53 protein-coding genes (1 of these 53 cut by a window edge) are annotated in these 55,696 nt (G+C 72.6%); 26 read left to right on the forward strand and 27 right to left on the reverse strand.

The features are described 5' to 3' along the window. The first annotated feature begins 362 nt into the window (after nucleotides 1-362). The 5 genes from ACGF3I_RS31455 (at nucleotide 363) to ACGF3I_RS31475 (ending at nucleotide 4,074) form a co-directional block, all read left to right on the forward strand. A complete protein-coding gene (locus tag ACGF3I_RS31455) occupies nucleotides 363-1,178 on the forward strand; it encodes a phosphatase (RefSeq protein WP_393138025.1) in 816 nt (271 codons plus the stop codon). 128 nt (nucleotides 1,179-1,306) lie between these two features. After that, nucleotides 1,307-1,519: a helix-turn-helix domain-containing protein gene (locus tag ACGF3I_RS31460; protein ID WP_159030439.1), complete on the forward strand. Its 213-nt coding sequence runs from the start codon at nucleotides 1,307-1,309 to the stop codon at nucleotides 1,517-1,519. 120 nt (nucleotides 1,520-1,639) lie between these two features. Continuing rightward, nucleotides 1,640-1,738 (forward strand): 30S ribosomal protein bS22, encoded by a 99-nt coding sequence (locus ACGF3I_RS31465; protein ID WP_003948845.1) that lies wholly within the window; start codon nucleotides 1,640-1,642, stop codon nucleotides 1,736-1,738. Between the two features lie 180 nt (nucleotides 1,739-1,918). Beyond that, nucleotides 1,919-3,001: an NAD-dependent epimerase/dehydratase family protein gene (locus ACGF3I_RS31470; protein WP_393138027.1), complete on the forward strand. Its 1,083-nt coding sequence runs from the start codon at nucleotides 1,919-1,921 to the stop codon at nucleotides 2,999-3,001. 14 nt (nucleotides 3,002-3,015) lie between these two features. Further along, nucleotides 3,016-4,074, forward strand: coding sequence for a lysophospholipid acyltransferase family protein (locus ACGF3I_RS31475; RefSeq protein WP_393138029.1), 1,059 nt, complete (start codon nucleotides 3,016-3,018; stop codon nucleotides 4,072-4,074). Between the two features lie 78 nt (nucleotides 4,075-4,152). On the opposite strand, the gene ACGF3I_RS31480 is transcribed toward ACGF3I_RS31475, so the two are convergent. The 3 genes from ACGF3I_RS31480 to ACGF3I_RS31490 form a co-directional block, all read right to left on the reverse strand. Continuing rightward, nucleotides 4,153-5,334 carry a DUF5667 domain-containing protein gene (locus ACGF3I_RS31480; RefSeq protein ID WP_393138031.1) on the reverse strand — a complete coding sequence of 394 codons (1,182 nt, stop codon included), beginning with the start codon at nucleotides 5,332-5,334 and terminating at the stop codon, nucleotides 4,153-4,155. Between the two features lie 270 nt (nucleotides 5,335-5,604). Continuing rightward, nucleotides 5,605-6,393, reverse strand: coding sequence for an ECF subfamily RNA polymerase sigma factor, BldN family (locus ACGF3I_RS31485; RefSeq protein ID WP_053724590.1), 789 nt, complete (start codon nucleotides 6,391-6,393; stop codon nucleotides 5,605-5,607). A gap of 433 nt (nucleotides 6,394-6,826) precedes the next feature. Beyond that, nucleotides 6,827-7,777, reverse strand: coding sequence for an HAD family hydrolase (locus tag ACGF3I_RS31490; RefSeq protein WP_393138033.1), 951 nt, complete (start codon nucleotides 7,775-7,777; stop codon nucleotides 6,827-6,829). A 140-nt stretch (nucleotides 7,778-7,917) separates the two neighbouring features. Here ACGF3I_RS31490 and ACGF3I_RS31495 point away from each other — a divergent pair, with 140 nt between their 5' ends. From ACGF3I_RS31495 to hemB, 6 genes are all read left to right on the forward strand, one after another. Then, on the forward strand, nucleotides 7,918-8,202 hold the full coding sequence (locus ACGF3I_RS31495) for a glutaredoxin family protein (protein WP_393138035.1): 285 nt from the start codon (nucleotides 7,918-7,920) through the stop codon (nucleotides 8,200-8,202). A 324-nt stretch (nucleotides 8,203-8,526) separates the two neighbouring features. Further along, nucleotides 8,527-9,300 carry a redox-sensing transcriptional repressor Rex gene (locus ACGF3I_RS31500; RefSeq protein WP_393138036.1) on the forward strand — a complete coding sequence of 258 codons (774 nt, stop codon included), beginning with the start codon at nucleotides 8,527-8,529 and terminating at the stop codon, nucleotides 9,298-9,300. Beyond that, entirely contained in the window at nucleotides 9,297-10,904 is a 1,608-nt protein-coding gene (locus ACGF3I_RS31505) for a glutamyl-tRNA reductase (RefSeq protein WP_393138038.1), read from the forward strand. The genes ACGF3I_RS31500 and ACGF3I_RS31505 overlap by 4 nt, the downstream gene beginning before the upstream one ends. After that, the gene (hemC, locus tag ACGF3I_RS31510) at nucleotides 10,901-11,860 is read left to right on the forward strand and encodes a hydroxymethylbilane synthase (RefSeq protein ID WP_393138040.1); all 960 of its coding nucleotides are present in this window, start codon (nucleotides 10,901-10,903) and stop codon (nucleotides 11,858-11,860) included. The genes ACGF3I_RS31505 and hemC overlap by 4 nt, the downstream gene beginning before the upstream one ends. After that, on the forward strand, nucleotides 11,857-13,503 hold the full coding sequence (locus ACGF3I_RS31515) for a uroporphyrinogen-III synthase (protein WP_393138041.1): 1,647 nt from the start codon (nucleotides 11,857-11,859) through the stop codon (nucleotides 13,501-13,503). Before hemC ends, ACGF3I_RS31515 begins: the two co-directional genes overlap by 4 nt. 1,002 nt (nucleotides 13,504-14,505) lie before the next feature. Continuing rightward, entirely contained in the window at nucleotides 14,506-15,495 is a 990-nt protein-coding gene (hemB, locus tag ACGF3I_RS31520; RefSeq protein ID WP_393138043.1) for a porphobilinogen synthase, read from the forward strand. Between the two features lie 69 nt (nucleotides 15,496-15,564). On the opposite strand, the gene ACGF3I_RS31525 is transcribed toward hemB, so the two are convergent. Continuing rightward, nucleotides 15,565-16,242, reverse strand: a complete 678-nt coding sequence (locus ACGF3I_RS31525; RefSeq protein WP_393138045.1) for a hypothetical protein — start codon at nucleotides 16,240-16,242, stop codon at nucleotides 15,565-15,567. A gap of 184 nt (nucleotides 16,243-16,426) precedes the next feature. Between ACGF3I_RS31525 and ACGF3I_RS31530 the strand changes: the two genes are divergently transcribed. Further along, entirely contained in the window at nucleotides 16,427-16,834 is a 408-nt protein-coding gene (locus ACGF3I_RS31530) for a YciI family protein (protein WP_393138047.1), read from the forward strand. An 8-nt stretch (nucleotides 16,835-16,842) separates the two neighbouring features. Next, a complete protein-coding gene (locus tag ACGF3I_RS31535) occupies nucleotides 16,843-18,018 on the forward strand; it encodes an RNA polymerase sigma factor (RefSeq protein ID WP_393138118.1) in 1,176 nt (391 codons plus the stop codon). A 22-nt stretch (nucleotides 18,019-18,040) separates the two neighbouring features. Here ACGF3I_RS31535 and ACGF3I_RS31540 read toward each other — a convergent pair whose 3' ends face one another. The 4 genes from ACGF3I_RS31540 to ACGF3I_RS31555 form a co-directional block, all read right to left on the reverse strand. Further along, complete coding sequence (locus ACGF3I_RS31540; protein WP_393138120.1) at nucleotides 18,041-18,859, reverse strand: alpha/beta hydrolase; 819 nt, start codon at nucleotides 18,857-18,859, stop codon at nucleotides 18,041-18,043. A 443-nt stretch (nucleotides 18,860-19,302) separates the two neighbouring features. Further along, the gene (locus ACGF3I_RS31545; protein WP_393138049.1) at nucleotides 19,303-20,061 is read right to left on the reverse strand and encodes a DUF4253 domain-containing protein; all 759 of its coding nucleotides are present in this window, start codon (nucleotides 20,059-20,061) and stop codon (nucleotides 19,303-19,305) included. Nucleotides 20,062-20,112: 51 nt separating this feature from the next. Beyond that, nucleotides 20,113-20,349: a DUF397 domain-containing protein gene (locus ACGF3I_RS31550; protein WP_393138051.1), complete on the reverse strand. Its 237-nt coding sequence runs from the start codon at nucleotides 20,347-20,349 to the stop codon at nucleotides 20,113-20,115. Then, nucleotides 20,346-21,131 carry a DUF5753 domain-containing protein gene (locus ACGF3I_RS31555; protein WP_393138053.1) on the reverse strand — a complete coding sequence of 262 codons (786 nt, stop codon included), beginning with the start codon at nucleotides 21,129-21,131 and terminating at the stop codon, nucleotides 20,346-20,348. Before ACGF3I_RS31555 ends, ACGF3I_RS31550 begins: the two co-directional genes overlap by 4 nt. Before the next feature lie 151 nt (nucleotides 21,132-21,282). Between ACGF3I_RS31555 and ACGF3I_RS31560 the strand changes: the two genes are divergently transcribed. Further along, nucleotides 21,283-21,684 (forward strand): ATP-binding protein, encoded by a 402-nt coding sequence (locus ACGF3I_RS31560; protein WP_393138055.1) that lies wholly within the window; start codon nucleotides 21,283-21,285, stop codon nucleotides 21,682-21,684. Nucleotides 21,685-21,810: 126 nt separating this feature from the next. Then, entirely contained in the window at nucleotides 21,811-23,034 is a 1,224-nt protein-coding gene (locus ACGF3I_RS31565; protein ID WP_393138057.1) for a PLP-dependent aminotransferase family protein, read from the forward strand. A gap of 18 nt (nucleotides 23,035-23,052) precedes the next feature. On the opposite strand, the gene ACGF3I_RS31570 is transcribed toward ACGF3I_RS31565, so the two are convergent. After that, entirely contained in the window at nucleotides 23,053-23,709 is a 657-nt protein-coding gene (locus ACGF3I_RS31570) for a helix-turn-helix domain-containing protein (RefSeq protein WP_393138059.1), read from the reverse strand. 170 nt (nucleotides 23,710-23,879) lie between these two features. Beyond that, nucleotides 23,880-24,650, reverse strand: a complete 771-nt coding sequence (locus ACGF3I_RS31575) for a DUF4232 domain-containing protein (RefSeq protein WP_393138061.1) — start codon at nucleotides 24,648-24,650, stop codon at nucleotides 23,880-23,882. 333 nt (nucleotides 24,651-24,983) lie between these two features. On the opposite strand from ACGF3I_RS31575, the gene ACGF3I_RS31580 reads away from it, so the two are divergent. Further along, entirely contained in the window at nucleotides 24,984-26,483 is a 1,500-nt protein-coding gene (locus tag ACGF3I_RS31580) for a helix-turn-helix domain-containing protein (protein WP_393138063.1), read from the forward strand. 62 nt (nucleotides 26,484-26,545) lie between these two features. On the opposite strand, the gene argS is transcribed toward ACGF3I_RS31580, so the two are convergent. Further along, a complete protein-coding gene (argS, locus tag ACGF3I_RS31585) occupies nucleotides 26,546-28,306 on the reverse strand; it encodes an arginine--tRNA ligase (protein ID WP_393138065.1) in 1,761 nt (586 codons plus the stop codon). Between the two features lie 157 nt (nucleotides 28,307-28,463). On the opposite strand from argS, the gene lysS reads away from it, so the two are divergent. Then, nucleotides 28,464-30,215 (forward strand): lysine--tRNA ligase, encoded by a 1,752-nt coding sequence (gene lysS / locus ACGF3I_RS31590; protein ID WP_393138066.1) that lies wholly within the window; start codon nucleotides 28,464-28,466, stop codon nucleotides 30,213-30,215. Nucleotides 30,216-30,306: 91 nt separating this feature from the next. Here the strand turns inward: lysS and ACGF3I_RS31595 are convergent, their stop codons facing one another. From ACGF3I_RS31595 to ACGF3I_RS31605, 3 genes are all read right to left on the reverse strand, one after another. Beyond that, nucleotides 30,307-31,647, reverse strand: a complete 1,341-nt coding sequence (locus tag ACGF3I_RS31595) for a DUF2637 domain-containing protein (RefSeq protein WP_393138068.1) — start codon at nucleotides 31,645-31,647, stop codon at nucleotides 30,307-30,309. Between the two features lie 104 nt (nucleotides 31,648-31,751). Continuing rightward, nucleotides 31,752-32,516: a DUF3558 domain-containing protein gene (locus ACGF3I_RS31600; RefSeq protein WP_393138070.1), complete on the reverse strand. Its 765-nt coding sequence runs from the start codon at nucleotides 32,514-32,516 to the stop codon at nucleotides 31,752-31,754. A gap of 32 nt (nucleotides 32,517-32,548) precedes the next feature. Then, a complete protein-coding gene (locus tag ACGF3I_RS31605) occupies nucleotides 32,549-33,409 on the reverse strand; it encodes a DUF3558 domain-containing protein (RefSeq protein WP_393138072.1) in 861 nt (286 codons plus the stop codon). Nucleotides 33,410-33,608: 199 nt separating this feature from the next. Between ACGF3I_RS31605 and ACGF3I_RS31610 the strand changes: the two genes are divergently transcribed. After that, the gene (locus ACGF3I_RS31610) at nucleotides 33,609-34,802 is read left to right on the forward strand and encodes an RtcB family protein (RefSeq protein WP_393138074.1); all 1,194 of its coding nucleotides are present in this window, start codon (nucleotides 33,609-33,611) and stop codon (nucleotides 34,800-34,802) included. Between the two features lie 966 nt (nucleotides 34,803-35,768). Next, on the forward strand, nucleotides 35,769-36,596 hold the full coding sequence (locus ACGF3I_RS31615; RefSeq protein ID WP_393138076.1) for a helix-turn-helix domain-containing protein: 828 nt from the start codon (nucleotides 35,769-35,771) through the stop codon (nucleotides 36,594-36,596). Between the two features lie 31 nt (nucleotides 36,597-36,627). Here ACGF3I_RS31615 and ACGF3I_RS31620 read toward each other — a convergent pair whose 3' ends face one another. Together ACGF3I_RS31620 and ACGF3I_RS31625 are read right to left on the reverse strand one after the other, a co-directional pair. After that, nucleotides 36,628-37,392 carry an SDR family NAD(P)-dependent oxidoreductase gene (locus ACGF3I_RS31620; protein ID WP_393138078.1) on the reverse strand — a complete coding sequence of 255 codons (765 nt, stop codon included), beginning with the start codon at nucleotides 37,390-37,392 and terminating at the stop codon, nucleotides 36,628-36,630. A gap of 124 nt (nucleotides 37,393-37,516) precedes the next feature. Continuing rightward, the gene (locus ACGF3I_RS31625) at nucleotides 37,517-37,852 is read right to left on the reverse strand and encodes a YnfA family protein (RefSeq protein WP_393138080.1); all 336 of its coding nucleotides are present in this window, start codon (nucleotides 37,850-37,852) and stop codon (nucleotides 37,517-37,519) included. Nucleotides 37,853-37,932: 80 nt separating this feature from the next. Here ACGF3I_RS31625 and ACGF3I_RS31630 point away from each other — a divergent pair, with 80 nt between their 5' ends. Beyond that, nucleotides 37,933-38,544, forward strand: coding sequence for a hypothetical protein (locus ACGF3I_RS31630; protein WP_393138082.1), 612 nt, complete (start codon nucleotides 37,933-37,935; stop codon nucleotides 38,542-38,544). A 78-nt stretch (nucleotides 38,545-38,622) separates the two neighbouring features. Here ACGF3I_RS31630 and ACGF3I_RS31635 read toward each other — a convergent pair whose 3' ends face one another. Next, entirely contained in the window at nucleotides 38,623-40,188 is a 1,566-nt protein-coding gene (locus ACGF3I_RS31635) for an FAD-dependent monooxygenase (RefSeq protein WP_393138084.1), read from the reverse strand. A 109-nt stretch (nucleotides 40,189-40,297) separates the two neighbouring features. Between ACGF3I_RS31635 and ACGF3I_RS31640 the strand changes: the two genes are divergently transcribed. Next, nucleotides 40,298-40,876 (forward strand): TetR family transcriptional regulator, encoded by a 579-nt coding sequence (locus ACGF3I_RS31640; RefSeq protein ID WP_393138122.1) that lies wholly within the window; start codon nucleotides 40,298-40,300, stop codon nucleotides 40,874-40,876. A 56-nt stretch (nucleotides 40,877-40,932) separates the two neighbouring features. Next, nucleotides 40,933-41,436 (forward strand): MarR family winged helix-turn-helix transcriptional regulator, encoded by a 504-nt coding sequence (locus tag ACGF3I_RS31645; protein WP_393138086.1) that lies wholly within the window; start codon nucleotides 40,933-40,935, stop codon nucleotides 41,434-41,436. Between the two features lie 70 nt (nucleotides 41,437-41,506). Here ACGF3I_RS31645 and ACGF3I_RS31650 read toward each other — a convergent pair whose 3' ends face one another. Further along, the gene (locus tag ACGF3I_RS31650) at nucleotides 41,507-42,262 is read right to left on the reverse strand and encodes a Mut7-C RNAse domain-containing protein (RefSeq protein WP_393138088.1); all 756 of its coding nucleotides are present in this window, start codon (nucleotides 42,260-42,262) and stop codon (nucleotides 41,507-41,509) included. Between the two features lie 105 nt (nucleotides 42,263-42,367). Next, complete coding sequence (locus tag ACGF3I_RS31655) at nucleotides 42,368-43,207, reverse strand: NAD(P)H-binding protein (protein WP_393138090.1); 840 nt, start codon at nucleotides 43,205-43,207, stop codon at nucleotides 42,368-42,370. Between the two features lie 270 nt (nucleotides 43,208-43,477). Here ACGF3I_RS31655 and ACGF3I_RS31660 point away from each other — a divergent pair, with 270 nt between their 5' ends. Continuing rightward, nucleotides 43,478-43,909, forward strand: coding sequence for a GNAT family N-acetyltransferase (locus ACGF3I_RS31660; RefSeq protein ID WP_393138092.1), 432 nt, complete (start codon nucleotides 43,478-43,480; stop codon nucleotides 43,907-43,909). Between the two features lie 33 nt (nucleotides 43,910-43,942). Here the strand turns inward: ACGF3I_RS31660 and ACGF3I_RS31665 are convergent, their stop codons facing one another. From ACGF3I_RS31665 to ACGF3I_RS31700, 8 genes are all read right to left on the reverse strand, one after another. After that, nucleotides 43,943-44,521, reverse strand: coding sequence for a GNAT family N-acetyltransferase (locus ACGF3I_RS31665; protein WP_393138094.1), 579 nt, complete (start codon nucleotides 44,519-44,521; stop codon nucleotides 43,943-43,945). A 41-nt stretch (nucleotides 44,522-44,562) separates the two neighbouring features. Beyond that, entirely contained in the window at nucleotides 44,563-45,387 is an 825-nt protein-coding gene (locus ACGF3I_RS31670; RefSeq protein ID WP_393138096.1) for a DUF6597 domain-containing transcriptional factor, read from the reverse strand. A 9-nt stretch (nucleotides 45,388-45,396) separates the two neighbouring features. Further along, entirely contained in the window at nucleotides 45,397-47,964 is a 2,568-nt protein-coding gene (gene mgtA, locus ACGF3I_RS31675; protein ID WP_393138098.1) for a magnesium-translocating P-type ATPase, read from the reverse strand. Between the two features lie 19 nt (nucleotides 47,965-47,983). Further along, entirely contained in the window at nucleotides 47,984-48,337 is a 354-nt protein-coding gene (locus ACGF3I_RS31680) for an ArsR/SmtB family transcription factor (RefSeq protein ID WP_393138100.1), read from the reverse strand. Nucleotides 48,338-48,409: 72 nt separating this feature from the next. Then, nucleotides 48,410-50,419 carry an ABC transporter permease gene (locus tag ACGF3I_RS31685; protein ID WP_393138102.1) on the reverse strand — a complete coding sequence of 670 codons (2,010 nt, stop codon included), beginning with the start codon at nucleotides 50,417-50,419 and terminating at the stop codon, nucleotides 48,410-48,412. Between the two features lie 116 nt (nucleotides 50,420-50,535). Continuing rightward, nucleotides 50,536-51,351 (reverse strand): molybdate ABC transporter substrate-binding protein, encoded by an 816-nt coding sequence (modA, locus tag ACGF3I_RS31690; RefSeq protein ID WP_393138124.1) that lies wholly within the window; start codon nucleotides 51,349-51,351, stop codon nucleotides 50,536-50,538. A 172-nt stretch (nucleotides 51,352-51,523) separates the two neighbouring features. Further along, nucleotides 51,524-51,919, reverse strand: coding sequence for a molybdopterin-binding protein (locus ACGF3I_RS31695; protein WP_393138104.1), 396 nt, complete (start codon nucleotides 51,917-51,919; stop codon nucleotides 51,524-51,526). Nucleotides 51,920-52,106: 187 nt separating this feature from the next. Next, entirely contained in the window at nucleotides 52,107-52,688 is a 582-nt protein-coding gene (locus ACGF3I_RS31700; RefSeq protein ID WP_393138126.1) for a hypothetical protein, read from the reverse strand. A gap of 174 nt (nucleotides 52,689-52,862) precedes the next feature. Between ACGF3I_RS31700 and hemL the strand changes: the two genes are divergently transcribed. From hemL to ACGF3I_RS31715, 3 genes are all read left to right on the forward strand, one after another. After that, a complete protein-coding gene (gene hemL / locus ACGF3I_RS31705) occupies nucleotides 52,863-54,185 on the forward strand; it encodes a glutamate-1-semialdehyde 2,1-aminomutase (RefSeq protein WP_393138106.1) in 1,323 nt (440 codons plus the stop codon). Between the two features lie 131 nt (nucleotides 54,186-54,316). Then, the gene (locus ACGF3I_RS31710; protein ID WP_393138128.1) at nucleotides 54,317-54,964 is read left to right on the forward strand and encodes a histidine phosphatase family protein; all 648 of its coding nucleotides are present in this window, start codon (nucleotides 54,317-54,319) and stop codon (nucleotides 54,962-54,964) included. Nucleotides 54,965-55,249: 285 nt separating this feature from the next. Further along, a protein-coding gene (locus tag ACGF3I_RS31715) for a hypothetical protein (protein WP_393138108.1) crosses the window boundary here: on the forward strand, nucleotides 55,250-55,696 show its 5' end (the start). It continues 774 nt past the right edge of the window; the window shows 447 of its 1,221 coding nt (coding positions 1-447); it begins with the start codon at nucleotides 55,250-55,252; the stop codon falls past the right edge of the window.

Raw genomic sequence — 55,696 nt, forward strand, 5'->3', positions numbered from 1 at the left:
CGCGCCTGAACGGCGCTCGTCCTCAAACGCCGGACGGGCTGAGGTGGCCTGGTGCTGCCCAGCACCAGGCAGTTAAGGGGCGCGGGGAACTGCGCGAGAAGCGACCGCGGTCCGCACCCGACCGAGGGGGGCGGGGGCGCCGGGCACCCGCCCGGCCGGGCCGGAGGGCAACCCCTGGGGGCGCGGGGAACTGCGCGAGACGCGGGCACAGTCTGCGGACGACAGCGGGGCCGGGGGCGCGGGGAACTGCGCGAGAAGCGGACGCGGGCCGCACCCGGCCGAGGGGGGTGGGGGTTACGCCAACTGTGGTATCCCGTAGGGAAATTGGGGCGGCCCCGGGGGGACTGCGGGAGCATCGGGGGGTGTTGAGCGTTGGGGCGCTGCGGGCGCATCTTCTGGCGGCCCGGCTGGCCGGGCCGGTGGCCACGTCGCGGGAGGTGAGCCTGCGGAGCTACCGCCTGTTCGCGGCCCGGGACCCCCGTGTCATGCTCGGGCTCGACCCCGAACGGGGCTGGGACGAGCGGGACTTGCTGCGGCTGATGGCGGAGAAGTGCGGGGTGAGCGACGACCCGGGCCATGTGAGCGGGCCCGATGTCATCGACCCCGAGCGCACGCTGGCCGCGCTCGACGCCTTCGCGGGGCGCCTGGGCGAGGTGGCCGCACGGCGGGGCGCGGTGCTGCTCGGGACCGGGCATCCGCACCGGCTCCTGGGTTTCTACGCCGCCCTCGCGGACGCTTTGTCGGCGGCGGGGTGTCCCGTTATCACCCCCGCGCAGGGTAGCTCTGTCGACATAACGACCCGGTTCGGGGTACGTACGTACAACCTTGACTACGTACGGGGAGTCGCGTTGGTGCGAGAACCCGGCGCGCGGGGCACGGGGAGCGAAACCGGCGCACACACTCATTCCCCGCTGCCGGTTCGGGTCGCTCTGGGGGCCTCGGCGGGGGTTTCCGGGCAGGTTCCGGAGCTCGTGATCGGAGATCACGGATGGGTCTGCGGAGCAGGTCAGCTCGGTATTGAGGCGGTCGGTCTGGCCGATACGGACGACCCCGCGCTGTTCGTCGGCGAGGCCGAGGGGCGCGTGGCCGTGGCCGTTCCGCTTGATGACGCCGTGCGGTCCGATTACTACCGGCCGCTTACTCGCTATGTACTCAATCGAGCGTGTCTGTCACAGTAGGCGGCCGATCGCAGCTCCTCTTCCCCACTCGCACCACCCGCCCCTAGTCTGGGGAGTGAGCGCACAGCGACGTTGAGTCACCGGAGGGGAAGCCGGTGCGCGTCGGTTGCGGAAGGTACAGGTGGGTCATGGCTGCTGGGAGTGACAGGCCTCTCAACGAGGTCAAGTTCCTGACCGTGGCGGAAGTCGCCTCGGTGATGCGAGTGTCAAAGATGACCGTGTACCGCTTGGTGCACAGCGGTCATCTGCCGGCGATCCGGGTGGGCAGGTCCTTCCGGGTCCCGGAGCAAGCAGTTCACGAGTATCTCCGCGAGTCCTTCGTGGGGGTGGAGACGGCCTGAGGGAGCCCCGCGCTCCCCTCGGATTACGTCCCTCACTCGGCGGCAGGTAGGCTAGGCCGACGTAGGTCGTGTGGGCCCAGACGCCCCGCACCGAGTGAGAAGAAGTGAGCGAGGGTAGTCGTGGGCTCTGTTATCAAGAAGCGGCGCAAGCGGATGGCCAAGAAGAAGCACCGCAAGCTGCTCAAGCGCACGCGCGTTCAGCGTCGCAACAAGAAGTAAGCGAGCGCTGTTCGTGAGACACAGCCCTCCCACCGCACTGTCGGTGGGAGGGCTGTGGCGTACCCGGACACGGTTTCTCGGCCATGCGCGCGCACGGGGTCACCGCCGCGCGGCGTCCAGCCGCTACGGTGGCGCACATCAGGGCGTGGGCGTACCGAAGGCCGAAGGAAGGCGCTGATCTTGGGGAAGGTCGTGCTCGTCACCGGAGTGGCCCGGCAGCTGGGCGGTCGCCTCGTGCGGCGGATCCAGCGTGATCCGGAGGTCGACCGGGTGATCGGGGTCGATGTGGTCAAGCCGGCGCACCATCTGGGCGGCGCCGATTTCGTGGCGGCGGACATCCGCCAGCCGGCGATCGCGAGGGTGCTCGCGGAGTACGACGTGGACACCGTCGTGCACATGGACGTGACCGGGACGCCGCTCGGCTCCGGCGGCGGGCGTGCCTCGGTCAAGGAGACGAACGTCATCGGCACGATGCAGCTGCTCGGCGCCTGCCAGAAGTCGCCGACGGTCCGGCGGCTCGTCGTGAAGTCGAGTACGAGCGTGTACGGGTCCGCGCCGCGCGACCCCGCCGTGTTCACCGAGACGACGCCGCCGAAGTCGCTGCCCAGCGGGGGCTTCGCCAAGGACGCCGTCGAGGTCGAGGGGTATGTGCGCGGGTTCGCCCGGCGCCGCCCGGACGTCGCGGTGTGCGTACTGCGGTTCGCCAACATCCTCGGCCCCAGCGCCGACTCCCCGCTCGCCGAGTACTTCTCCCTGCCCGTCCTGCCGACGGTCCTCGGCTACGACCCGAGGCTCCAGTTCGTCCACGAGGACGATGTGATCGACGTGCTGCGGATCGCCTCGGGCGAAGCTCGGCGCGGCACGCTCAACAGCGGGACCTTCAATGTGGCGGGCGACGGCGTGCTGCTCCTCTCGCAGTGTTCGCGGCGGCTCGGGCGGCCCACCGTGCCGGTGCTGCTCCCGGCGGTGCGCTGGGTCGGAACGGCGCTCAGGACGGTCGGCGTGACGGACTTCTCGCCGGAGCAGATTCGTTTGCTCACCCACGGCCGGGTGGTGAGCACGGCCGAGATGCGCGGCACACTGGGCTACGAACCCCGGTACACGACGGCCGAGGCGTTCGCGGACTTCGCCCGTAGCAGGGGGCCCGGCCTGCTGCCGCCGGACTCACTGGCCCGGGCCGTGGACCGGGTGGCGGGGTTGCCGTTCGCGCCCTTCCCCGGCGGGACCCCCGCACGGTCCACCACCCCTTCGAACGCGGAATGAGGAGCGCACCAACGATGGCGGACGCCAAGGTCATCCCGTTCGACGACGACCGCTCGCGCCAGGGCGCGCAGCGCGCCGGCCGCAGGCGCCCGGTCCCGGGCCGCCGCAAGGCCGAGCCCGGCCCGCAGCCGCTGCCCGCCCCCGCCGGGCCGGTGAGTGCCCTGCCCGGGGCGCAGGAGGCCGTACAGCCCCCTCCGGAGGCGGAGCAGAAGCCGGCCGGCCGCGAGGAGTCCGGCGGTTGGGACCGGCGGATCGCGGGCGGCCTCGCCTTCCTGCGGCGGCGGATCACCGGCGAGTACGAGGTCGACGAGTTCGGCTACGACGAGGAGCTGACCGACCAGGTCCTCATGTCGATCCTGCGGCCGTTCTACGACAAGTACTTCCGGGTGGAGGTGAAGGGCGTCGAGAACATCCCGGCCGAGGGCGGGGCGCTGGTCGTCGCCAACCACTCCGGGACGCTGCCGCTCGACGGCCTGATGATGCAGGTCGCCGTGCACGACCACCACCCGGCCGGGCGCCATCTGCGGCTGCTCGCGGCGGACCTGGTGTTCATGCTGCCGGTCGTCAACGAGCTGGCCCGCAAGGCCGGGCACACCCTGGCCTGTTCCGAGGACGCCCAGGCGCTGCTCGAACGCGGCGAGGTCGTCGGGGTGATGCCCGAGGGATTCAAGGGCATCGGCAAGCCGTTCGGCGAGCGCTACAAGCTCCAGCGGTTCGGGCGGGGCGGCTTCGTGTCGACCGCCCTGAAGGCCGGGACGCCGATCGTGCCGTGCTCGATCGTGGGCGCCGAGGAGATCTACCCCATGATCGGGAACGCCAGGACGCTGGCCCGGCTCCTCGGGTTCCCGTACTTCCCGATCACGCCGACGTTCCCGTGGCTGGGACCGGCCGGTCTGGTGCCGCTGCCGACGAAGTGGACGATCCAGTTCGGCGAGCCGATCCCGACGGACGGCTATCCGCCGGAGGCGGCCGAGGATCCGATGCTGATGTTCAACCTCACCGACCAGGTGCGCGAGCAGATCCAGCACACGCTGTACAAGCTGCTGGTGCAGCGGCGGTCGGTCTTCTTCTGACCGACCACGACGCCGTACGACCGAGGGCCGGGACTGCGAAGTCCCGGCCCTCGGTCGTACGGCTGTGGCTCGCGCCGGCTACTCCGCCTTGTCCGCGTCGATGCCGAGGCCCGGCAGCAGGCCCGGCAGGAGCGGGGGCAGGGTGACGTCCGGAACCGGGGGCTTGGCGGGCTTCGCCGGAGGGGCGGGGGTGGTGCTGCCCGTGCCCGGCTCGAACAGGCCGCCGGTGTTGCCGCCGAGCAGACCCTCGCTGGAGGGCGAACCGCTGGGCTGCTGCGACGGCTTTCCGCTGTGGCCCGGGGTGCTGTGGCCGGAGGCGGAGGACGAGGACGGCGTGGACGGGCGGGTCGCGCCCGGGGTGCCGCCGTGGCGCGGGGCGTCCTGCCGCGAGTGCGTCTTGGAGGACGTCTTGGGCAGCAGCGACTGCAGCGGCTCGACCTCTTCGTCTATGGCGGCGAAGACCGAACTCACCTTGTCGCCGACGTCGGTCAGCTGCGGAGGCAGCTTTCCGCGCAGCTTGCTCCAGCTCTCGCGATGGGCCTGCGAGAAGGAGTTGAGGGCCGCGATGGGACCGATGGAGCCGTCCTTGGCGTACGCCTGGTGCAGCAGGCGGTGGCCCTCGGAGGCGTCGTGCTCCATGCCGCTGAGCGCCCGTCTGACCTCGCCGAGCTGCTCGTGGTCGAGGTCGCCGGCGCGGCCCCGCTCCAGCAGGCGGCGGGCCTCGGACAGCCGGGTCGAGGCCTGGTCGAGGTAGAGCTCGCCGCGGCTGGCGTCGTCGTCCGCCATGCCGAGTTTGAGGTCCTCCATGCCCCGCTTCAGGCCGTACAGGGAATCACCGGGCAGGGCGTCGGAACTGGCAGCGGCCACGCCGCTGAACGCTCCCGCGGCCACACCGATGCTGAGCCCGCCCGCCGCAATGCCCTTGGACCAGCGGGAGCGGGGTCGCAATTTCCGGAGCGACGTCGCCCGGTGGGCGCCGCGGCCGGTCCGCTGCTCGGGCACCTGAGGGTCGGCGACACCGCCCCCCGCGAACATCCGCTCCATCTCGGCCATGAGCAGCGTCCGCTGCTCGACCTTGACCTGCGGGTCCATCTCCGGTTTCGGCAGTTCGCCGAGCCCACCCGCCAGGGTCAACAGCCTGCCGGTGTCGGCCTGTTCGGCCGGGCCGGTCTCGGGTGTCTCCTGGTCGGCCGCCGAGGCTTCTTCCAGGGCCTGGGCGAAGGCGTTCGCCCGCCGGTGCGCCGATACGTTCGCGATCACTGGCGGCACCTCCTCTCGTCATCACGGTCGACTCCCCAAGGGGCCTGGAAGGTTGCACACCTTGACCACCACCACACGATCGAGTGAGCAGCTGTGGGCAAGGCGTGACCGCAGGGAGCCTGCATCCCGCACAACGACGGACGCGGCACTTGGGTTACGGACGAAAGGTGAGACGAAAGATGATCGGACCACAGCGTCATCGACTGCTCACGGATGGTGAGTTGGACCCGCCTGGGGCGGGTCGGCGGGTGGTTGCGGACGGCCGGGCGATCAGCGTGCGTCGTCCGGCAGGAGACGGGCCAGGGTGCGTACGGCCCGGTACTGGAGGGTCTTGATCGCCCCCTCGTTCTTGCCCATGACACGGGCGGTCTCGGCGACCGAGAGGCCCTGGAGGAAGCGCAGGGTGACGCACTCCTGCTGCTGGGGGTTGAGCTTGCGCACGGCTTCCAGCAGGGCGGCGTTGGAGAGCGACTCCAGGACGGAGTCCTCGGGCGAGCGCTCGACCTCGTTGGCGTCGAGCATTTCGCCGGTGGTCACCTCGAGCCGGAAACGGCTCGACTTGAAGTGGTCGGCGACCAGGTTGCGTGCGATCGTGACCAGCCAGGCGCCGAAGTCGCGGCCCTGCCAGGTGAAGGTGGAGATCCGGCGCAGGGCGCGCAGGAACGTCTCGCTGGTGAGGTCCTCGGCCGTCGCCTTGCCGCCGACGCGGTAGTAGATGTAGCGGTAGACGGTGTCGCTGTACTGGTCGTAGAGCCGGCCGAAGGCGTCGGCCTCACCGGCCTGGGCGCGCTCGACGAGGTCCATCATGCGGGCGCTGTCGCTGTCGGCGGTGGGCCGGCGGGCGGTCGGCGTCGCGGACGTGCCCGTGCTGCGGCCGCCGCTCCGTCTACCGACTGCGGCACCACCGTCGGCCAGGGCATAGCAGGGCCCGACGGGTGTTGCGGTGGCGAAGGCAGGGGCGCCGGCGTACGCGGTGGGGACGAAGACGCGCAGGCGGTCGACGACCGCCCCGCGCAGCGTAGCCAGGCCCGAGGCGTCAACCCCGACGTGTGGGTACACGGGACTCCCAGAGGCAGAGCTTCCATCACGTGCAGTGCGGAACCGTTCACCCATCGTGGCGTTGTACGGGTTCCGGATTGCGTCTGAGGAGAATAACGCTTCGTGCAGGGAGCGCTACACCCAGTTGCTCAAATCGTCGATTACGTCGCTTCTGTTACGACTATTCGCCTGTTTCGGGCACGCGTTGTGAGCGGAAGTTGATCGAGTTGCTTTCGAATCTGCCCGCGGCAGGGATCTGTTGTGGCCGGGTGCGGGCAACGGGGCAGGCGGGCCAAGGGGGGTGGGCCGAAACCCCCGCAATCGAATATTCCGGCGGTCGCGGGCGCCGGCCGACCCCCGGTGACGGAAAGTGGCGGCCGGCGACGGGGCCGGGACGTCCGGTGGCGGTGCGGGGACGTCCGGCGCGGTACGGGGTCGGCCGTGCGGGGCGCGGTCAGCGGCGGCGGCGGTGCAGGGCGACCGCTGCCGCCGTGCCACCGGCGAGCGCGCCGACTCCGGCGGCGGCCGGGATGCCGACCTTCGCGGCCTTGCGGCCCGTGCGGTAGTCGCGCAGCCGCCATTCGCGCTCGCGAGCGTGCTTGCGCAGTTTGGCGTCCGGGTTGATGGCGTAGGGGTGGCCGACGAGCGACAGCATGGGGATGTCGTTGTGCGAGTCGCTGTACGCGGCGCAGCGGCTGAGGTCGAGCCCCTCGGCGGCGGCCAGCGCGCGGACGGCCTCGGCCTTGGCGGGCCCGTGCAGCGGCTCGCCCACCAGGCGTCCCGTATAAACACCGTCCACGGACTCGGCGACCGTGCCGAGCGCGCCGGTCAGGCCGAGCCGGCGCGCGATGATCGTGGCCGTCTCGACCGGCGCGGCGGTCACCAGCCAGACCTTCTGGCCCGCGTCGAGGTGGGCCTGGGCGAGGCCGCGGGTGCCGGGCCAGATGCGGTCGGCCATGTACTCGTCGTAGATCTCCTCGCCGATCGACATCAGTTCGGAGACGCGGTGGCCCTTGACGATGGACAGCGCGCTGTCGCGGGCGTCCTGCATGTGCTCGGGGTCCTCGACGCCGGCCAGCCGGAACCAGGCCTGCTGCCAGGCGAAGCGCGCGAGCTCGCGGCGCTGGAAGAACTGCCTCTTGTACAGGCCGCGGCCGAAGTGGAAGAGGGCGGCGCCCTGCATCACGGTGTTGTCGAGGTCGAAGAAGGCGGCGGCCAGGTCGTCCCCGACGACCGGGAACTCGGGCTCGGCGGGAGCGCCGTCGGCCTGGTCCTGGGCCTGCCGCGCCAGCTCGGCGAGTTCCTGCGAGGACTTGCGGGCTGCCTCGGCTGCGGCCTCGCCGGCCAGCACGCTGCGTGCTGTCGCCGAGCGCCTACGAGGGGTGAGCCATCCCAGTGCGGCCATGCCGTGAGCATAGCCATTCTGTTCGGGGCCTCCCGACCCGCCGGGATGCCATGGCGTGAACTTTCCGGGGTGTTCGTGTAAAGCGGGCGGCCCGCGCCCGGCCGTCCGCGGGGCGGGCCGGGAGCGGGAGAATGGGAGGCATGAGTCCCTTGCTGCGACGTACGAGGAAGCCGGGCGGGAATCCCGCCGACCGGGTGGTCACGCTGATCGGGAAGCCCGGCTGCCATCTGTGCGACGACGCCCAGGAGGTGATCGAGGCCGTGTGCGCCGAGACGGGCGCGGCCTGGGAGAAGAAGGACATCACCGAGGACGAGGCGCTGTACCAGGAGTACTGGGAGCAGATCCCGGTCGTCCTGGTCGACGGCGAGCAGCACACCTTCTGGCGGGTGGACGCCGGGCGCCTCAGGAGTGCACTGGTCGGTTGAGTCCGGCCGGGCCCGGACCGGGTCGGTTGAACAGCCAAATGATGGGGATCGCGATGGTTGCGGTTACCATCATGGTCGTTTTGCTGTGGTTCGGGGGTATCGCTGTGAGGAGAGTGTGCGGCTTTGCCCCCTTCGGGTCCCGAACGGACTGAACCCGTCCGTGGTTCCGCGAATCGCCCCTCGACTCGCGTGAGCCCGGTCACTTTGCTCGGACAAAGCGGACACCATCTTTGTGCACGCGTTCACAAAGACATAGCCTGCATCCGACGGGGCGGTCCTGGGACATGTGGCCGCCTGCAGCCCCGCTCATCCCGCAGGAGCACCGTGGCAACTGGCCGAACTCACCGACCGGCGACCCGAAGCCGAGGAATCCCCGAGGCCACCGTCGCCAGGCTTCCGCTGTATCTGCGTGCGCTCACCGGACTCTCGGAGCGCTCCGTGCCGACGGTCTCCTCGGAGGAACTCGCGGCCGCCGCGGGCGTCAACTCCGCGAAGCTGCGCAAGGACTTCTCCTACCTGGGCTCCTACGGCACCCGTGGCGTCGGCTACGACGTCGAGTATCTCGTCTACCAGATCTCCCGGGAACTGGGCCTGACCCAGGACTGGCCGGTTGTCATCGTCGGCATCGGCAACCTCGGTGCCGCGCTCGCCAACTACGGCGGCTTCGCCTCGCGCGGTTTCCGGGTCGCGGCCCTGATAGACGCCGACCCCGCGATGGCCGGGAAGCCGGTGGCCGGGATGCCCGTGCAGCACACCGACGACCTGGAGAAGATCATCAGCGACAACGGCGTCTCGATCGGGGTCATCGCGACCCCGGCGGGCGCCGCTCAGCAGGTCTGCGACCGGCTGGTCGCGGCCGGGGTGACCTCCATCCTGAACTTCGCGCCGACCGTCCTGTCGGTGCCCGAGGGCGTCGACGTGCGCAAGGTCGACCTCTCCATCGAGCTCCAGATCCTCGCCTTCCACGAGCAGCGCAAGGCCGGCGAGGAAGCCGCCGTCGCCGAAGCCGCCGCCGCGGCCGTGATGCCGCCCGTGCGCGCCACGGGCCATGGCCGGAAGGGACCGGACGGGGACATGCCCGCCGTGATGCCGGCATGAGCCTCCTGGTCGTCGGCCTCAGCCACCGCAGCGCCCCCGTCAGCGTCCTGGAACGGGCCTCCCTGTCCGCGGACGCGCAGGCCAAGCTGCTCCACGACACCCTGGCCGCCGAGCCCGCCGCCGAGGCCGCGGTGCTCGCGACCTGCAACCGCATCGAGCTGTACGCGGACGTGGACAAGTTCCACGCCGGTGTCGCCGAGCTCTCCACGCTGCTCGCCCAGCACAGCGGCGTCGGCCTCGAAGAGCTCACTCCTTATCTGTACGTGCACTACGAGGACCGGGCCGTCCACCACCTCTTCTCGGTGGCCTGCGGACTGGACTCGATGGTCGTGGGCGAGGGCCAGATCCTCGGCCAGATCAAGGACACCCTCGCGCTCGGGCAGGAACTGCACACCGCGGGGCGGCTGCTGAACGACCTGTTCCAGCAGGCGCTGCGGGTCGGCAAGCGCGCCCACAGCGAGACCGGCATCGACCGGGCCGGACAGTCGCTCGTCACCTTCGGTCTGGAGCAGCTCGCCGCCGGGGCGTCCGTCGAGGACTGGGCCAAGGGCAAGCGCGCGCTGGTCATCGGCGCGGGCTCGATGTCCTCGCTGGCCGCCGCGACGCTGGGCCGGATCGGGGTCGACGAGATCGTCGTCGCCAACCGGACGCACGCCCGCGCCGAGCGGCTCGTGGAGATCCTCGGCGAAGCCGGCACGGCCGCGCGCGCCGTCCCGATGGCCGATGTGGCACGAGAACTGACACGAGTCGACGTGGCGGTGTCCTGCACCGGGGCCACCGGACTCGTCCTGACCGGCGAGGCCGTCGCCGAAGCGGTCGGCGAGAGCCTCACCGAGCCGGCCCCGGCCCCGGCCGGACCGGCCGACGACGGCGCGGCCCCGGGGTGTCCCGTGGACTTCTCCGCCACGGTGGCCGCGGGCGCCGCGATGGCCGGATTCGGGCTGGTCGACGAGGCGCTCAGGGCCGACGGCGCGACCGACGCGGCCCCGGCCGCCGACGCCGACTCCCTTGAACTGCACGGCAGTTGGGCCGAGAACACCCGGCGCCGCGTCTCCCGCGCCCGCCGCGACATCCCCGTACCGGCCGGGCCCGTGAAGCTGGCGCTGCTCGACCTCGCCATGCCGCGGGACATCGACGCCGCCGTGCACCGGGTGCCCGGGGTGCGGCTCGTCGACATCGAGTCGCTCGCCGAGGCCTCGGCCGACGCGCCGATGGCCGCCGACGTGGACCAGGTCCGCTCGATCGTCTCCGACGAGGTGGCCGCGTTCGGCGCCGCGCAGCGCGCCGCGCACATCACGCCCACCGTCGTCGCGCTGCGCGCGATGGCCGCCGAGGTCGTGGCCGGCGAGGTCGCGCGCCTGGAGGGCCGGCTGCCCGGGCTCGACGACAAGCAGCGCTCCGAGGTCACCCAGACCGTGCGCCGCGTCGTCGACAAGCTCCTGCACGCGCCGACCGTGCGGATCAAGCAGCTCGCCGCCGAGCCCGGTGGCGCCGGGTACGCGGACGCGCTGCGGACCCTCTTCGACCTCGACCCGGACACGGTGGCCGCCGTCTCCCGGGCCGATCTGAACGACGCCGATGTCAAGAACCGAGGGCGGTCATGACCGAGAAAGCACTGAGACTCGGGACCAGGCGCAGCAAGCTCGCCATGGCCCAGTCCGGCCATGTGGCCGACGCCGTACGGCAGTTGACCGGCCGCCCGGTCGAGCTGGTGGAGATCACCACGTACGGGGACACCTCCCGCGAGCACCTCGCGCAGATCGGCGGCACCGGAGTGTTCGTCGTGGCCCTGCGCGAGGCGCTGCTGCGCGGCGAGGTCGACTTCGCGGTGCACTCCCTCAAGGACCTGCCGACCGCCGGGCACCCCGACCTGGTGCTCGCCGCGATCCCGGTCCGCGAGGACCCGCGGGACGTGCTGGTCGCCCGCGACGGCCTGACCTTCGAACAGCTTCCGGACGGCGCCCGCGTCGGCACCGGATCGCCGCGGCGGATGGCGCAGCTCAACGCGTACGCCCGCAGCCACGGCCGCACCATCGAGACCGTGCCGATCCGGGGCAACATCGACACCCGCGTCGGATACGTCACCAAGGGCGAGCTCGACGCGGTGGTCCTGGCCGCCGCCGGGCTCAACCGCATCGGACGCGCCGACGTCGTGACCGACCACCTCTCGGTCGACACGGTTCTGCCCGCCCCCGGCCAGGGGGCCCTGGCGATCGAGTGCACGGCAGCCGATGCCGACCTCGCCGCCGTGCTCGCCGAGCTCGACGACCCGGTCACCCGGGCCGCCGTGACCGCCGAGCGATCCCTGCTCGCCGCCCTGGAGGCCGGCTGCAGCGCACCTGTGGGTGCGCTGGCCGACCTGCTGGTCGACGGGCAGGTTGTTCATGAGATGCGCCTGCGCGGAGTTGTCGGTACCACCGACGGTTCCTCGCTGGTGCAGCTGTCCACCACCGGTCCCGTACCCACGTCGCACGACGAAGCGATGGCCCTCGGACGCGAACTCGCGGACGAGATGCTCGCCAAGGGTGCGGCCGGTCTTATGGGGGAGCGAGCACTTTGAGCCCCACCACCCACCCCACCGCAGCCGGAAACGTCACCTTCCTCGGTGCCGGTCCCGGTGACCCCGGACTGCTGACGCTGCGCGCCGTGGAGGCGCTGGCGGCGGCGGACGTCCTGATCGCCGAGCCGGCCGTGCTCGACGTCGTTCGCGCGCATGCGCGCGACGGCGTGGACACGCCTCAGCTGACGGTCATTGACGAGGCGTCAACAACCGCCGGGATCCCGGTGTTGCGGGACGCCGCCAATCTTGTCATGGAGGCCGCGCGCTCCGGCAGGCGGGTCGTGCGTGCCGTCTCGGGCGACCCGGGCCTGGACGGCGACGCGGCCGGCGAGATGCTGGCGTGCGCCGCCGAGGGCATCCCCTTCGAGGTGGTGCCCGGTGTGGCCGCCGCCGTCGGCGTGCCCGCGTACGCGGGTGTCCCGCTGAGCGGCGCCGAGGGTGCGGACGTCCGCTTCGTCGACGCCCGTACCGCCTCCGAGCGGTGCTGGACCGAGGTCGGCGCGAGCGACGGCACGGTGGTCGTCTCCACCACGCTGGAGACGGTGGCCGCCGCGGCCGGGGAGCTGGTGTCGGCGGGCCGTAAGCCCGACACCCCCATGACCGTGACGATCGCCGGCACCACCACCCGCCAGCGGACCTGGTCCGCGACGCTCGGCTCGGTCGCCCAGGTGCTCAAGCAGGCCAAGGTGCTGCCCTCGCCGGACGGGCACCAGGCCGTCATAGCCGTGGTCGGCGAGCGCAGCGCCCCTGCTCGGCGTGACCAGCTGTCGTGGTTCGAGTCCAAGCCGCTGTTCGGCTGGCGGGTGCTCGTGCCGCGCACCAAGGAGCAGGCGGCCTCGCTCTCCGACCAGCTCCGGTCGTACGGAGCCGTCCCGCACGAGGTGCCGACGATCGCCGTCGAGCCGCCGCGCACGCCCCAGCAGATGGAGCGCGCGGTCAAGGGCCTGGTGACCGGACGGTACGAGTGGATCGCGTTCACCAGCGTCAACGCGGTGAAGGCGGTGCGGGAGAAGTTCGAGGAGTACGGGCTCGATGCGCGGGCCTTCGCCGGGATCAAGGTCGCCGCGGTCGGCGAGCAGACGGCGGCCTCGCTGATCGAGTTCGGCGTCAAGCCCGACCTGGTGCCCAGCGGCGAGCAGTCCGCGGCCGGCCTCCTGGAGGACTGGCCGCCCTACGACCCGGTCTTCGACCCGATCGACCGCGTCTTCCTGCCGCGTGCCGACATCGCCACCGAGACGCTGGTGGCGGGGCTGATCGAGCTCGGCTGGGAGGTCGACGACGTCACGGCCTACCGGACGGTGCGGGCCTCGCCGCCGCCGGCCGACACGCGTGAGGCGATCAAGGGCGGTGGGTTCGACGCGGTGCTCTTCACGTCGTCCTCCACGGTGCGCAACCTGGTCGGTATCGCGGGCAAGCCGCACAACGTGACCGTCATCGCGTGCATCGGGCCTGCGACGGCCAAGACCGCGGAGGAGCACGGGTTGCGGGTGGACGTCATGGCTCCGGAGCCGTCCGTCCACAAGCTGGCTCAGGCGTTGGCGGACTTCGGGGCGGCTCGTCGTGAGGCGGCGCTGTCTGCGGGGGAGCATGTCACGCGGCCCAGCGAACGCCGTCCCGGGGCTCGGCGCCGCCGGACCACCTAGGACGGGCGGGGGCTCCGGTTTTTGGGGCTGCGCCCCAGACCCCCTGAGGGGCTCCGCCCCGGCCCCGCTTGGGGCTGCGCCCCAGACCCCCTGAGGGGCTCCGCCCCGGCCCCGCTTGGGGCTGCGCCCCAGACCCCCTGAGGGGCTCCGCCCCGGCCCCGCTTGGGGCTGCGCCCCAGCCCCGCTGAGGGGCTCCGCCCCTCGGACCCCGGGGGGTTTGCCCACCCGCCCGCCCGTACAGGGGGTTGGATGGGCCCGGCCCCTGGGGCTGCGCCCCAGCCCCGCTGAGGGGCTCCGCCCCTCGGACCCCGGGGGGTTCGCCCACCCACCCGCCCGTACAGGGGGTTGGATAGGCCCGGCCCCCTGGGGCTGCGCCCCAGCCCCGCTGAGGGGCTCCGCCCCTCGGACCCCGGCGGGCTTGCCCACCCACCCGCCCGTGCAGGGGGTTGAAGGGTTCGGCCCCCTGGGGCTGCGCCCCAGACCCCCCGAGGGGCTCCGCCCCTGGGACCCCGGCGGGGGCTGCGCCCCCTGCACCCCCATCGCGCCTTAAGGGCGCTCGTCCTCAATCGCCGGACGGGCTGAGGATGCGCATGCTGGCCCGCACCGGTGCGGTTAGGGGCGCGGGGAACTGCGCGAGAAGCGACCCCGGTCCGCACACGACCGAGGGGTTAGGGGCGCGGGGAACTGCGCGAGAAGCGACCCCGGTCCGCACACGACCGAGGGGTTAGGGGCGCGGGGAACTGCGCGAGAAGCGGGCACGGTCCGCAGGCGACCGGGGGGTTGGGGGCGCGGGGAACTGCGCAGAACGGGCCGGGCTACGCATGCGGGCCGAACTCCAGTCCTGCCAGGGGCGCGGGGAACTGCGCGAATAGCGGGCACGGTCCGCACACGACCGACGGCCGGGGGCGCGGGGAACTGCGCGATAAGCGGGCGCGGTCCGCGTGCGACCGGGGGGTCAGGGGTGTGGGCACCCCGGGGGGCGCGGCGGCGTAGCGTAGGGGCATGACTGTGTACGGATCCTTTCCCGGAGCCCGACCCCGTCGGCTGCGCACCACCCCCGCCATGCGCCGCATGGTCGCGGAGACCCAGCTGCACCCCGCCGACCTCATCCTCCCCGCCTTCGTACGGGAAGGGATCACCGAGCCCGTCCCGATCCAGGCCATGCCGGGCGTCGCCCAGCACACCCTGGACACGCTGCGGAAGGCCGCCGTCGAGGCGGTCGGGGCGGGCGTCGCCGGGATCATGCTGTTCGGTGTGCCGGAGGACGCGAAGAAGGACGCGGCGGGCACCGCCGGCACCGACCCGGAGGGCATCCTCCAGGTCGCCGTCCGCGCGGTGCGCGAGGAGGTCGGCGACGACCTCGTCATCATGTCCGACCTGTGCCTGGACGAGTACACCGACCACGGCCACTGCGGCGTGCTCGACGAGAGCGGCCGGGTCGACAACGACGCCACCCTGGAGCGGTACGCGGAGATGGCCCAGGTGCAGGCCGACGCGGGAGTCCACGTCGTGGGCCCCTCCGGCATGATGGACGGCCAAGTCGGCGTCATCCGGGACGCGTTGGACCAGACCGGCCATGAGGACGTGTCGATCCTCGCCTACACCGCCAAGTACTCCTCCGCCTTCTACGGCCCCTTCCGCGAGGCCGTCGGCTCCTCGCTGCGCGGCGACCGCAAGACGTACCAGCAGGACCCGGCCAACACCCGTGAGTCCCTGCGGGAGTTGGCGCTCGACCTCGACGAGGGCGCCGACATGGTGATGGTCAAGCCGGCCGGCCCCTACCTCGACATCCTGGCCAAGGTGGCCGAGTCGGTGGACGTGCCGGTCGCGGCGTACCAGATCAGCGGCGAGTACGCGATGATCGAGGCCGCGGCCGAGAAGGGCTGGATCGACCGCGACCGCGCGATCCTGGAGACCCTGACGGGCATCAAGCGCGCCGGCGCCCACATGATCCTGACGTACTGGGCGACCGAGGTGGCCCGGGGTCTGTAGACCCGTGCCGGGGGAGGGGAGAGGTGGGGAGGGGAGGGCGGGGGCAGCCCTCGCTCACCGGCTGCCGTCCTACCGATCCCCGTCCCACCGGCTCCCGTCCCACCGGTCGCAGTGGACGATGTGCAGCTCGCGGGCGCTTCTGGCGAGGAGGCCCGCGTCGCTGTGCAGCTCGGTGCAGTAGTGCGCCGGATCCGGGCGGGTGCGGGTGGCGGCCGGTCCCTGGCGGGCGACGTCGAGAAAGTACGGGGTGGTCTCCCTGAACAGCTTCGCGCTGCCCGTCATGAACAGGGTGTCGGCGTGCAGGCGCTGATGGAACAGGTCCCGGTTCTCCTTGTGGTGGCGGGCCCGCGCGTCGATCACCTCCCCCGGCGCCCGGCGGATGTCGGGCAGCACCACGGTGCGCGGGTGACCCCGGTCGAGCCGGGCCCGCACCTCCTTCCAGCGCGAGGGCGGGAATTGCAGTGAGTGGTGCAGGAGGAGCAGGTCCAACTTCCGTGACAGACCTTCGAGTTGAAGAGCTTCGGGGGTGCGGTTGCCGCGCAGCGGCAGGTGGATGAGCGAGCGGGGCGAGGACGCGGCCAGCTCCCACAGCCCTGCCACGGCGTAGGCGGCCGCCTGGTCCAGGTGGACGTCCAGGTACCGGTCCCGGTCCAGGAGCACCGCCCGGGGCACCGGCCGGGCCGGCCGGATCACTGTGAACGACTCCGCGCCGAGGGTGGCCGAGTGGATGGTGACGGCGATTTTCATCAGGTGCGTCACGTTAAGGTGCGCCACCCGCCCGTCGCCAACGCTTTGCGGCCCGGGCGGGCGGACAGGCGGCCGGATTGGGCCGGAAAAAAACTTCGGCGGGCATGTCGAGAATGCGTGGGCCGCTCCGTCCCCGTAGTGAAGGCGGCCAGAATGGGCCGCGTCCGTACGGAGGAGAGACATCATGGCCAAGTACCTGCTGCTCAAGCACTACCGCGGCGCCCCGGCTCCGGTCAACAACGTGCCCATGGACCGGTGGACGCCCCAGGAGATCTCCGCGCACATCCAGTACATGAACGACTTCGCGGCCCGGCTCGAAAAGTCCGGGGAGTACGTCGACGGGCAGGCGCTGGCGCCCGAGGGGACGTTCGTGCGGTACGACGGCGAGGGGCGGCCGCCCGTCACCGACGGGCCGTTCGCCGAGACCAAGGACCTCATCGCCGGCTGGATGATGATCGACGTCGACAGCTACGAGCGGGCCGTCGAGCTCGCCGGTGAACTGTCGGCGGCGCCCGGCGCGGGCGGGAGGCCCATCCACGAGTGGCTGGAGCTGCGTCCGGTCATGTCCGAGCACTGCGCCACCACGGAGTGAGCCAGGTCCTGGACGAGGCGCTGTTGCGGCGCCTCACGCCGGGCGTCCTCACCGTCCTCGTACGCCGCGGAGCCGACTTCGCGGCGGCCGAGGACGCGGTGCAGGACGCCCTGGTGGAGGCGGTGCGCAGCTGGCCCGCGGAGCCGCCGCGCGATGCGAAGGGCTGGCTCGTCACCGTCGCGTGGCGCAAGTTCCTCGACGCCACCCGCGCGGACACCGCCCGCAGGCGGCGCGAGGACCGGGTCGAGGAGGAGCCGGAGCCCGGTCCCGCCGCGGCCGTGGACGACACGCTCCAGCTCTACTTCCTGTGCGCCCACCCCTCGCTCACCCCCTCGTCCGCGGTCGCGCTCACGCTGCGCGCCGTCGGCGGGCTCACCACCCGCCAGATCGCCCAGGCGTACCTCGTCCCCGAGGCGACGATGGCCCAGCGCATCAGCCGGGCCAAGCGCACCGTCTCCGCCGTACGGTTCGAGAGGCCCGGCGATGTCTCCACCGTCCTCCGCGTGCTCTACCTCGTCTTCAACGAGGGCTACTCCGGGGACGTCGACCTCGCCGCCGAGGCCATCCGGCTCACCCGCCAGCTCGCGGCCCAGGTCGACCATCCGGAGGTGGCGGGGCTGCTCGCCCTCATGCTGCTCCACCACGCCCGGCGGGCCGCCCGCACCGCGTCCGACGGCAGCCTGGTCGCCCTCGGCCGGCAGGACCGGTCCCGCTGGGACACCGCTCTGATCGCCGAGGGCGTCGAGATCCTCCAGGCGGCCCTCGCCCGCGACCGGCTGGGCGAGTTCCAGGCCCAGGCCGCCATCGCCGCGCTGCACGCGGACGCGGCCACCGCCGCCGAGACGGACTGGGTGCAGATCGTCGAGTGGTACGACGAGCTGCTCCGCCTCACCGACAGCCCGGTCGTCCGGCTCAACCGGGCCGTCGCCCTCGGCGAGGCGGACGGGGCGCGGGCCGGTCTCGCGGCCCTCGCCGCGCTCGACTCGTCCCTGCCCCGCCACGCGGCCGCCGCGGCCTACCTCCACGAGCGGGACGGAGACCTCCCGCTCGCGGCGCGGCTGTACGCCGAGGCGGCGCGCAAGGCCTCCAACACAGCCGAGCGGGACCACCTGACACGGCAGGCGGCCCGGCTCAACTCCCTTGCGGACAAGCCCGGTTCAGGCCCCGAGCCCGCTGAGGGCTGAGGCTCGGCACCGGGCCCCGGCCCTACTTCAGATGCCGGGTGAAGAAGCCCGCCGCGTCCTCACCGGCGTGCTGCGGGACGCCGGTGTGGCCGCCCATGTTCGCGTGCAGCGACTTCTCCTTCGAGCCGAACGCGTCGAACAGGTCGAGGGAGGCCTGGCGGTCGTTCCCCTCGTCGTCCCACTGGAGGAGCACGTGCAGGGGGATGGTGATCCGGCGGGCCTCCTCCACCATCACGCGCGGTACGAGGCTTCCGGCGAAGAGCCCGGCCGCCGCGATGCGCGGCTCCACCAGGGCGAGCCGGATGCCGATGGAGATCACCCCGCCCGAATATCCGACCGGCCCGTCGATGTCGGGAAGCGCCAGCAGGGCGTCGAAAGCGGCCTGCCACTCGGGTACGGCCCGCTCGACGAGGGGCAGCACGAGCGCCTCGACGATCTCCTCGCCCACCGGCTCGCCCGCCTGCATGACGCGGCGCAGTTCCGTACGCGCCCGGTCCAGTTCGGGCACGCGGGGCCGGTCGCCGCTGCCGGGGAGTTCGAGGGTGGTTGAGGCGAAGCCGTCCGCGGCGGCTCGCTGGGCGCGGGCCCTCAGGCGGGGGTACATCTTGTCCAGGCCGAGCGGGGGGAGGCCGAGGCCGATGAGGGGGGTGGGGGTGCCTGTCGGTGCGGGTGCTGCCGGTGCTGCCGGTGCGGCTTCGGGTGTCGGTGCTGCCGGGGCCGGGGCCGGGGCCGGGGCGGGCTTCGGCGTCGGGGTCCACAGGATGCCGGGGATGTCGCCGAGGGTGAAGCGGCGTTCGGCGATGCCGTCGGCGGGGTGCTGCTGGTCGGACGTGAAACGCAGTTTCATGCGTCGTGCCTTTCGGGAGTGCTGCGTGTGGGGCGGCGCTCCCGGGCGGTCTATGGCCCGGCCGTGGTTCTGGAGGGGAGCACCCATGTGTTTGCTGGGGTCACGGGTACCACCTCCTTCTTGTGCTGGCGCACGGCTGGTGTGGAAGGTAGCAGGGGCGTGGGGTGGGGGGCCATTGCTTTTCCGTGCCGGGGTGCTTGCGCCGTTCCCCGCGCCCCTTGGGGGGTGGCCTTCGGCCGGGTTCTGGGGGCCCGCGCCCCCTGGCCCCGTTTGCGGGTGCGGGTCGTGGTCGCTTTTCGCGCAGTTCCTCGCGCCCCTAACCCCCTTTCGGCCTCGGGTTGTGGGCGCTTCTCGCGCAGTTCCTCGCGCCCCTAACCCCCCCGGCGGGCACGAAGCTTCTCGCGGGGGTCGGGGGTCGGGGGTCGGGGGGCCTCGGGCTAGGGCCAGATGAAGGTCCAGGTCTTGGCCGTGGGCAGGGTCCGGGCGTGGTCCGGGAGGTCGGTTTCTATCGTCGGGGGGCAGAACGCGAAGTGTTCCGCCGCCAACACCAGCGCCTCCTCCCCGTCCCTCGGCGGGGCCCCCACGGACAGCACCATCCGGTCGTGCGTCAGGCCCACCACCCTGATCCCGAACCTGTCCTCCCACGACCGCAGCACCGCGCACAGCCGCGCCACGTCGCCCTCCTGCTCCAGCGCGCCGCGCCACCCCAGCGCCGCCGGCACGTCCGCACTCCGGCGGGCCGGGACCAGCGCCACCCTGGCCCCCTTCAGGACGTCCTCCGTCGCCGCGCCCGCGACCTCCGCCGCCCTGCGGTCCAGGTCCTCCGTCGGCACGGACGCCTCCGCCAGGCCCGGCCAGTCCTCCGCCGCGTACCCCAGCTCGGCCTCCGCGTACGCCTCCCAGAACCCTTCCAGCACGTCCTCTGCGTCATGGTCGCCCGGGTACGACATCTCCTCCGGAGCCAGCGCCCAGTCCCTCAACTCCCGCTCCCCGCCCAGCAGTACGGGATGCAGGCCCGCCGACCTCCTGGCCCGCGCGAACGGAGCCCAGTGTTCCGGTGCCGCCGGCTCGTCGGCGTACCAGAGCACCGGCTCCTCTGCCGGGCCCAGCACCCTGCCCGGCGGCAGGGCGAGGCCCAGCGCCTTGCCCGTCGGGTCGTCCATCAACTGCGGGAGTGGATTCGCAAGCATTGCCATGCCCCGAATGTAGATCCCGCCACTGACAACGCCCCGTGCCCTACCCGGAACTCAGAGTTCCGTCACGAACGCCCGCCACGTGTCCGGGCTCAGCGTGAGGGTGGGTCCTTCGGGAGCCTTCGAGTCGCGGACGTGGATCGCGGAGGGGTGCGCCGCGATCTCCACGCAGGCTCCGCCCTCGCTCCCGCTGTAGCTCGACTTGCGCCAGGCGCAGGCCATTTCGAGGCACTGGCCGCCGTCGCTGCCGCTGTAGCTGGACTTGAACCACTTCAGTGCGCCGATGATCATTGCTCTCCTAGCAAACGGTCCAACAGGCCTTTGGACTCATCGGTGTTGAGGGCCTGTGTCCGCAGCATCGCATACCTCTGCGCCAGGATGCTTACCTCGTCCGGGTCGGAGATGATTTGGCTTCCGCGTTGGGTTTCCGTGTATCCCAGGTGCTGGTGATCCGGTGTCTCCAGCACCGTGAACGGGCCGTCCAGCGCGGCATGTCGTGTGAGGCCCACGGGCATGACCTGGAGGGTCAGGCCGGGTAGGTCGGCGCACTGGCGGAGGTGGTGCAGCGCCCCACGGAATACCTGCGCACCGCCGATGCGGTCCATCAGGACGGCCTGGGCGATGACGAAGCTGATCGTCGGCGGCTCCCTCCGGTGCAGTATCTCCTGCCGCTCAAGTCGCGCAGCGACCTGCGCGCCGATCTCGTCCCCGCTCATCGCGGGCACCTTGCTGAGGAACACCGCGCGGGCGTAGTTCTCGGTCTGGAGCAGGCCCGGCAGGACCTGGTTCTCGAACCAGGACAGCGCGACGGCCTCGCGCTCCAGGTCCATGTACTCCTCGGCCCAGGCCGGGATCAGGTCGACCTCCGGCATGTTGGCGACCGCCGTGGCGAGCGCGTCCTTGGTGTCGAGGAGGTCGTCCAGGAGGGCGGCCAGATCGGGTTTCAGGGGGCGTCGGCCCTGCTCGATCGAGGCGATCATCTCCGTGTGGAGCAGCACGCGCTGACCCAGCATCCCCTGCGTCAGGCCCGCGTGCTGCCGGAAGGCCGCCACGAGGGAGCCGACCAGTTTCATCGCCGACGCGTTCTTACGGGTTCGCCTGGTGGGACACATGCCTGCCAACTGCCCATGCATGCAGCGCAGTTACTCATGGGCGACCCGTACAGAAATTCTGTACGGGTCGGACCACTGCGGCCGGAGGCGGGCCCTCCGCAACGCTCGGCGCATGAGCGAGAACGAGATGCGCGAGCGCTTCTACCCCCGTCGCCGTCAATCCGTGCCCGCCGCGCGGAAGTTCGCGGCGGGAGCCGTCGCCGACTGGGGGTTCTTCCACCGGTTCGACCCCATCGTGCTCTGCGTCAGCGAGCTGGCGACCAACGCGCTGCTGCACGGGGTGCCGCCGGGCCGGGGGTTTCTCTTGCGGATGCGGTTGTGCGAGGGGGCCGTGCTGCGGGTCGAGGTGCACGACAGCGGGGGCGGGGTGCCCCGGGTCGCGGAGGTGGCCGACGAGGGCGGGCGGGGGTTGCTGCTGGTGGGGGCGGTGGCCGACAAGTGGGGGGTGGGGGAGCGGGCTCCCGGGAAGTGGGTGTGGTGCGAGTTCGGCTGTGACGAGGGGGGCGGGGGGTGAGGGGCCGGGGCGTGCCCGGGGGGCCTCGCGTTCCGCCCGGATCGTGGAATGGCCTGATCAAGGGGGCCGGGGTCTGCGTACGCTGCCGGATAGTCGGACGTCCGAGTACATGACAGGAGCCGCCCCATGCCCGCCTCCTCATCGGCACCAGCAGAACCCACCGGCGCGCGTGCGGCCGTGCCCGCGCTTGCGGGGCGGGCCGCCTCCGTGGGGGCCTCGCCCGTGCGCGAGATCCTCGCGCTCACCGCCCGGCCGGAGGTCATATCGTTCGCCGGCGGCCTCCCCGCGCCCGAGCTGTTCGACGGTGCCGGCATGGCCGCGGCCTTCCGCGCGGTCATGGAGGAACAGGCCCCCACCGCACTCCAGTACTCCACCACCGAGGGCAGCCCGGCGCTGCGGGCCGCGACCGCCGAGCGGGTCTCCGGGCGCGGCCTCCCCACCGGCGCCGACGACCTCCTCATCACCACCGGCTCCCAGCAGGGCCTCACCCTCCTCGCCGCCGCGCTGATCGAACCCGGCGACGTCGTGCTCGTCGAAGACCCCTGCTACCTCGCCGCGTTGCAGGTCTTCGGCTTCGCCGGGGCCCGGATCGTCGCCGTACCCTGCGACGAGGACGGGCCCGACCCCGACGCCCTCGACGAGATCGTCGCCCGCGAGCGCCCCAAGCTCTTCTACTGCGTGCCCACCTTCCAGAACCCGACCGGCCGCACCATGACCGCCGAGCGCCGCCGCGCGGTCGCCGACGTCGCCGCCCGGCGCGGGCTGTGGATCGTGGAGGACGACCCCTACGGCGAGCTGCGCTACGAGGGCGAGCCGGTGCCCTGGATCTCCTCCTGCGAGGCCGCCGCCGACCGCACGGTGCTGCTCAGCAGTTACTCGAAGATCATGGCCCCCGGTCTGCGGATCGGCTGGCTCCGGGCGCCCCGCGCCCTGCTGCGCGCCTGCGTCATCGCCAAACAGGCCTCCGACCTGCACACCCCGACCGTCAACCAGCTGGCCGCGGCACGCTATTTGCAGGACCGGGACCTCGACGCGCACCTCGCCACCGTGCGGGCCGCCTACGGCGAGCGGCGCGACACCATGCTCGCCGGACTCGCCGACGCCCTGCCCGAGGGCTCCACCTGGAACCGGCCCGAGGGCGGCATGTTCCTGTGGGCCCGGCTGCCGGCGGGCTCCGACGCAACGGCGCTGCTCGGCAAGGTCATCGAGTACGACGTGGCCTACGTGCCCGGCGCCCCCTTCTTCGCCGGGGCCCCCGACGCAGCCGCGCTGCGCCTGTGCTTCGTCACCTCGGCCCCGGACGAGATCCGCGAGGGCCTCGCACGTCTCGGTCGCGCCCTCAAGGGATGAACTGGGCCTGATCGGGAGCTAGTTGGGGCGGTCCGTCTTCGGCCGCGCCCTGACGTGCATCCGCTCGCCCTGCCGTCCGAACAGGCTCAGCACCTCCACCGGACGGCTGTCCGCGCTGCTGAACCAGTGGGGCACCTTGGTGTCCCACTCGGCCACCTCGCCGGGGCCGAGCACCAGGTCGTGCTCCCCGAGGACGAGCCGCAGCCGCCCGTCCAGGACGTACAGCCACTCGTAGCCCTCGTGCGAGCGCAGGTCCGGTTCGGTGCCGCGGTGGGGGATCAGGAGCTTGTACGCCTGGAGCGGGCCCGGCGAGCGGGTCAGCGGCACGAACGTGCCGCCGTTCGCCAGCGGGCGCGGGTTCAGCCGGACCCGCGGATCGCCCACCTCGGGTGCGCCCACCAGATCGTCCAGGGGCACCCCGTACGCGTCGGCCAGCGGCAACAGCAGTTCCAGGCTCGGGCGGCGCTGTCCCGATTCGAGGCGCGAGAGCGTGCTCTTGGAGATGCCGGTCGTCTCGGCGAGCGCGGCCAGGGTGAGGCCGCGCCGGGCCCGGAGCGCCTTGAGCCGGGGGCCCACCTCGTCGAGGACCGCCTGATGGCGAGAGCCCGCGCCGGTCGCGGGCGGGGTGCTGGGGCGCGGGGTGCTGGGCTGCGGGGTGCTGGGCGTGCGGGCCATGCTCGTATTCCATCTCCTCGTCCCGGTCATGGCAACACAGGTTGCCGTTCCGGGCCCTTCGGAGGACCTTCCTCGGCATGAGCCCCTCCGGCGGGCTCCCGGCCGCGCGTGATCAGCAGGTCGTGCTCCGGCCGGAGTCGGAGATCGTGCTCCGCCAGGCGCGTCGCGCTCTACCAGGAGTCGATCGTGGAGAGGTCGGCCTGCCAGTACGTGGCCATCGCCTGGCTGTCGACGACGGCCACCGGCTTCGAGAGCGCCGCGTACGCGGAGGGCCCCGTCGACTCCGGGCCGACCCTGCCCTGGAAGTACACGACGACCTGGCCCGCGTTGTACGACTCGCTGCCGTCGTCCTCGCCCTGGGTGCGCACCATCGCGTACGCCGAGGCACCGGGGACCAGCGAGACCACCGCCTGCGGGATCGTGTCCTTGTCCACCGCGATCGGGGACTGCTGGGCGTTGGAGAAGGACACCGCGGGCGCGTCGTAGGCGTTGCACAGCGTCTTGCCGGTGTTGGTGACCGTCAGCAGGATGTGGTTGATCGGGCGGGACACCGGGGTCGCGGTCAGCTTCACGTTGGCGCCGGTGCAGGGCGCGTCGCTGCTGCTGCCGCCGCCCGCGGATCCGGGCTTCTTCGCGGTCTTGCCGGACGACTTCGCCGGGGTGTCGGTGTGCTTGCCCGAACCCGAACCCGAACCCGAACCTGAACCCGAGCCGCCCGTCTTGCCCGCGCCCTGGGACGTGCCCTTGCCGGCCGTGTCGCCCGGGGCGTCGCCGGGCGCCGGGGTCCCCTCGCCGGCCGGCGGTGCGGTGACCGGCGCGGAGGCGTTCGGCTTGGTGCCCGCACCGGCCTGGTCCGCCGAGCCGCTGCCGCAGGCGGTCAGGGCGAGGGAGGCGACGAGGGCGGTGGTCGTGGCGGCGGCGATGCGGAAGGTGGTGCGCATGGTGATCGGTCTCCCCGTGTGAAGTGGTGGCCGACGGCGTGGAGCGCGTCAGCGGCGGTAGTGGTGGATCAGCGTGATGAGGGTGGCGATGGACACGGCCAGGACGACCACGGCCATCGAGTCCGCCACGTTGAACCGGATGCGGAATCGCATGGTCTGCTCCCGGAACGGGCTGTTCGGCTGCTTGCTGCACCTACCTTGCGGGCCGGTCCGACAGCCCGGCAACGAGCAAGGGACAATGGGGGAAGCTGGAACGCTGGAACACCCTTTGACCTGGGGAAATGACCTGTCCCTGGAATGCGTTCCTGGGATGGATGGGGAGGGGACCGGGGCATGGCCACCACGGAGTCCGAGCAGTTCGCGGCGTTGCTGCGGGAGTTGAAGGACCGCTCGGGACGGAGCTACGGCGTGCTCGCGGGCAGGCTCCACATGAGTACGTCCACGCTCCACCGGTACTGCAACGGGGACGCCGTCCCCAACGAGTACGCGCCCGTCGAGCGGCTCGCCCGGCTGTGCGGGGCGACACCGGAGGAGTCCGTCGAACTGCACCGCCGCTGGATCCTGGCGGACGAGGCGCGCCGCCGCTCCCGCACGCATACGTCGTCCGCGGCCCCCGCGTCGGCGCCCGCGCCCGGGCCCGCCCCGACGTCCTCGCCGACGGCCCCGGCCGGGTCGGCGTCGTCCCCCGCCGCCGCCCCTGCCCCCGCCCCTGCCCCCGTCTCCGCTTCCGCCGCCGAGCGCGAGCCGGATCCCGAGGCCGTCGACCCCACGCCCGCTCCCGCTCCCGCTCCCACCTCCACCCCCGTCGAGGCGCGCGACGCCGACCGCGAGGGCTTCGGGGGCCGGGAGGACGAGGGCGAGCTGCTGTCCGTAGGCCCGGTCGCGCCGCGGCGCCGGTCCGCCTTCGGGCCGGGCGGGCGGTTCGCCGGGAAGCGGACGCGGCTGGTGCTCATCGGGGCCACCGTCGTCGCGCTCGCCGGTGCGGCGACCGCCGCCGTCAGCCTGACGGGCGGGCCGGACGCCAGCCGGACCGTCGCCGACGCCAAGACGAGTACGCCCCCGGTCCCGAGGTCGTCCGCCCCCTCGCACCGCGCGAGCGCGAGCCCGAGCGCGAGCGGCAGTCCGAGCCCCTCGGGCTCACCGTCCGCGCACGCCTCCGCCGGCACCGCGAACCCGAAGGGCCAGAAGAAGCAGCCCGCCGTGGGCGGTGTGCCGCTGAGCGTCGGCATCAGCTCGTACGACTGGGACACGCCGTGCGGCAAGTTCTACGTGCTGGACCAGAAGCCCGAGGCGGTGCCGCCGCCCCCGCCCAATGTGCAGGACCGGCTGTCCTGGGCGCGGGCGCTCGGCGGGGTCGACGGCGGCGATCTGAAACTGGAGCTCACGGCGACCGGCAAGAGCCAGGACTCGGTCGTGATCACCGGCATCAACGTCCGTGTGGTGGGCCGCGAGGCGCCCCTCAAGTGGACGGCCTACTCGATGGGTTCGGGCTGTGGCGGCGGGGTCGTGCCGCAGAGCTTCGACGTGGACCTGGACGCGGCCCAGCCGGTGAGCAGGCCGGTCGCGGGCCATCAGGGCGATGCGACGGTGCCGGCCAAGGACTTCCCGTTCAAGGTGTCCACGACCGACCCCGAGGTCTTCGACCTCACCGTGCACACCGAGGACCACGACGTCAGCTGGTACCTGGAGGTCTCCTGGAGCAGCGGCGACCGCTCGGACAAGATCCGCGTGGACGACAACGGCAAGCCGTTCCGCACCAGCGCCGTCAAGGGCCGCCCAGCGTTCGAGTACCGCCTGGACACCAATGTGTGGGACCACCTGGACATGGGGTGAACCAGGCGGCCCCACACGGGAGTTGACGCGGACCGCAGGCGCGCGGGCAGGCGCCGGAGGCCTCAGAGGCGCTCGGGCGTGCGGATGCCGAGCAGGGCCATGCCCCGGGTGAGCGTGCGGGCGGTCAGCTCCGACAGGAACAGGCGGTTCTCCGCGACGTCCTTCGGCGGCTCGGGCTTGATGACCGGGCACTGGTCGTAGAACGTCGTGAACAGCGAGGCCAGCTGGTACAGGTACGCGGCCACCTTGTGCGGGGCGTACTCGGCGGCGGCCTCGTAGACCAGGTCGCCGAACGCGTCCAGGTGCAGGCCGAGCGCCCGCTCCGCCGGGGCGAGTTCGAGCTCCGGGTGGGCGGCCGGCGCCAGGTGGTCCGCCTTGCGCAGGATCGACTTGATCCGGGCGTACGCGTACTGGATGTACACCGAGGTGTCGCCGTTCAGGGACACCATCTGGTCCAGGTCGAACTTGTAGTCCCGGTTGGCCGAGGTCGACAGGTCGGCGTACTTGACGGCGCCGATGCCGACGTACCGCCCGTTCTCGACGATCTCCTGCTCGCTCAGGCCGACCTTCTCCGCCTTCTCGCGCACGACGGCGGTGGCCCGCTCGGCGGCCTCGTCCAGGAGGTCCTCCAGCTTGACCGTCGCGCCCTCACGGGTCTTGAACGGCTTGCCGTCCGCGCCGAGCACGGTGCCGTAGCCCATGTTGTGCGCGGTGACCTCCTCGCCGAGCCAGCCCGCCCGGCGGGCCGTCTCGAAGACCATCTTGAAGTGCAGCGACTGGCGCACGTCCACGACGTAGATCAGCGAGGTCGCGTCCAGGTCGGTGACCCGGTTGCGGATCGCCGAGAGGTCGGAGGCCGCGTAGCCGAAGCCGCCGTCCGCCTTCTGCACGATGAGCGGGACCGGCTGGTCGTCCTTGCCGCGGATCTCGTCGAAGAAGACCACGAGCGCGCCCTCGGAGCGCACCGCGACACCGGACTCCTCAAGGAGGCGGGCCGTCTCCGGCATCATGTCGTTGTAGGCCGACTCGCCGACGATCTCCTCGTCCCTGACCTGCATGTCCAGCTTCTCGAAGACCGAGTAGAAGTACACCTTCGACTCGTCCACGAACTGCTGCCACAGCTCCAGGGTCTCCTTGTCGCCGGACTGGAGGGCGACGACCCGCCTGCGGGCCCGGTCCTTGAATTCTTCGTCGGCGTCGAAGACCGCGCGGGAGGCCTTGTAGACCCGGTTGAGGTTCGACATGGCCTGCTCGCCGTCGACGTCCTCGGCCGGGGCCAGCTCGCCGGGGTTCTCGATCAGGTACTGGATGAGCATGCCGAACTGGGTGCCCCAGTCGCCGATGTGGTGGCGGCCGATCGTCTTCTCGCCGGTGAAGTCGAGCATGCCGCGCAGCGCGTCGCCGATGACCGCCGACCGCAGGTGGCCGACGTGCATCTCCTTGGCCACATTGGGCTGGGCGTAGTCGATGACGGTGACGCCCGGGTGCTCCTTGAGCGGCACGCCGAGCCGGTCGTCGGCGGCGCGCGCCGCGAGCGTCTCGATGATCGCCCGGTCGGCGAGCGTGATGTTCAGGAAGCCGGGGCCGGAGACCTCGATGTCCTTGATGGCGTCGCCGGCGACCTGGTCCACGACCTGGGCGGCCAGCTCCCGCGGGTTGCCCTTGAGCTTCTTGGCGAGCGCCAGGATGCCGTTGGCCTGGAAGTCGGCCCGGTCGCTTCGTCGCAGCAGCGGGTCGCTGGAGCCGGCCTCCGGCAGGGCAGCCGTGAGGGCGTCCGCCAGGCGCTGCTGGACAGTGGAAGCGAGGGAAGGGACCGAGGCCATGAGGTGCCGTTCCTGTCGGGGGTGAGGACGATTGCGCTGCGATTCTCCCATGCGGGCCCCCCGTGTTTCTCCTGAGATGTGGGCAACCCCCGGCCGGCCCGCTCCGTCTGGGAGAATGGGCGGGCCGGCCCCTTGCAGGCCTACGAGAAAGAAGGACGTGCCGACCGTGGCTCAGAGCAGCACCGAGACCGACTGGGTCTCCCGTTTCGCGGACGATGTCATCGCCGAGTCGGAGCGACGTGCGCCTGACGCTGCGAAATCTCCCGCCGAGGCCCCGGAGATCGTCGTCGCGTCCGGCCTCTCGCCCTCCGGACCGATCCACCTGGGCAACCTGCGCGAGGTCATGACCCCGCACCTGGTCGCCGACGAGATCCGCCGCCGCGGGTACCGGGTGCGCCACCTGATCTCCTGGGACGACTACGACCGCTACCGCAAGGTGCCGAACGGCGTCCCCGGTGTGGACGATTCGTGGAACGAGCACATCGGCCGCCCGCTGACCTCGGTCCCGGCGCCGGTCGGCTCGTCGTTCCCGAACTGGGCCGAGCACTTCAAGGCCGCCATGGCCGAGGCGCTGGCCGAGCTCGGCGTCGAGTACGACGGCATCAGCCAGACCGCGCAGTACACCGCGGGCGCCTACCGCGAGCAGGTGCTGCACGCGATGAAGCACCGCGCGGACATCGACGCCATCCTGGCGCAGTACCGGACCAAGAAGGCCCCGGGCAAGAAGTCGCAGAAGCCGGTCGACGAGGCCGAGCTGGAGGCCGCCGAGGGCTCCGGCGCCGCCGCCGAGGACGACGGCACCGGCTCGGCGGGCTACTTCCCGTACAAGCCGTACTGCGGCGGGTGCGGCAAGGACCTCACGGTCGTCACCGCCTACGACGACGCCACCACCGAGCTGACCTACACCTGCTCGGCGTGCGCGTTCTCCGAGACGGTGCTGCTCAGCGAGTTCAACCGCGGCAAGCTGGTCTGGAAGGTCGACTGGCCGATGCGCTGGGCGTTCGAGGGCGTGGTCTTCGAGCCGTCCGGCGTCGACCACTCCTCGCCCGGCTCCTCCTTCCAGGTCGGCGGCCAGATCGTGTCGATCTTCGACGGCGTCCAGCCGATCGGCCCGATGTACGCCTTCGTCGGCATCAGCGGCATGGCCAAGATGTCCTCCTCCAAGGGCGGCGTGCCGACCCCGGCCGACGCGCTGGAGATCATGGAGCCGCAGCTGCTGCGCTGGCTGTACGCGCGCCGCAGGCCCAACCAGTCCTTCAAGATCGCCTTCGACCAGGAGATCCAGCGGCTCTACGACGAGTGGGACAAGCTGGAGGCCAAGGTGGCCGACGGATCGGCGCTGCCCGCCGACGCGGCCGCCCACAGCCGGGCCGCCCGCACCGCGGCCGGTGAGCTGCCGCGCACCCCGCGCCCGCTGCCGTACCGCACGCTGGCCTCGGTCGTGGACGTCACCGCGGGCCACGAGGACCAGACCCTGCGCATCCTCACCGAGCTGGACCCGGCCAACCCGGTGACCTCGCTCGACCAGGTGCGTCCGCGCCTGGACCGCGCCGAGAACTGGATCACCACCCAGGTCCCGGCCGAGCAGCGCACCCTGGTCCGCGAGGAGCCCGACACCGAGCTGCTCGGCTCGCTCGACGACGCGGGCCGCGAATCGCTGCGCCTGCTCGTCGAGGGCCTCGACTCGCACTGGTCGCTCGACGGGCTCACCACGCTCGTCTACGGCGTGCCGAAGGTGATGGCCGGCCTGGAGCCGGACGCCAAGCCGACGCCGGAGCTGAAGGTGGCCCAGCGTTCGTTCTTCGCGCTGCTCTACAAGCTCCTGGTGAGCCGCGAGACGGGCCCGCGCCTGCCGACGCTGCTGCTCGCCGTGGGCGCCGACCGGGTGCGCAAGCTGCTCGCCGCCTGACCCGCACGCAGCACGCCGAAGGGCCGTCACCCGTCTCGGGTGGCGGCCCTTCGGTTCAACAGGGCTGCCGCGTTCGGCAGTTGACGTGCCGTCAGGCGATATGGTCCTCGACGGCCTCGGCCTCGAAGACCTGCTTGAACTGCGGGTACAGCTTGCGCAGCACCGCCGCGCTGTCGGGGTAGTCCACCTGGTGCTCGTCCGTGAGCTTTATGTCGAGCGTCTCGGTGGTGGGGTAGTCGCCCTCGGTGCGGACGTGCTGGCGGAAGACCTCGTAGGCCAGCTCGGCGAACTGGGCGAACTCGTCCTCCGTCGGGGCGGGTTCGGCCGCGGGTGCCTGCTCCGGCGCCTGCGGGCGGGCCTGCCCGGCCCGGGGCCCGGGCACGCCGAGCGGGCGTTCGCGGCCGGGACCCGAGGGGACCATCACCGGCTCCTGCTGCGGATCGTGCGCCTGCTGGGGCTGGGGCTGGGGCTGGGGCTCCGGCTGGGGGCCGTACGTCTGCTCGGTCCCGGGTTCGGCGAAGGCGGGGTCGTAGGTGCCCGCGTACTCCTCGGGCGAGACGTGCTGGGCCGCGAACCAGGGGCTCTCGTGCGTGGTGGGCTGCTCGGGCCCGGGCTGCGCCTGCGCCTGCTCGGCGGCGGGGTCCTGGCGCGGAGGAGCCTCGGGCGGGGCCTGGGTGTGGACGGGCGGCAGCTCGGGCTGCGGCGCGGGGCGGGCGGGCTCCGGGGCGGGCGGCAGCAGCACCGGGTCCATGCCGGCCGCGGCGAGCCCGGCCGGCGCCGTCTCGGCCAGCGGCACGCCGAACTTGGCCAGCCGCAGCGGCATCAGGGACTCGATGGGCGCCTTGCGCCGCCAGGCACGCCCGTAGACGGCCTGGAGGCGGGCCCGGTAGACCAGGCGGTCCTGTTCGAGCTTGATGACCTGCTCGTAGCTGCGCAGCTCCCACAGCTTCATCCGGCGCCACAGCCGGAAGGTGGGGATCGGCGAGAGCAGCCAGCGGGTGAGGCGGACGCCCTCCATGTGCTTGTCGGCGGTGATGTCGGCGATCCGCCCGACCGCGTGCCGGGCCGCCTCGACGGAGACCACGAACAGGACCGGGATGACGGCGTGCATGCCGACGCCCAGCGGGTCGGGCCAGGCGGCGGCGCCGTTGAAGGCGATCGTGGCCGCCGTCAGCAGCCAGGCGGTCTGGCGCAGCAGCGGGAACGGGATCCGCATCCAGGTCAGGAGCAGGTCGAGGGCGAGCAGCACACAGATGCCCGCGTCCACGCCGATCGGAAAGACGTAGGAGAAGTTGCCGAAGCCCTTCTGCAGGGCCAGCTCGCGGACCGCGGCGTACGAACCCGCGAAACCGATCCCGGCGATCACCACGGCACCCGCGACCACCACCCCGATCAGGATGCGGTGCGTCCGTGTCAGCTGAGTCGCGGCCACCCGCGTCCCCTCCCCTTGTCAAGCAACTGGCGGGCACAGCCTGGCACATGTGTACGGAGTCCGGCCCACAGGGGAGGGCCGGACTCCGTAGGGTCGCGCGGGGGTTACTTGTTGTTCGCGGCGGCGAGCGCGGCCACCGCCTCCTTCGCGGTGACGGTGGCGCCCTCCTGGACCTCGTTGGTCTGGGGGGCGTCGGCGCCCTGGTAACCGGTGCCGTTGTAGTCGACCGCGATCACCGCGTTGGCGCTGCGCACCACCACGACGCCGTACTTGAAGTCCGCGTCGGTCTTCTTCAGGTCGAAGGTGATCGCGGTGGCCTGGTCGCCGAGGCCGGGGACCGGCGTCGACTTCACGTTCTTCGCGTCGGCCGTCCCCTGCGCCGCCGAGACCGCGCGGTCGAACTGCTTCTGCGCCAGCGAGTCGCCGCTGCCCAGGCCGGCCGTCGAGTCGTAGCGCTTGAGGTCGATGTCGAGCCAGCGGTACAGCGAGCCCTGCACGCCCTTGTCGTCGAGGCCGTTCCAGGTGCAGCTCGCCTGGGACTGCGGGTCCGAGGTCTTGCCGACCTCCCCGGCCTTGGTCTTCGCCTTGGGGACGTACTTGTCGATCGACGCGGGGGTGACCGACTGGCACGCCTCGGGGAGCTTCTTGAACTTCGCCGGCGCGAGGGACGGCGAGGACGAGGCCTGCTTGCCGCCCGAGGACGAGGCCGACGACGACGCGTCCTTCTTCTTGTCGCCGCCGGAGTCGGAGGAGCAGCCCACTGCGACGAGCATCACAGGGACGGCGGCACAGGCGAGGACACGGGCGAGCCGGATGCGCGGGGCCGGGGCGTGGGCCTTTTCGGGGGTGGCCGGGGCTGATCGGTGCATGATTCCTTCGCTTCGTTCTTCGCGCTGGCGCGCTATTCGCTGAACTGCTCGACGAGCCTGCCGGCCAGGGCCTGGGCCTGCTCCTGCAGCTCCTTGCTGTCGGGGGCCGCGGCGGTGGCCGCCGTGGCCTGGGCCGCGTACTCGACGGTCACGATGACGTTGGACGTACGGAAGACGACAGTGACGGTACGTTGTCCGGCCGCCTGTGCGGCGTCGCCGCCGGACGGGGACGATACGTCGTTCAGGAACGCGGCGTCACCGAGACCGCTGAGCCGGCGCGGCTGCAGGGCGTCCTGGCCGGCGCCGTTCGAGGGGCTCGGCGAGGCGGGCGGAGAGCTCGGCGCGGTCGGGGCGCCGGTGGGCGGCCCGGACGGCAGCGAGGGGGCGCCGGAGGACGGCGAGGCGGACGCGGACGGGGACTTGGAGACCACCGGCGAGGGAGAGGCGCTGCGCGGAGCGGGCAGGTTCGCCGCGGTCTCCTTCTTGGCGTAGAGCTCCTTGGTCTGGTCGTCGTCGCTCACCGCGGGGTCGTAGGAGACGACCCGCTCGAAGTCGACCGTGAGTCTTCGCACACCCTCGGACGTCTCGTCCTTCCAGCGGCAGCCGACCCGCCGGTCGGTGTCGTAGGTGAGGTCGGCGGTGCCCGCGAGCTCCTTGGCGGCGTCCGCGTCGGCGAGGGAGGCGGCGCCCGGCAGCATGTCCTTGAGGGCGTCCTTGCTCGCGGCCCGGCAGGGCTCGGGCAGGGTGCGGTACTTCCCGGGCGGCGCGGCGGCCGCCTTGGGTACGCCCGCCTTGGCATCGGTCGTCGAGCCGTCGCCGCCGGAGGCCGCGGAGCAGCCGGAGGCGAGCGCCACGAGGAGCGCGAGACCAGGCACGTACGCCTTTCGCTGCACGGTTTCCGGGCTCCTTTCAGCGGGACGACGGAGGAAAAGCGGTTGCCGCCCGTGGGCGGTGGCCGGACACAATGTCTATCGCACGTGCAGCTGTGAACGCCGGTTCCTTGTCCTGGTTGTGGGTTTCGGCTCCAGTTTTTGCCTTACGTGCCTTTCATGGCTTTGGTGCCGTTTTCAGCTGTCGGGGGATCGAGGAATCATGTCGTACACGGAGATGCCGGGCGCACGGGTGCCCATCAGGATGTGGACCGACCCGGGGTCGGTGGACGACGGGGCGATGCAGCAGCTGCGCAACGTCGCCACGCTGCCGTGGATCAAGGGCCTCGCCGTCATGCCGGACGTCCACTACGGCAAGGGCGCCACCGTCGGCTCGGTCATCGCGATGCACGGCGCGGTCTGCCCGGCCGCGGTGGGTGTGGACATCGGCTGCGGGATGTCCGCCGTCAAGACCTCGCTGACCGCCAACGACCTGCCCGGCGACCTCTCCCGGCTGCGCTCGAAGATCGAGCAGGCCGTCCCGGTCGGCCGCGGCATGCACCGCGACCCGGTGGACCCGGCCCGGCTGCACGGCTTCCCCACCTCCGGGTGGGACGGGTTCTGGGAGCGGTTCGAGGCCCTCGCCGAACCGGTCAAGTTCCGCGAGCAGCGCGCCGCCCAGCAGATGGGAACGCTCGGCTCGGGCAACCACTTCGTCGAGTTCTGCCTGGACGAGGCGGGCTCGGTCTGGCTGATGCTGCACTCCGGCTCGCGCAACATCGGCAAGGAGCTGGCGGACTTCCACATCGGCCAGGCGCAGAAACTGCCGCACAACCAGGGCCTGGTCGACCGCGACCTCGCCGTCTTCGTCGCGGACACCCCGCAGATGGCGGACTACCGGCGCGACCTGTTCTGGGCGCAGGAGTACGCCCAGTACAACCGGGCGATCATGATGGCGCTCTTCCAGGACGTGGTCCGCAAGGAGTTCAAGAAGGCCAGGGTCACGTTCGAGCCGGTGATCTCCTGCCACCACAACTACGTGGCCGAGGAGCGGTACGACGGCATGGACCTGCTCGTCACGCGCAAGGGCGCGATCCGGGCCGGCTCCGGCGAGTTCGGGATCATCCCGGGTTCGATGGGCACCGGCTCGTACATCGTGAAGGGGCTCGGCAACGCGGCGTCCTTCAACTCGGCCTCGCACGGCGCCGGCCGCAGGATGAGCCGCAGCGCGGCCAAGCGCGCCTTCTCCACGCGCGACCTGGAAGAGCAGACGCGGGGCGTGGAGTGCCGCAAGGACGCGGGCGTGGTCGACGAGATCCCGGGCGCCTACAAGCCGATCGAGAAGGTGATGGACCAGCAGCGCGACCTGGTCGAGGTCGTGGCGAAGCTGAAGCAGCTCGTGTGCGTGAAGGGCTGAGGGCCGGCCCGAGGACCAGGGCCTGAGGACCGCCCCCGCAGAGGGAGGGGGCCGGACGAGAGGTGGGGGAGGGCGGCCGGGCCGGGGGCGTGAGCCCCCGGCCGCCGCCTCTTCCCGGCCCGCATGCCGGGAAAGCGCCGGTTGGGGCGCGCGGCTGTGCCATCGGCGGCCGAGGGCCACCGGGCACTGCCCGTATCACGAGGAACGTACCGGGGAGGGGTCCGGCTTTGTCCGGGCGGCAGTGGCAGAAACCGCCCGGTGTCCGCGGGACGCCCGGCAGGGCATCGTCTGCCCATGCCCTGCACTGCCGGTTCTGGCGTACGCGGACAACGTCCTCGTGACAGCGGACGTCAGGCGATCAGAACCCGCCCTTCACAGGGAAGTTGATCGTCCTCAGCCAGCATGCAGCACGCGCCGTCGGTTTTCCGCTGAAGATTTATCCGCTGAAAAGCCGGATGGGAAAAGATCCGGCCCCGCGGGCGGAAATCCCGTGGTCAGTGGCCGAATGAGCAGGGGTGCACCGGGTTGCCGCCCGGGAGGGGCGGGTAGCAGAGCAATGCCCGGAAGGGCCGACCGTATCCGACCCGTCCATGAAAGGGCACACCTCGCCGCTCGTCACCCGGCCGGTGCACCGCGCCGTCGTCCGCAGTGACTGTTGTCTCAGCCCCCGGCGTCCGCGCCGGCGGCCGCCGCACCCCGCACGCCCGTGTCCCCGCTGGCCGACGGACCCCGTGGCACCCCAGAATCACCCGATGGCGTCCGAGGAACCGATCCGCTCCGACAACGGGGCGTACAGCGACAATGGAACGTACGCCGACCACGGGAGGCGCACCGGCCGTCCGGTGCACGCCGTGGACCCGGCCCGGGGCCGATCGCAGAGTCGGGACCGAGCGTCGGGAGCGGCTGTTCCAACCGCGCGGCCGGCGGCTATGTCGCAGGCCGCCCGTCACCGGGGGAGAACCACAGATGGACAAGCCCGCTCTGCGCTCCCTGCTGCGCGAGCGCCGCGCGCTGATCAAGCCCGAGAGCCACGGGCTGAGCAGGCCCACCCGGCAGGGACGGCGGGCGCCCGGACTCTCGCAGGCCCAGATCGACCAGATCCTGCACCGCGCACCCGACACCTACGGCCGGCTCGAGTCCGGCCGCTATCAGAACCCGCCCGCCGACCTGCTCCAGGACGTGGCCCGGCTGCTCGGCATGAACGAGCAGGAGTGGATCGCGCTGTGGCGGTACTGCCTGGGCCAGGACCCGCCGTTCCCCCTCAACTCGCAGTCCGGCGAGGAGATCCCCGGCGTGTGGCAGGAGGCCGTCGACGGCATCACGCACATGGCGTACGTCAACGACCGCTCCTGGAACCTGCTGGCCTACAACAGCTGCTGGGCCGAGCTCTTCCCCGGCGGGCGGGTGCCGCGGAACACGATGCGGTGGATGGCGGTGGACCGGGGGGCCCGGGAGACGCTGATCGACTGGGAGCACTCGTGGGCCCCGCTGGTGCTGCCGCAGCTGAGGGCCGCGCTCGCCGCCGACCCCGGTGACCAGACGCTCGCGCAGATCGAGAAGGAGGTCCTCGCGGACCCGCTGGCCGCCGGGATCTACAACCGCCCCAGCGCCTATCTGCACCCCGACGGCGACGAACGCCCGCTCAACCACGCCCGGCTCGGGCCCGGCTGGGCCACCATGTGCGCCGCCCAGCCGATGGCCGCACCGGGCGCCCGCCTGATCATCCTGGTGTTCCACGCGGGCGAGAAACGCCGCCACGCCCGGACGCCGATGCTGCGGGCCGAGGCGCCGTAGGGCCGCCGGGCCCGGGCGGCGCCGGCCCCGGTCACTGCTCCCGGTGGACCTTGGTGTTGGAGGCCTGGGCCCGGGGGCGCACCACGAGCAGGTCGATGTTGACGTGGCTGGGACGGGTGACCGCCCAGGTGATCGTGTCGGCCACGTCCTCGGCGGTCAGCGGCTCGGCCACGCCCGCGTAGACCTTGGCGGCCTTGTCGGCGTCGCCGCGGAAGCGCGTCGTGGCGAACTCCTCCGTCTTGACCATCCCGGGCGCGACCTCGACGACCCGCACCGGACGCCCGACGATCTCCAGGCGGAGCGTCTCGGCGAGCACCCGCGCGCCGTTCTTCGCGGCCACATAGCCGCCGCCGCCCTCGTACGTGGCGTGGCCCGCGGTCGAGGAGAGGATCACGACCGTGCCGTCGCCCGAGGCCTCAAGGGCGGGCAGCAGCGCCTGTGTGACGTTGAGCGTGCCGATGACGTTCGTCTCGTACATCCGGCGCCAGTCCTCCGGATCGCCGGTCGCCACCGGGTCGGCGCCGAGCGCCCCGCCCGCGTTGTTGACCAGCACGCCGATGGTGCGGAACGCGGTGGCGAACTCGTCCACCGCGGCCCGGTCGGTCACGTCCAGGGGATAGGCGGTGGCCTGGTGGCCCGCCTCGTTGATCTCGGCGGCCAGCGCCTCGATGCGGTCCTTGCGGCGGGCGGTCAGCACCACGCGGTAGCCGGCGGCGGCGAGCCCGCGGGCGGTGGCGGCACCGATCCCGCTGCTCGCTCCGGTGACGACGGCGATCGGGGTCCCGGCGGCAGTCATGTCGTGCTCCTCGCGCGTGTGGTGAGTACGCCGCCAGGATAGGCGGGGCCGGCGGGCCCGGCCGGGGCGGGCGGGGGCGGGACGGTGGTGGGGCGAATCCGGGCCGCCGGCGTCCGCGGCCTGCTCAGCGCCCGCGCGGGGCGTACATGATCACGGCCATCCCGGCCAGGCAGACCAGCGCCCCCGTGACGTCCCACCGGTCGGGCCGGTAGCCGTCGGCGACCACGCCCCAGGCGATCGAGCCCGCCACGAAGACCCCGCCGTACGCGGCCAGGATCCGGCCGAACTCGGCATCGGGCTGAAGCGTCGCCACGAAGCCGTAGACGCCGAGCGCCAGCACCCCGGCCCCGATCCACACCCAGCCCCGGTGCTCCCTGACGCCCTGCCAGACGAGCCAGGCCCCGCCGATCTCGAACAGGGCGGCCAGGACGAACAGGAGGACGGAACGCGCGACGAGCATGGGGCCAGGGTGGCATGTGCGGGCGTGCCCGCTCGGGGTGGCGTGCAGGGGAAATAAAGGGTGGAAGGTACCTTTCGCCCATGGTGGTTCGTGTGATGAACAGATCGAGCGGACGCGGCGCCGCCGCCACGGTCCGTCCGGCCGGTGCTCGCGGGATTCCGGCGACCGTCGTCCTGGCCGTCCTGGCCGCGGCGGCCCTGATCGCGACCGGCACCCCGAGCGGCGCGGCCGACGTCCCGGGCGGCGCGGCCCGCGCCCCCGGGCCGGCGGCTCCCGGCCCCGCGCCCGGCCCGGCCACCGGCCCGGGTGCCGAGGCCGACCTCTCCTACCACGGTCACGTCTCCCTGTGGAACGGCCGGACGGGCGTCTGGCTCGTCACCGAGAACCACGGTCCGGCGGCGGTCACCGGGGCGACCGTGCGGCTGCGGTTCTCGGTGCCGCTCGACTCCGGCGCCGCCCTGCCCCCCAGCTGTCTGCGGACCGGCCCGGCGACGGTGCAGTGCGGCAGCGGCTCGATGCGGGCGGCGGGCAGCGGACCCCAACTCGCCCTGGACGTGGCCGTGGTCGGCAACCCCGACGAGATCACCCTGGACATCGACACCGTCTGGAACGGCGGCGCGAACGACCGCAACCCGGCGAACAACACCCACCGGGTCCTGGCACCGGCCACGGGCGACGCTTACACCTTCTGAACCGCCTTCAGCGGGGGCTGAGTTGGCGCGGGTAGCGCTCAACTCCGCGCGTACTCAAGCGACTTGTGCGGTACGGGGTCACACGCGACCCGTCCAGCGATGGAGTGCCGCGTGCAGGCCCGCCGCGTCCGGCTGCTCGCTCGCCCAGGCCACGTACCCGTCGGGGCGCACGAGCAGCGTGGTCGTGCGGCCGCTCCGCCAGTGCGCGCCCACCACTCCCTCGGGCGCCGGGTCCCCTCCGTCGCGGGCCGTCACCAGGACGAACTCGCCCTGGCGCAGGGCCTCGTAGAGACGGCCCTCCGCGAGGTCCAGGTCGGGGGCGCGCGTGCCGGCCAGGGGATGCGCACCGCGCTCGGCCGGGTAGGAGATGCCGACGCCGCTGATCATGCCCATCGCCTTGGTGGCGGCCGGACGCGCCGTGCGCAGGAACCGGACGAGCAGGGAGCGGCCCGCCCGCTGCCACGGGGCGTGCGCCATGGCGATGCGCAGGAGCGCGCCGCTGGTGCGCAGCACCGTCGCGCCGACCGGATGGCGCTCGGCCTCGTAACTGTCGAGCAGCGCCTCGGCGTCGGAGGTGTGGCCGCGCAGGACGGCGGTGAGCTTCCAGGAGAGGTTCGCGGCGTCCTGGAGGCCGGTGTTCATGCCCTGGCCGCCGGCCGGTGAGTGCACGTGCGCGGCGTCCCCGGCGAGCAGGATCCGGCCCACCCGGTAGGAGGGGGACTGGCGTTCGTCGCTGTGGAAGCGGGAGATCCAGCGGGCGTCGTGCATGCCGTGGTCGGAGCCCGTGGCGTCGCGGGTGATGGCGCGCAGCTCGTCGAGGCCGACGGGTTCCGTGTCGGGGACCTGATGCTTCCGGTTCCAGCCCATGACCCGGTGGTAGCCGTCGCCGAAGGGGGCGATGACGACGAACGAGTCCCGCGAGCCGACGAGGGTGAGCGGGGTCTTCGGCTCCTCGGTGAGCCGCACGTCGGCCAGCACGATCGAGCGGATGACGGACCTGCCGGGGAACGGCAGCCCCAGCTGCGAGCGGACCGCGCTGTGCACGCCGTCGGTGCCGACGGCATAGCGGGAGCGTACGGTGACGGCCGGCCCGCCGGTGGCGTCGCGCAGCTCGGCGCTCACCCCCTCGCGGTCCTGACGCAGGCTCAACAGCTCGTGCTCGTACCGGAATTGGACTCCGGCGGCCAGTGCGCGACGCTCCAGCAGCTGTTCCGTCTCGAACTGCGGGGCGACGAGCATGAACGGGAAGCGGCTGCGCAGCCGGCTCATGTCGAAGGCGACCTGGCCGAACATGTTCATGCGGTCGAGCGTGGTGCCGCGCTTGATCAGCTCGTCGGCCAGGCCCCGGGTGTCCAGCATTTCCAGGGTGCGCGCGTGGACGGCGAAGGCGCGCGTCATGTTGCTGATGCCGTGCGGCCGGCGCTCGGCGAGCGTGACGCTCAGGCCCGCCGCCGCCAGGTCCCCCGCGAGGAGGAGCCCGGTGGGGCCCGCGCCGACCACGAGGACGTCCGTGGTGACCAAGGAGCTGCCGGGCTGCGGCGAGGCCCCGGGATCCGGCGAGCCGGAGGGGGCGTCGGCGGGTGCGGTGGTGTCGTCGGGGCGGGTGGAGTCGTGCGGGCCGGACGCGCGGGCGGGGTCGTTCATGACTGCCTCCTCGGTGCGCGGTCAACGCTTGTTGGTCAACACTTGTTGGCAACGGTAGGCCCGCTGGAACTGGCATGTCAACAGGTGTTGGCCTACAGTCGTTGGCATGATGACCGAAGCCTCCGCCGGGGGCCCCCGCCGCACCTCCGGAGTCACCAAGGCCGCCATCCTCGACGCGGCCCGCGAGCGCTTCGCGGCCGACGGCTACGAGCGCGCGACCATCCGGGCCATCGCCCGGGAGGTGGGGATCGACCCGTCGATGGTGATGCGGTACTTCGGTACGAAGGAGAACCTGTTCACGGCCGCGAGCGAGATCCGGCTCAACCTTCCGAACCCGCACGACCTGCCCGTCGACGGCCTCGGCACGGGCCTGGTCGCCCACTTCGTCGACCGCTGGGAGGGCGACGACGTCCTGACCGGGCTGCTGCGCGTCGGCGTCACCAACCCCGCCGGCGCCGAGCGGATGCGGTCGCTCTTCTCCGAGCAGATGGTCCCGTTCGCCCGCGCCGTCTGCCCCGATCCGGACGACGCCCCGCGCCGGGCCGTCCTGGTGACCTCGCAGATCCTGGGCATGGCCCTGGCGCGCTATGTGCTGTGCTTCCCGCCGGCGGTGGCCATGTCCCGCGAGGAAGTGGTCGAGTGGCTCGCGCCCACGGTGCAGCGCTACCTGACGGCCGAGCGCGCCTAGAGCCCCGGCGCGCGACGGCCCAGGGGGCCCCGACCTCTGCGCCCTACACTCTCTGCATGACACAGAAGAAGCGGCCCACCGAGCCGTCCGGCCGTGGCCGACGGGCCGCTCTGCTGCGTGAGCTCGGCGATGTCGCGCGCCGTCACATGGCCTCGTACGCCCTGTTCAACCAGGCGCTCGCCGACCACCTCGGGCTCCACCCCACCGACCTCCAGTGCCTCAACCTCCTCGGCCTGGAGTCCGCTCCCGTCACCACCGGGCGCATCGCCGCGCTGACCGGCCTCACCACCGGCTCCGCGACCCGTCTCGTGGACCGTCTGGAGAAGGCCGGCTACGTGGAGCGGCGCCGCGACACCGAGGACCGCCGGAAGGTCCTGGTCGAGGTGGTGCCGGAGCGGATGGCCGAACTGGGCGCGGTCTGGGGCCGGCTGAACGGGGCCTGGTGGGAGATGTTCGCGGCGTACGGGGACGACGAGATCGAACTCATCGCCACGCACATGCGGCGCACGATCGAGCTGAGCACCACGCAGATCGAACGCCTCAGGGGCGGCCGCGTCTGACGCGTTCGGCGCGTCCCGCGCGGCCGGCGGGGGTTCGCGGGCCGCAGGGTCTCGCGGGGCACCCGCGACGTCAGCCGGTGAGCCCCGCCGTGTGTTCGCCGGCCGCGCCGAACGCGCGCACGGCCTCGTCGACGATCGCCTCGAGGCTCGCGTGGTGGGCGCCGCGCCAGTAGACGCGCTCGCAGGAGCCGCACTCGGCGAAGACGTCGTACGTGCTGCGGGTGCCGTGTTCGAGGCGGTCGCCCACCGACTCCTTGTCCGCCTCGCGCAGCGGCGCGTTGCAGGCCGTGCAGCGCGTCCAGGGTGCGAGGGCGGGTGTGAACCGGCCCAGTACGTCCCGCAGTTGCTCGTCCGTACGGTGGCTGTAGACGTACGCGCCGGCCCACAGCTCCCTGCGGTGCAGCAGCCCGCGGTCCCGGGACAGCAGGACGCGCTGTTCCCGTGCGGAGAGCGCGGCCAGCGCCGGGTCCCCGATGTCCTCGCTCTCGTACGCCGCGTCCACGCCGAGCAGCCTCAACCGGCGGGCCAGCGTGCCGAGATGGACGTCCAGCAGGAAGCGCAGCGGTGCGCCCGGCACCCGCTGCGGGCGCTCCACGGCGCGCACCTCGATGTCCTCACCCGCCACCGGAACGTGGGAGACCGGGACCTCGCGGCCGTCGGCGAGCAGACGTCCGACCTCGGTGAGCGGGACGCCGAGCGACTCGACGACGTGGCCGAGCGTGGACATGCCGTCGGTCACGACGGCGCTGCGGCCCTCGCGGCGCTTGGTCGGTACGAAGAGCCGCAGCTCGGGGGCGAAGTCGAGGTGGATCTCCGGTCCGTTCACGCGGCCAGGATCGCACTGGGGCGGGGGTGCGGGCCAGGGATTTCGGCACGCGCCCGGGTGTTCGTGCCGGCCCCAGCGGCCCAGGCAGGATCCGAACGACACGCCCTAGGGGCGGAAGGCATCCGCGTTCTCGCGGGCCCAGGACGCGAAGGTGCGGGCGGGATGTCCGGTCAGCGCCTCGACGGTGGTGGTCACGGTGTCGGGGTGGCCCTCGTGGGAGGTGAAGTAGTCGAGCAGCGCGTCGGCGACGGCGGCGGGCATGAACTCGGCCATCGACTCCTTCCAGGCCTGCGCGCTGACGGAGTTGACCGTGAGCGGGCGCCCGGTCGCCTCGGCGAGCACCGCCACCTGCTCGGTGACGCTGAGGGAGGCGGGGCCGGTCAAGTGGTGTGCGCCACCGCGCAGTTCGGGGCGGGTGAGGACGGCGAGCGCGGCCTCCGCGATGTCGGTCTCGTGGATGGGGCTCGACTGGGTGGCGGGAACTGGGTGGTCCACGGTGCCGGTAGTCCTGGCGCTCCACGCCCAGCCGAGCGCGTTGCCCGCGAACCCGCCGGGCCGCAGGAACGTCGTGGTGATGCCCGACCGGTCGAGGGCCCGCTCGACCGCGCTGTGCATGGCGGCGATGGCGTTGGTGTCGGCGCCGGGTTCCAGGACGGAGCTGGAGGAGAGCAGCGTTATGTGCTCGACCCCGGCGGCCTCCGCCTCGGCCAGGAACTCCTCGATGTGCCGCGGGTTCGCGTACAGGAAGACCGAGGTGACGCCGGACAGCGCGGCGGCGAAGGTGGCCGGGTCGTCGAGGTCGCAGACGACGCGCTCCACGCCGTCCGGCACGGTCAGTTTGTCGGGGCTCGCCGAGGCGGCGCGCACGGTGAGGCCGTGTGAGCGCAGCAGCGGAGTGAGGGTGGTGGCGACCTTGCCGCGGCTGCCGGTGATCAGAACCGTCATGGGGAAATGCCTCTCGGAGTAAGGGAGTTGAAGGGGAGCCGGAGGGAGGGGCGGGCGGGCTTCGGGTGTGTCGGCGTGCCGGGATCGAGCCTACGGCGCCACCCCTGCGGCGGGATGGCCCTGGCTGTGGCGGCCGTCGCGGCAGAGTCGCTCCGCCCCTTGAGCTGCGCAGTGCAGTATCTGCGCCACGCAGATAAATATCCCCGGGTCGGCGGCAGCCGTCAAGCGGATTCATCGCAGGCCGTGCGGGCTTGGGCCTACGCTGCCCGTATGAAGATCATCGACCTTGAGCCGGGTGACCCGCGCCTGACGGACGACCTGCTGCCGGTGCTCACCGAACTCCGCCCGCACCTCACCGAGGACCTCTTCGCCGAGATCTACGGGGAGGGCCACGCCCAGGGGCTGCGCTTCACCGCCGTCTACGGCGACGACGGCGCCTGCGTCGGCGCCGCCGGGTGGCGGATCGTGGTCAACACCGTCGCCGTCCGCAAGCTGTACGTGGACGACCTGGTCACCGCCGCCACCGCCCGGTCCACCGGCGTGGGCCACGCCCTGCTCGCGCATCTGGAGCAGCACGCGAGGGCGGCCGGCTGCACCGCACTCAACCTCGACTCCGGCACCCACCGCACCGACGCCCACCGCTTCTACTTCCGCGAGCGCATGGCCGTGACGGCCTTCAACTTCAACAAGGACCTCGACTGACCCGTCCCTGTCCCCCTTGACCTTCCCCTTCCGTCACCCGGCCCCGGGGCGGCCCCCGTCCTCGTCCCCGGGGCCGCCCACCGGACACAGGTCGGTCCACCAGTCGTTGGAGCGCAGCCACGTCCCCGGTGGGTACTCGAAGTCCAGCTCGCCGGCGAGCGTGAACCCGGCCCGCCGGCAGACCGCGTTGGACGCGGTGTGGTCCACGGACGGATAGGCGTGCAGCGTCCGCGCCCCGCCCGCCGCCCGGGCCTCGGCCACGACCGCCCGCAGCGCGGCGACGGCCAGGCCCCTGCCCCGGAACTCGGGCAGGATCCCGTACCCCGTCTCGTACACCGGCCCGTCCGCGCCGGTGTGCGGCCAGAAGCCGACCGTGCCGGCCTCCTCGCCCCTGCCGTCGAGGACGATCTTGAACATCCGGCCCTCGGCCGCCGGCCGCGCGCTCATCGCCGCGTACCGGGCGTTGCGGGCCAGCAGTCGCTCCTCGGACTCCGGGCCGCCGAGGTGGTCGGTCATCAGGGGCGTGTTGGCGCTGCGCAGCAGGTCCAGGCCATTGTCGGACCAGACCACCAGGCGGATGGGTGGGGGGAGTTGGCTCGCCGCGTCGCTCATGTTCCGAACTGTAGGCGCGGGGTCCGACAACGGCCCTCGGGTCAGGGGCGCCGGGCCCCGGGGCGCAGCGCCGAGGGCGGCGCGCCCAGCGTCGCGGTGAAGTCCCGTACGAAATGGGCCTGATCGGCATAGCCCAGCTCGACGGCGAGCCGGGACCAGTCCACGTCCCGCTCCGACTCGGCGTGTTCCAGGGCTTCATGGATGCGGTAGCGCAGCAGCACCCACTTCGGGCCGACGCCCACGTGGGCCGCGAACAGCCGTTGCAGGGAGCGCGCGGACAGCCCGGCCTCGCGGGCGAGCACGTCGACCCGGCGGACCGTGCGGTCGTGGCGCACGCGGTCGACCAGCTCCATCGCGAGCCGCGCCCGCGGGTCGGGGCGGGGGTCGAGGCCGAGCAGGAAGGCGTCGAGCGCGGCGACCCTCTCCTCGTCCCGCTCCGGGGTCAGTACCGCGGCGGGGTCGGCCCGCGGGAACACCGGCGCCGCGTCGATCACCCGGTCCGTCCACCGGGACACGGGGGAGCCCGGTGCGAAGGGCCGGAACCCGCCGGGCCGGAACTGGATCCCGCACACCCGGCCGCGCCCGGCCAGCTTGCGGGTGGCCAGGGCCAGACCGACGCCCGAGAGTTCGAGGAGGTCGGGACCGCCGTCGTCGTAGCGCTGGAAGACCAGGTTGACCGACGGGTGCGGCACCACGTGCGAGGCGCACGGCTGGGACAGGTCCCAGTCGATCAGCCAGTAGTGCTCCAGGTAGGGCCGCAGCGCGGGCGCCGGTGCGTGGCGGCGGAAGCGTACGCGCGCGAGGAAGTCGGCGGGGTCGACGATGCCCCGGGTGTCGCGCCGGGGGCCCGGGTGCTGCGCTGACATGGGCCGATCCTAGGGACCCTGCGCCCCCGTGGGCCGTGCGCGCCGGTTGAGCCCGTACAGGGCGCCCGCGTACAGGGCGAGCACGAGGGCGAGCAGCGGGTAGTACGCCGGCGGCAGCGCGGCCATGCCGATCAGCGGGCCGAGGGGGGTGAGCGGGAGCAGCAGCCCGGTGAGCGCGAGGGCGCCCGCGGCGAGCGGGACGCCGATGCCACGGCCGGTGCGCAGCAGGACCATCACCAGGGCCTGGGTCAGCAGGTTCTCGGTGAACCAGCCCGCGTGGAAGGCGGTTTCGGACCGCGCGTCACTGACCGCCCACACGAGGACGGCGAAGGTCGCGAGGTCGGCGGCGGCGTTGAGCACGCCGAAAGCGGCGACGGAGGCGAGGACTTCACGGGGCCGCAGGGTGAGCGGGCGGCGCAGCGCCTCGGCGCGCGGACGGTCGTGGGCGAAGGCCGGCTGGGCCGCGTCGGAGCAGAGGTTCTGCACCAGGACCTGCACCGGCAGCATGGGCAGGAACGGCAGCAGCAGACCGGCGGTCAGCATCGCGATGACGTTGCCGAGATTCGACGACAGGGTGATGCGCAGATAGCCCGCGATGGTGGCGCCGCCGCCGCGCCCCGCGACGATCGCGTGGTCGAGGGAGGTCAGGTCCTTGGCGGCGAGCACCACGTCGGCCGTCTCGCGCGCCACGTCGACGGCCTCGGGCGGGCAGATGCCGACGTCGCTTGCGCGGAGCGCGGGCAGGTCGTTGACGCCGTCGCCGAGGAAGCCGATGACATGGCCGCGCTCGCGCAGCGCCCGTACGATCCGGGCCTTCTGTTCGGGGGAGCAGCGGGCGAAGACGGTGGTGCGGTCGGCGAGCCGGCCGAGTTCGGTGTCGTCGAGCGGGTCGATGGCGGCGGCCGTGACCACCTCACCCGGTGTGAGGCCGAGATCGCGGCAGGCCCGGGCGGCCGTGCCGGGGTGGTCGCCGGTCAGCACCTTCACGGCGACGCCGCGCCGGGCCAGCGCGGCGAGCGCGCCGGCCGCGGTCCGCGCCGTCTCGTCCCGCAGCCCGACCAGGCCCTTGAGGGTGAGTCCGCGTTCGTCCGCCGGGGTGTACGGGCGTACGGCGGCGGGCCGTTCGGCGAGCGCCACGGCCAGGACGCGCAGGCCGTCGGCGGCGAGGCGGCCGGCGAGCGCGAGCGTCTCCGCGCGTTCGGCGCCGGTCAGCGCGCAGCGGTCGAGCACCTCCTCGACGGCGCCCTTGACCACCAGGGTGTGGTGTCCGAGGCGGTGCGGGGTGGCGATGACGGCGGTGGACAGGCGGCGCACCGGGTCGAAGGGGAGGGCCGCGAGCGCGTCGTACTCCAGGGCGGCGAGGCCCTCGGCGAAGCGTTCCTCGGCGGCGTCGAGCAGGGCCTCGTCCAGGGCGTCGGCGGTGGGCAGTTCGGCGAGCTGCACGGTCCACAGGCTGTTGACGGCGGCCCAGTGCAGGACGGACGCGTCGGGGGTGCCGGACGCGTCCAGTGCGCAGGCCACGGCGGGCCTGCCCCGGGTCAGGGTGCCCGTCTTGTCCAGGCAGACGACGTCGACGGCCCCCAGGTCGTGCAGCGCGGGCAGGCGCCGGACGATCACCTGGTGCGTCCGGGCCAGGGTGGCGGCGCCGCGCGCCAGGGTGGTCGTCACGATGACCGGCAGCATCTCGGGGGTGAGCCCGACCGCGACCGCCACCGCGAACGGCAGCGTCTCCAGGCCGCGCCCGCGCAGGGCCGCGTTGGCCATCAGGACGAGCGGCGGAGTGAGCAGCATGAAGCGGATCAGGATCCAGGAGATGCCGTACACCGAGCGGTCGAAGGCGCTGGTGCGCCGGTCCTCGTGCCGGGGTGTGTCGGCCCGGGCGAACCGGGTGCCGGCGCCGGTCGCGACCACCACGCCGGTACCGCTGCCGGAGGCGACGCTGCTGCCCTGGAAGCAGACCTCCGGCCGGTCGAAGTCCCGCTCCGCCAGGGCCGGTCGGCGCGTCCCGTCGGGCGGTGCCTGCGCGCGCGGCTCGTCGACCGGGTACTTGGCGACCGGCGCCGACTCCCCGGTCAGCGCCGCCTGGTGGGCGGTGAGGCCGGTGGCCCGCAGCAGCCGCAGGTCCGCCGGTACGAGATCGCCGGGCGCGAGCCGCACCACGTCGCCCGGCACGATCTGGTCGACCGGGATCTCGCGGGACACCGGCGCCGCGTCGTCGGCCGTCCTGCGCAGCACCGTCGCGGTGCCGGCCACCAGCTCGCGCAGACCGGCCGCGGCGCGGTCGGCGCGGTGCTCGCCGGCCGTGCGCAGCCCGCAGCTGACCACCACGAGCACCGCGATGACCGACGCCGTGGCCCAGGCGGCGACCAGCGCGGAGACCAGGGCGAGCGAGGCGAGCACGGCGGTGAACGGGTCGCGCAGACTGCGCAGAAAGATGATCGGCGGGGAGGGAACCCGGCGCGCCGGAAGGACGTTCTCCCCATAACGCACGAGCCGTGCCTCGGCGTCGGCCTCCACGAGCCCCCGTGGGCCCGAGCCGAGCGAACGAAGCAGCTGCAGCGGCGTGCTGCTTGACAACTGCAGAGGGCAGATCCGCTCAGGCGCCCAGGTCACGGACGAGTCCCGACGGTCCCGGCAGCTTCACGCCCCCGCCCAGCCGGGCGACCAGCCAGCGCACCATCTGGGCCACATCGGGATCGTCCACGAGGTAGACCACCCGCCGCCCCTCCCGGCGGGACCGGACGAGGCCCGCGAGCTTCAGCTTCGCCAGATGCTGACTGACGGCCGGCAGCGCACCGCCGACCCGCTCGGCCAGCCCCGACACATCGGACTCGCCATGGCTCAGCGTCCACATGATGTGCAGCCGCGCGGGCGAGGCGAGGAGCCCGAAGACACCCGCCGCCTCACCGAGCACCTCGGCCGAGGGGTCGGTGCTGCTCGTCGTCACCATCGCCTCCGTCCGCTCGCCGTGGTCCGCCGTGCCTGTCGTTCCGGGCAGCCAGTCTAGGGGCGCCGGCCCGGCTCACAGGGACACGAGGGTCACCTCGGTGGCCTTGACGCTCGACCACACGGCGACCCCCTCCGCGAGGCCGAGCTCGGCGGCGGCGTCCGGGGTGATCTCCGCGATCAGATCGGGCGACCCGGCCGACCCGATGAGCACCCTCAGCCTGCTCCCGCTCGCCGTGATCTCGCGCACGCTGCCCGGCCAGACGTTGCGCGGGCTGCCGCCGGGACGGTCGCGGTGCAGGGCCACCGACTCCGGCGCGATGATCGCCAACGCCCGGCTGCCTTCGGGCAGTCGCTCGGCCGCCACGATCCGCCCGCCGCCGGCGAGCACGAGCCCGTCCCCGCGCGCCTCACCGGACCAGGCGTTGCGGCCCAGCATCCGGGCCACCCACGGCGACCGCGGATGGCGGGTGACCTCGGCCGGCGGGGCGTCCTGGAGGGTGCGCCCGGCGTCCAGGACCAGGACGCGGTCGGCCAGCGAGACCGCCTCGACCGGGTCGTGGGTCACGATGAGACAGACGCCGGCGAAGCCCGCCAGATGGGTGCGCAGGGTGTGGCGCACCTGGGCGCGGGTCGTCTGGTCGAGGGCGGCCAGCGGCTCGTCCAGGAGCAGCAGTCTGGGCCGCGCCGCCAACGCCCTTGCCAGGGCGACGCGTTGGGCCTGTCCACCGGAGAGCTGGGCCGGTCTGCGGTGCGCGAGGTGGCCGACGCCGAGCCGGTCGAGCCAGCCCCGGGCGATGGTGCGGGCCTCGGTGCGGGCCACGCCCTGGGCGCGCAGTCCGTACGCCGTGTTGGCGAGCGCGCTCAGATGCGGGAAGAGCGCGCCGTCCTGGGGCACCCAGGCCACCCCGCGCCGGTGCGGCGGCAGGCCCGTCACGTCGAGGTCGCCCAGGCGCAGCTCGGCGTGGGCGCGCGGGGTGAGCCCGAGCAGGGCCCGCAGCAGCGTGGTCTTGCCCGCGCCGTTCTCCCCGACGACGGCGATGGTGGTGCCGGGTTCGGCGTCCAGGGTCAGTTCGTTGAACCCGGAGACGTCGGCGTGCAGAGACCAACGGGGCTGTTCGGTCGAGGAGTTGGCGGCCTGTGGGGTGTGGTCCTGCGGGGGCGCGTCCGCGGCCGGGATGCGCGGGGCGCCCAGGGGATCGGTTGGGGCGGTCGGCCCGGTGGCCGGGGTGGCGGGGTCGGCCGGCGCGGCCGTGGTGGGGGGCGCGCCGCGTACGGAGGCGGAGGCGGAGGTGGTCCAGCGCCCGCGCAGCGCCACGAGGACGGCCATGGCGATGGCGAGCAGCAGCAGGGAGACCGAGGTCGCCGCCTCGGGGGAGTCCTGGAGGAGGAGGTAGACCTGGAGCGGGAGGGTCTGGGTGGTGCCGGGAAGGTTGCCGGCGAAGGTGATGGTGGCGCCGAACTCGCCGAGCGCCCGGGCCCAGGTGAGGGCCGCGCCCGCGGCAAGGCCGGGCGCGACCATGGGCAGCGTCACCGTGACGAAGACGCGGAACGGGGAGGCGCCGAGCGAGGCGGCGGTCTCCTCGTAGCGGGGGCGCAGCCCGCCGAGCGCGCCCTCCAGGCTGATGACCAGGAACGGCATCGCGACGAAGGTGGCGGCGACCACCGCGCCGGAGGTGTGGAAGGGCAGCACGATGCCGAACGTGCCCTCCAGCCACGGCCCGATCAGCCCGCGCCGCCCGAAGCCGAGCAGCAGGGCGACGCCCCCCACCGTGGGCGGCAGCACCATCGGCAGCAGGACGAGCGAGCGCACCAGGGTCTTGCCCGGGAAGTCGACGCGGGCGAGCAGCCAGGCCAGGGGCACGCCGAGCAGGAGGGAGAGGCCGAGCGCCCAGAACGAGACGACCAGCGACAGCCGCAGGGCCTCGGTGACCTCGGGCCCGGTCAGATGGGTGCCGAGCTCGCCCCAGGAGGTGCGGGCCAGGATGCCGAGCAGCGGCAGCAGCAGGAACGCGATGGCGAGCAGCGCGGGCAGCGCCAGCGCGAGGGGCGGGCGGCCGGGCGGGCGGGAGCGGCGGCGGGTCATGGGGCTTCCCTCGGGGTCCTGATGGCGCGGGATCCGCCCGCCCGCGCTCCGGACGGAGAGGGTGGACGGGCGGATCCCGCAAGGGAGTTGGCGCGAAGGCCGCCGGTTGCGGCGGGTTACGGCTGCTGGAAACCGGCTTCGGAGAGGATCTTCTGCGCCTCGGGCGAGGACAGCCACTTCACGAAGGCGGCCGCGGCGTCGGCGTTCTTCGAGTCCTTGAGGGTGGCGGCCGGGTACTTGGCGACGGCGTTCTGGGCGTCCGGGATGTCGACGGTGTCGACCTTGCCCTTGGCGGAGGCGGCGTCGGTCTTGTAGACGATGCCCGCGTCGGCCTCGCCGAGCTCGACCTTGGAGAGCACCGCGCGCACGTTGGGCTCCTGAGAGACCGGCTTGACCGTGATCTTCTGGGCGTCCAGGACCTGCTTGCTGTAGCGGCCGACCGGCACCTCGGGCGCCGCGAGGACGACCTTCAGGCCGGTGTCGGACAGGTTCTTGAGGCCCTCGACCTTCTTCGGGTTGCCCTTGCCCGTCGCGATCACCAGACGGTTCTTGGCGATGACCGACGGGTCGTTCACGTCGGCCTTGAGGCCGTCCATGGTCTTGGTGTCGGCGGTCACCAGGGCGTCGGCGGGCGCGCCCTGCTTGACCTGCGCGGCCAGCTCCTGCGAACCGGCGAAGGAGAACGTGACGCGGGTGCCCGGGTGCTCCTTCTCGTAGGCGGCGCCGGCCGCCTTGAAGACGTCGGTGAGCGACGAGGCGGCGAGCACGGTGAGCCGCGCGGCCTTCGGGGCGGAGCCGGAGCCGTTGGCCGGGGAGGCGGTCTTGTCGGCCGCGCTGTCCTTGTCGCTGCCGCAGGCGGCGGCGAGCGGGACGAACAGGGCGGCGCAGACGACGGCCGCGGCGGCGCGGCGGCGCCGGGTGCTGAGTGCCATGACGGACATGGTGGAGCTCCTTCGGATGCTGATCGAGCCGCGCCGGGAGGTGAGGGCAACCCCGCTCGGGTCCCGGTGGACATCCGTCGCGGATGCCGGCCGGGCAGGGGGAGGGCGACGCCGCGGGGGACGTACGGGAGTGGCCGGCCGCCGGAAGTGGCCGACCGTCGGCCTAGGTGCGGTCGATGTGCACGCTGGTGGACTTCACCCGGGCCGTGGCCTGCATGCCCACCTCAAGGCCCAGTTCCTCGACGGCCTCCCGGGTCAGGAGGGAGACCAGGCGGTGCGGGCCGGCCTGGATCTCGACCTGGGCCGCGACATCGCCGAGCTTGACGGCGGTGACGATGCCGGGGAAGGCGTTGCGGGCGGAGGTGTAGGGCACCTCCTCCTCGCCGTTGGGGCTCTGGCCGACCTCGATGGAGAAGGCGGCCAGGTCCCGTCCGTCGATGAGCCGGCGGCCGCCCTCGTCGCGATGGGTCGCGACGCGGCCGCCGTCGGCCCAGCGGCGCACGGTGTCGGAGCTGACGCCGAGCAGACGCGCTGCCTGGCCGATGGTGTAGGACTGCATGTGCGACAAGATAGGCCGCTTCACGCCGCAGATACAAAGGTTCCGTCGGAACCTACGCCGCACCTGCGGGGCCGCATGGACGAAGGTCCGAACCGGGCGCGAGGGCTCCTGAAGATCCTTGCGGCGTCCCCGCCGGGACCGCGTCCGCGGGCGACGCCGCGGGCGGGCGGTGCGGGCGAGCGGTGCGTCAGGGCCAGACGAGGCAGTACGGCTGGTGGCCCGCCTCGTGCAGACGGTGCGAGAAGTCCTGCCACTCGTGCAGGAGTTGGTAGACGTTGTACGCGTCGCGCGGGCCGCCCCGGTCGGGGACCGTGGACCAGATGAAGGCGGCGGCGCCGACCGATTCCTCGCCGACGCCGCGCAGCGGGTCGACGACCGTCATGGGGAGCTTGACCACCGCGTAGTCGGGGTGCAGGACGACGAGTTCGAGGGGCGGGACCTTGTGCAGCGGTATGCCCTGGATGCCGGTGAGGACCATCGCGGCCATCGTCTCCGGCTTGATCTTCGTGAACATGCCGCCCATGCCCAGCTCGTCACCGCCGAGCTCCTCCGGGCGCATGGTGACGGGCACCCGGGCCGCGGTCGCGCCGTCCGGTGCGCCGAAGTACTTGTAGGTCACCCCCACCCGGCCACTTCCGTTCCCCGCCCCGACGCCGTCCCCGACCCGGTCGATCCGGTCCTGGGCGTCGCGTCGCCGGTGCCGTCCCCGGTGGGCGCGCTCGGGACCCCGGTCATCGGTCCCCTCGCCCAGTCCGCCACCGCGATGCATATCCTTCACCCGACTGCTTGTAGCCCGACTGCTTTGTAGAGGGCGCGGCCCCCACCGCGCAACCCGATCATCCGCCGATGCGACTCGATCATCTGCGGATCATCGTGTCATTGACCTCCCCCACGCGGGTGCGGTGAAACACCAGTCCGCAAGAACGTCCGGGCCTCTGCCACCATGGCGGGTGTGAGCTATCCGTACGAATACGACGCCCCAGTTTCGCAGAACCTCTTCGACCGCGCGTCCGCCGTGACGCCCGGCGGTGTGAACTCCCCCGTGCGTGCCTTCCGTGCCGTGGGCGGTACGCCCCGGTTCATGGTGTCCGGCACGGGTCCCTACCTGACCGACGCCGACGGCCGCGAGTACGTGGACCTGGTGTGCTCGTGGGGCCCGATGATCCTCGGCCACGCCCACCCCGAGGTCGTCGCCGCCGTGCAGGAGGCCGTCGCCCGCGGCACGTCCTTCGGTACGCCCGGTGAGGGCGAGGTCGCGCTCGCCGAGGAGATCGTGGCCCGCGTCGAGCCGGTCGAGCAGGTCCGCCTGGTGTCCTCGGGCACCGAGGCGACCATGTCCGCGATCCGCCTGGCGCGCGGCTTCACCGGCCGCGCCAAGGTGATCAAGTTCGCCGGCTGCTACCACGGTCATGTGGACGCGCTGCTCGCCTCCGCCGGTTCCGGCCTCGCCACCTTCGGCCTGCCCGACACCCCCGGTGTCACCGGCGCCCAGGCCGGCGACACGATCGTGCTGCCGTACAACGACCTCGACGCGGTGCACGCGGCCTTCCACGCCCACCCGGGCGAGATCGCCTGTGTGATCACCGAGGCCTCGCCCGGCAACATGGGCGTCGTGCCGCCGGCGGACGGCTTCAACGCGGGCCTGAAGGCGGCCTGCGCGAAGAACGGCGCGCTCTACATCTCGGACGAGGTGATGACCGGCTTCCGCACCTCCAAGGCCGGCTGGTTCGGCGTGGACGGCGTCGTACCGGACCTCATGACGTTCGGCAAGGTCATGGGCGGCGGCTTCCCGGCCGCGGCGTTCGGCGGTCGCGCCGACGTGATGGGCCACCTCGCCCCGGCCGGCCCGGTCTACCAGGCGGGCACCCTCTCCGGGAACCCGGTCGCCACCGCCGCCGGCCTCGCCCAGCTGCGGCTGCTCGACGACGCGGCGTACGCGACGGTCGACGCGGTCTCGCGCGAGATCCAGGGCCTGGTCACCGCCGCGCTCAGCAAGGAGGGCGTGGCCCACCGGCTGCAGACGGCGAGCAACATGTTCTCCGTCTTCTTCACGGCCGACGAGGTGCGCGACTACGACGACGCGAAGAAGCAGGAGTCCTTCCGCTTCAACGGGTTCTTCCACTCGATGCTGTCGCAGGGCGTCTATCTGCCGCCCTCGGCGTTCGAGTCCTGGTTCGTGTCGACCGCCCACGACGAGCGGGCGATCGAGCGCATCGCGGCCGCGCTGCCCGCCGCCGCCCGCGCCGCCGCGGAGGCCACCGCATGAGCGAGAACCGGGGGAACGAGAGCAGCATGAGCGAGAACGGCACGGATGAGAACGGCACGGACGAGAACGGCACGAACGAGAACCGCGCGGGCGGGGACGGCGCCGGAAACGAACTGACCGTGGTGCACCTGATGCGCCACGGCGAGGTGCACAACCCCGACGGCGTGCTCTACGGACGCCGCTCCGGTTTCCACCTCTCCGACCTCGGCCGCCAGATGGCCGACCGGGTCGCCGAGCACCTCGCGGGCCGTGACATCACTCACGTCGTCGCCTCGCCGCTGGAGCGCGCCCAGGAGACGGCGACGCCGATCGCCAAGGCCCACGGCCTGGACCTGACGACCGACGCGCGCCTCATCGAGGCGGGCAACGTCTTCGAGGGCAAGACGTTCGGGGTCGGCGACGGCGCGCTGCGCAAGCCCGCCAACTGGAAGCACCTGACCAACCCGTTCCGCCCGTCCTGGGGCGAGCCGTACGTGGAGCAGGTCGTCCGCATGATGGGCGCCCTGGACGCGGCGCGCGACGCGGCCCGCGGGCACGAGGCGGTGTGCGTCAGCCACCAGCTGCCGATCTGGATCGTGCGCAGCTTCGTCGAGAAGCGGCGCCTGTGGCACGACCCGCGCAAGCGGCAGTGCACGCTGGCCTCGCTGACGAGCTTCACCTACCGGGGCGACCGGATCGTGTCCGTGGGCTACAGCGAGCCCGCCCGCGATCTCGTCCCGGCGCACCTGCTGGCCGGTGCCAAGCCGGTCAAGGGGAAGACGAAGGCCTTCGGCGCCTGAGGCGAGGCGGCCGGCCGGACCCCCGGCCGGCCCGCCGGAACGGGCCGCCCGCCCCGGTGTTCACGCGATCCCCACCCCCCGCCCCCTCGGCCCGCACCACTCATCTCGTACGGTTTACGAAGATTTGTGCGAGGCGTGGGGAACCGGCCAGGTTTCACCCGACATCTCACAGATTGCCCAACTGCGGTGACGCGCTTGGGCTTCGAGGACGACGAGACGACGGTGCAAGCGATGGGAACGGACGGGCTTATGCGGGAGATCGGCCGGAACGTCAGCCGAAGGGGCATGCTGGGGCTTGGTCTGGGAGCCGCGGCCGCGGCCGGCCTCGCGGGCTGCGGAAGTTCGGGCAGCAGCGGATCGAGCGGCAAGGGCGACGGCGGCAGGAGCGGCGATCCGGCCGCCAAGAAGGCCGACGCGAAACTCATCGGCGACGGTTCCACCGCCGACACCGGCAAGCAGCCGCACCAGCCCGACAAGCCGGTCCCGCTCCAGCCCGGTGAGACCCCGCCCCAGTTCGTCATCTTCTCCTGGGACGGCGCCGGCGAGGTCGGCAACGGCCTCTTCCCGCGCTTCCTCAAGCTCGCCCAGGACCACGGCGCGGGCATGACGTTCTTCCTCTCCGGGCTCTATCTGCTGCCCGAGGCCAAGAAGCGGCTCTACCGCCCGCCGAACAACGCCGTCGGCGCCTCCGACATCGGCTACCTCTCCGACCCGCACATCAAGGAGACGCTG

Origin of the sequence: Streptomyces sp. NPDC048111 (assembly GCF_043202815.1) — a bacterium.
Taxonomy (GTDB): Bacteria; Actinomycetota; Actinomycetes; order Streptomycetales; family Streptomycetaceae; genus Streptomyces.

Coding starts and splice junctions, on each gene's coding strand:
- ACGF3I_RS31575 (WP_393138061.1), bottom strand. CDS start 24,650: ATGCGCACCACCTTCCGCATCGCCGCCGCCACGACCACCGCCCTCGTC.
- ACGF3I_RS31525 (WP_393138045.1), bottom strand. CDS start 16,242: ATGAAAATCGCCGTCACCATCCACTCGGCCACCCTCGGCGCGGAGTCG.
- ACGF3I_RS31505 (WP_393138038.1), top strand. CDS start 9,297: ATGAGCCTCCTGGTCGTCGGCCTCAGCCACCGCAGCGCCCCCGTCAGC.
- ACGF3I_RS31635 (WP_393138084.1), bottom strand. CDS start 40,188: ATGAACGACCCCGCCCGCGCGTCCGGCCCGCACGACTCCACCCGCCCC.
- ACGF3I_RS31620 (WP_393138078.1), bottom strand. CDS start 37,392: ATGACTGCCGCCGGGACCCCGATCGCCGTCGTCACCGGAGCGAGCAGC.
- hemB (WP_393138043.1), top strand. CDS start 14,506: ATGACTGTGTACGGATCCTTTCCCGGAGCCCGACCCCGTCGGCTGCGC.
- ACGF3I_RS31625 (WP_393138080.1), bottom strand. CDS start 37,852: ATGCTCGTCGCGCGTTCCGTCCTCCTGTTCGTCCTGGCCGCCCTGTTC.
- ACGF3I_RS31530 (WP_393138047.1), top strand. CDS start 16,427: ATGGCCAAGTACCTGCTGCTCAAGCACTACCGCGGCGCCCCGGCTCCG.
- ACGF3I_RS31565 (WP_393138057.1), top strand. CDS start 21,811: ATGCCCGCCTCCTCATCGGCACCAGCAGAACCCACCGGCGCGCGTGCG.
- ACGF3I_RS31615 (WP_393138076.1), top strand. CDS start 35,769: ATGGACAAGCCCGCTCTGCGCTCCCTGCTGCGCGAGCGCCGCGCGCTG.
- ACGF3I_RS31580 (WP_393138063.1), top strand. CDS start 24,984: ATGGCCACCACGGAGTCCGAGCAGTTCGCGGCGTTGCTGCGGGAGTTG.
- ACGF3I_RS31495 (WP_393138035.1), top strand. CDS start 7,918: ATGAGTCCCTTGCTGCGACGTACGAGGAAGCCGGGCGGGAATCCCGCC.
- ACGF3I_RS31640 (WP_393138122.1), top strand. CDS start 40,298: ATGACCGAAGCCTCCGCCGGGGGCCCCCGCCGCACCTCCGGAGTCACC.
- ACGF3I_RS31710 (WP_393138128.1), top strand. CDS start 54,317: ATGCGCCACGGCGAGGTGCACAACCCCGACGGCGTGCTCTACGGACGC.
- ACGF3I_RS31555 (WP_393138053.1), bottom strand. CDS start 21,131: ATGAAACTGGTCGGCTCCCTCGTGGCGGCCTTCCGGCAGCACGCGGGC.
- ACGF3I_RS31545 (WP_393138049.1), bottom strand. CDS start 20,061: ATGGCAATGCTTGCGAATCCACTCCCGCAGTTGATGGACGACCCGACG.
- ACGF3I_RS31655 (WP_393138090.1), bottom strand. CDS start 43,207: ATGACGGTTCTGATCACCGGCAGCCGCGGCAAGGTCGCCACCACCCTC.
- ACGF3I_RS31490 (WP_393138033.1), bottom strand. CDS start 7,777: ATGGCCGCACTGGGATGGCTCACCCCTCGTAGGCGCTCGGCGACAGCA.
- ACGF3I_RS31700 (WP_393138126.1), bottom strand. CDS start 52,688: ATGCATCGCGGTGGCGGACTGGGCGAGGGGACCGATGACCGGGGTCCC.
- hemC (WP_393138040.1), top strand. CDS start 10,901: ATGACCGAGAAAGCACTGAGACTCGGGACCAGGCGCAGCAAGCTCGCC.
- ACGF3I_RS31680 (WP_393138100.1), bottom strand. CDS start 48,337: ATGGTGACGACGAGCAGCACCGACCCCTCGGCCGAGGTGCTCGGTGAG.
- ACGF3I_RS31475 (WP_393138029.1), top strand. CDS start 3,016: ATGGCGGACGCCAAGGTCATCCCGTTCGACGACGACCGCTCGCGCCAG.
- ACGF3I_RS31630 (WP_393138082.1), top strand. CDS start 37,933: ATGGTGGTTCGTGTGATGAACAGATCGAGCGGACGCGGCGCCGCCGCC.
- ACGF3I_RS31695 (WP_393138104.1), bottom strand. CDS start 51,919: ATGCAGTCCTACACCATCGGCCAGGCAGCGCGTCTGCTCGGCGTCAGC.
- ACGF3I_RS31610 (WP_393138074.1), top strand. CDS start 33,609: ATGTCGTACACGGAGATGCCGGGCGCACGGGTGCCCATCAGGATGTGG.
- ACGF3I_RS31560 (WP_393138055.1), top strand. CDS start 21,283: ATGAGCGAGAACGAGATGCGCGAGCGCTTCTACCCCCGTCGCCGTCAA.
- ACGF3I_RS31550 (WP_393138051.1), bottom strand. CDS start 20,349: ATGATCATCGGCGCACTGAAGTGGTTCAAGTCCAGCTACAGCGGCAGC.
- ACGF3I_RS31570 (WP_393138059.1), bottom strand. CDS start 23,709: ATGGCCCGCACGCCCAGCACCCCGCAGCCCAGCACCCCGCGCCCCAGC.
- ACGF3I_RS31660 (WP_393138092.1), top strand. CDS start 43,478: ATGAAGATCATCGACCTTGAGCCGGGTGACCCGCGCCTGACGGACGAC.
- argS (WP_393138065.1), bottom strand. CDS start 28,306: ATGGCCTCGGTCCCTTCCCTCGCTTCCACTGTCCAGCAGCGCCTGGCG.
- modA (WP_393138124.1), bottom strand. CDS start 51,351: ATGGCACTCAGCACCCGGCGCCGCCGCGCCGCCGCGGCCGTCGTCTGC.
- ACGF3I_RS31460 (WP_159030439.1), top strand. CDS start 1,307: ATGGCTGCTGGGAGTGACAGGCCTCTCAACGAGGTCAAGTTCCTGACC.
- hemL (WP_393138106.1), top strand. CDS start 52,863: ATGGCGGGTGTGAGCTATCCGTACGAATACGACGCCCCAGTTTCGCAG.
- ACGF3I_RS31670 (WP_393138096.1), bottom strand. CDS start 45,387: ATGTCAGCGCAGCACCCGGGCCCCCGGCGCGACACCCGGGGCATCGTC.
- ACGF3I_RS31665 (WP_393138094.1), bottom strand. CDS start 44,521: ATGAGCGACGCGGCGAGCCAACTCCCCCCACCCATCCGCCTGGTGGTC.
- ACGF3I_RS31645 (WP_393138086.1), top strand. CDS start 40,933: ATGACACAGAAGAAGCGGCCCACCGAGCCGTCCGGCCGTGGCCGACGG.
- ACGF3I_RS31685 (WP_393138102.1), bottom strand. CDS start 50,419: ATGACCCGCCGCCGCTCCCGCCCGCCCGGCCGCCCGCCCCTCGCGCTG.
- ACGF3I_RS31600 (WP_393138070.1), bottom strand. CDS start 32,516: ATGCACCGATCAGCCCCGGCCACCCCCGAAAAGGCCCACGCCCCGGCC.